The organism is Colwellia sp. 6M3 (assembly GCF_014077595.1).
Lineage (GTDB): Bacteria > Pseudomonadota > Gammaproteobacteria > Enterobacterales > Alteromonadaceae > Cognaticolwellia.
On sequence record NZ_JACGWF010000032.1, the window covers coordinates 1 to 41,503 of the forward strand.

Annotated in this window: 27 protein-coding genes and 2 pseudogenes; 13 read left to right on the forward strand and 16 right to left on the reverse strand. The window is 37.8% G+C overall.

Features of this window, described 5'->3' with window-relative positions; translation table 11 throughout:
- Nucleotides 1-124: 124 nt before the first annotated feature.
- Nucleotides 125-373: pseudogene (locus H4J50_RS19635) on the forward strand (ligand-gated channel protein); the annotation flags it as partial.
- A gap of 155 nt (nucleotides 374-528) precedes the next feature.
- Nucleotides 529-1,197, forward strand: coding sequence for a response regulator transcription factor (locus H4J50_RS08945; RefSeq protein WP_182255821.1), 669 nt, complete (start codon nucleotides 529-531; stop codon nucleotides 1,195-1,197).
- A gap of 260 nt (nucleotides 1,198-1,457) precedes the next feature.
- Here H4J50_RS08945 and H4J50_RS08950 read toward each other — a convergent pair whose 3' ends face one another.
- Complete coding sequence (locus H4J50_RS08950; protein WP_182255823.1) at nucleotides 1,458-2,741, reverse strand: diguanylate cyclase; 1,284 nt, start codon at nucleotides 2,739-2,741, stop codon at nucleotides 1,458-1,460.
- Between the two features lie 184 nt (nucleotides 2,742-2,925).
- Nucleotides 2,926-6,414 (reverse strand): PAS domain-containing hybrid sensor histidine kinase/response regulator, encoded by a 3,489-nt coding sequence (locus tag H4J50_RS08955; RefSeq protein WP_182255825.1) that lies wholly within the window; start codon nucleotides 6,412-6,414, stop codon nucleotides 2,926-2,928.
- A 163-nt stretch (nucleotides 6,415-6,577) separates the two neighbouring features.
- Between H4J50_RS08955 and H4J50_RS08960 the strand changes: the two genes are divergently transcribed.
- Together H4J50_RS08960 and H4J50_RS08965 are read left to right on the forward strand one after the other, a co-directional pair.
- On the forward strand, nucleotides 6,578-7,759 hold the full coding sequence (locus tag H4J50_RS08960; RefSeq protein WP_182255827.1) for an MFS transporter: 1,182 nt from the start codon (nucleotides 6,578-6,580) through the stop codon (nucleotides 7,757-7,759).
- Between the two features lies 1 nt (nucleotide 7,760).
- Nucleotides 7,761-8,726 carry an alpha/beta hydrolase gene (locus H4J50_RS08965; RefSeq protein ID WP_182255829.1) on the forward strand — a complete coding sequence of 322 codons (966 nt, stop codon included), beginning with the start codon at nucleotides 7,761-7,763 and terminating at the stop codon, nucleotides 8,724-8,726.
- A gap of 129 nt (nucleotides 8,727-8,855) precedes the next feature.
- Here the strand turns inward: H4J50_RS08965 and H4J50_RS08970 are convergent, their stop codons facing one another.
- Nucleotides 8,856-9,638, reverse strand: coding sequence for a 3-hydroxybutyrate dehydrogenase (locus H4J50_RS08970; RefSeq protein WP_108456835.1), 783 nt, complete (start codon nucleotides 9,636-9,638; stop codon nucleotides 8,856-8,858).
- A gap of 197 nt (nucleotides 9,639-9,835) precedes the next feature.
- The gene (locus H4J50_RS08975; protein WP_182255831.1) at nucleotides 9,836-10,552 is read right to left on the reverse strand and encodes an SIMPL domain-containing protein; all 717 of its coding nucleotides are present in this window, start codon (nucleotides 10,550-10,552) and stop codon (nucleotides 9,836-9,838) included.
- Nucleotides 10,553-10,960: 408 nt separating this feature from the next.
- On the opposite strand from H4J50_RS08975, the gene H4J50_RS08980 reads away from it, so the two are divergent.
- From H4J50_RS08980 to H4J50_RS08995, 4 genes are all read left to right on the forward strand, one after another.
- The gene (locus H4J50_RS08980; RefSeq protein ID WP_182255833.1) at nucleotides 10,961-11,776 is read left to right on the forward strand and encodes a mechanosensitive ion channel family protein; all 816 of its coding nucleotides are present in this window, start codon (nucleotides 10,961-10,963) and stop codon (nucleotides 11,774-11,776) included.
- A gap of 145 nt (nucleotides 11,777-11,921) precedes the next feature.
- Nucleotides 11,922-13,106: a serine hydrolase gene (locus H4J50_RS08985; RefSeq protein ID WP_182255834.1), complete on the forward strand. Its 1,185-nt coding sequence runs from the start codon at nucleotides 11,922-11,924 to the stop codon at nucleotides 13,104-13,106.
- A gap of 223 nt (nucleotides 13,107-13,329) precedes the next feature.
- The gene (locus tag H4J50_RS08990; protein ID WP_182255836.1) at nucleotides 13,330-15,465 is read left to right on the forward strand and encodes a marine proteobacterial sortase target protein; all 2,136 of its coding nucleotides are present in this window, start codon (nucleotides 13,330-13,332) and stop codon (nucleotides 15,463-15,465) included.
- Between the two features lies 1 nt (nucleotide 15,466).
- Nucleotides 15,467-16,102 (forward strand): class GN sortase, encoded by a 636-nt coding sequence (locus H4J50_RS08995; protein WP_182255838.1) that lies wholly within the window; start codon nucleotides 15,467-15,469, stop codon nucleotides 16,100-16,102.
- 87 nt (nucleotides 16,103-16,189) lie between these two features.
- Here H4J50_RS08995 and H4J50_RS09000 read toward each other — a convergent pair whose 3' ends face one another.
- Nucleotides 16,190-17,125: a glyoxylate/hydroxypyruvate reductase A gene (locus tag H4J50_RS09000; protein ID WP_182255840.1), complete on the reverse strand. Its 936-nt coding sequence runs from the start codon at nucleotides 17,123-17,125 to the stop codon at nucleotides 16,190-16,192.
- Between the two features lie 142 nt (nucleotides 17,126-17,267).
- On the opposite strand from H4J50_RS09000, the gene H4J50_RS09005 reads away from it, so the two are divergent.
- Complete coding sequence (locus tag H4J50_RS09005) at nucleotides 17,268-18,134, forward strand: PA4780 family RIO1-like protein kinase (RefSeq protein ID WP_182255842.1); 867 nt, start codon at nucleotides 17,268-17,270, stop codon at nucleotides 18,132-18,134.
- Between the two features lie 82 nt (nucleotides 18,135-18,216).
- Here the strand turns inward: H4J50_RS09005 and H4J50_RS09010 are convergent, their stop codons facing one another.
- The 3 genes and pseudogenes from H4J50_RS09010 to H4J50_RS09020 form a co-directional block, all read right to left on the reverse strand.
- Nucleotides 18,217-19,203 (reverse strand): YeiH family protein, encoded by a 987-nt coding sequence (locus tag H4J50_RS09010; RefSeq protein ID WP_182255844.1) that lies wholly within the window; start codon nucleotides 19,201-19,203, stop codon nucleotides 18,217-18,219.
- 174 nt (nucleotides 19,204-19,377) lie between these two features.
- Nucleotides 19,378-19,827: a hypothetical protein gene (locus H4J50_RS09015; protein WP_182255846.1), complete on the reverse strand. Its 450-nt coding sequence runs from the start codon at nucleotides 19,825-19,827 to the stop codon at nucleotides 19,378-19,380.
- 290 nt (nucleotides 19,828-20,117) lie between these two features.
- Nucleotides 20,118-20,567: pseudogene (locus H4J50_RS09020) on the reverse strand (DUF1456 family protein); the annotation flags it as partial.
- A gap of 332 nt (nucleotides 20,568-20,899) precedes the next feature.
- Here H4J50_RS09020 and mfd point away from each other — a divergent pair.
- The 4 genes from mfd (at nucleotide 20,900) to H4J50_RS09040 (ending at nucleotide 27,377) form a co-directional block, all read left to right on the forward strand.
- Nucleotides 20,900-24,409 (forward strand): transcription-repair coupling factor, encoded by a 3,510-nt coding sequence (mfd, locus tag H4J50_RS09025; protein WP_182255848.1) that lies wholly within the window; start codon nucleotides 20,900-20,902, stop codon nucleotides 24,407-24,409.
- A gap of 118 nt (nucleotides 24,410-24,527) precedes the next feature.
- Nucleotides 24,528-26,189, forward strand: a complete 1,662-nt coding sequence (locus tag H4J50_RS09030; protein ID WP_182255850.1) for a CsiV family protein — start codon at nucleotides 24,528-24,530, stop codon at nucleotides 26,187-26,189.
- 42 nt (nucleotides 26,190-26,231) lie between these two features.
- The gene (locus tag H4J50_RS09035) at nucleotides 26,232-26,522 is read left to right on the forward strand and encodes a DUF1244 domain-containing protein (protein WP_108456847.1); all 291 of its coding nucleotides are present in this window, start codon (nucleotides 26,232-26,234) and stop codon (nucleotides 26,520-26,522) included.
- Nucleotides 26,523-26,609: 87 nt separating this feature from the next.
- On the forward strand, nucleotides 26,610-27,377 hold the full coding sequence (locus H4J50_RS09040; protein ID WP_182255852.1) for an ABC transporter substrate-binding protein: 768 nt from the start codon (nucleotides 26,610-26,612) through the stop codon (nucleotides 27,375-27,377).
- Nucleotides 27,378-27,398: 21 nt separating this feature from the next.
- On the opposite strand, the gene H4J50_RS09045 is transcribed toward H4J50_RS09040, so the two are convergent.
- The 8 genes from H4J50_RS09045 to H4J50_RS09080 form a co-directional block, all read right to left on the reverse strand.
- Entirely contained in the window at nucleotides 27,399-27,689 is a 291-nt protein-coding gene (locus H4J50_RS09045; RefSeq protein WP_108456849.1) for a hypothetical protein, read from the reverse strand.
- Nucleotides 27,690-28,052: 363 nt separating this feature from the next.
- Nucleotides 28,053-28,742, reverse strand: coding sequence for a pseudouridine synthase (locus tag H4J50_RS09050; RefSeq protein WP_182255854.1), 690 nt, complete (start codon nucleotides 28,740-28,742; stop codon nucleotides 28,053-28,055).
- Nucleotides 28,743-28,847: 105 nt separating this feature from the next.
- Nucleotides 28,848-29,342: a GNAT family N-acetyltransferase gene (locus tag H4J50_RS09055; protein WP_182255856.1), complete on the reverse strand. Its 495-nt coding sequence runs from the start codon at nucleotides 29,340-29,342 to the stop codon at nucleotides 28,848-28,850.
- 106 nt (nucleotides 29,343-29,448) lie between these two features.
- Nucleotides 29,449-30,558 carry an XdhC family protein gene (locus H4J50_RS09060; protein ID WP_182255858.1) on the reverse strand — a complete coding sequence of 370 codons (1,110 nt, stop codon included), beginning with the start codon at nucleotides 30,556-30,558 and terminating at the stop codon, nucleotides 29,449-29,451.
- Between the two features lie 133 nt (nucleotides 30,559-30,691).
- The gene (locus H4J50_RS09065; protein ID WP_182255859.1) at nucleotides 30,692-32,299 is read right to left on the reverse strand and encodes an HD domain-containing phosphohydrolase; all 1,608 of its coding nucleotides are present in this window, start codon (nucleotides 32,297-32,299) and stop codon (nucleotides 30,692-30,694) included.
- Nucleotides 32,300-32,305: 6 nt separating this feature from the next.
- A complete protein-coding gene (locus H4J50_RS09070) occupies nucleotides 32,306-34,522 on the reverse strand; it encodes a CHASE2 domain-containing protein (protein ID WP_182255861.1) in 2,217 nt (738 codons plus the stop codon).
- On the reverse strand, nucleotides 34,523-35,392 hold the full coding sequence (locus H4J50_RS09075) for an MBL fold metallo-hydrolase (RefSeq protein ID WP_108456855.1): 870 nt from the start codon (nucleotides 35,390-35,392) through the stop codon (nucleotides 34,523-34,525). It abuts the gene before it with no gap.
- A 27-nt stretch (nucleotides 35,393-35,419) separates the two neighbouring features.
- Nucleotides 35,420-41,341 (reverse strand): tandem-95 repeat protein, encoded by a 5,922-nt coding sequence (locus H4J50_RS09080; RefSeq protein ID WP_182255863.1) that lies wholly within the window; start codon nucleotides 41,339-41,341, stop codon nucleotides 35,420-35,422.
- Nucleotides 41,342-41,503 lie beyond the last annotated feature (162 nt).

The following is a 41,503-nucleotide window of genomic DNA, read 5'->3' on the forward strand; positions in this document are numbered from 1 at the left end:
GATGTCTCTTGTGGTTTTTTACGTTGTCTAGTTAACAAGTATTTTACCACAATGAGGCATCAACTTCTTTTAAATCATTAGGTTATTGTTATTTCCTCGTCTATTTTGAACCCCGAAACTTGAGTTACTAACACAAGATGGTTACGGCCTACTTAACTTCGGTATTAACTGGTATAGCAATGACGGTGATTGGACCGCAGCGCTACATTGGAAAAATATTACCGATGAAGAGTACTTAGTAGGTAACTATGCCTTCTTAGGTGAGCAAAATACTGATGGCAGCTATGCCCCAGGTTTAGGTGGTGATACTACATTGATTGGTTATTACGGTGACCCTGAAACCATTTCATTAACTATTGGTTATAGCTTCTAAAAAGCCTTTATCATCAAATATTAAAAAGAGCTGGTTTTTACCGGCTCTTTTTTTGATAATAAACTTTCTATAATTGTAAGTTCTTAATATGCTCGTTTTGTTGTTCGAAAATATTACGTTGTACTCGTACTTTTAATCACATAAAGGCTGCTGTAATGACCCAAGCAAAAGTAATCATCGCTGACGATCATCCCTTATTTCGCACCGCTTTAAAACAAGCGATTGTGGAGTGCATAGAAGATGATGAAACCCTTGAAGTTGATAATTTTCACGACTTACTTAAAGCTGTTAACGAAAATGACAGTTTAGAAATTGTTTTTCTTGATTTACATATGCCAGGAAACGACGGTTTTACAGGGTTAACGCAATTACAAAACCACTTTCCTGATATTGTGGTGATCATGGTATCGTCAGACGACAACTCTGAAACCATGCAAAAAGCGATTAACTTTGGTGCTGCGGCTTTTATTCCAAAATCGGCTGACTTAGCTACCATAGCAAAAGCCATCGATACCGTATTAGACGGTGGAATTTGGCTACCAGAACATATCGAGTTTAATGCTGACCAGCAAATCGACCTCGCTCATCAAAAACTCGCTAAACAGTTAAGCCAACTGACACCACAACAATACATAGTGCTAACCCAAATAGCTGATGGCCAATTAAATAAACAAATCGCTTATGATCTCGATATTAAAGAAACTACAGTCAAAAAGCATGTTTCTGCTATATTGTTAAAATTAGAAGTGAATAATCGCACACTAGCGGGTCTGGCTTATCAGCAATTAATGTTGAGCCCTTCACAACACTTAAACGTGTCTTAAAGGTAAACACGTGCTCAAATTAAATAAAATGATTTGATTGGATTTATGGTTTTGGCTGACTTGCTGACTATAAAATTAAATCATGCTCAATAGGTAATAACCTTAAAAAACAACTCTCATACTTACCTCTCAAAAGCGTTAAGTTGCTTTTCTTGCAAACAACGAGTGTTAGTATTAAATATACTGGTTTCAATGGTTAGTCTCTTATTGTGCTGACCACATTAACCTCTAAGTATTTAGTTAACCTAGGCTATGAATAACTAACCCGTTGACACGATGCAATTTCTGCCACGTTTCTTACCTATATAAAGTCGTTTATCAGCGATACAGACCAAGTCTTCAGCATTGTCAGCTTGTTCTGGTGCTACGGCAACACCAATAGTTAGCGTGATTTTTCGCGCTAACGCTGGCTTATGCGAGTCGGATAAAAGCGCTAATTTATCTCTGATCCTTTCAGCTAATTGCACAGCAGAATTAATATGAGTTCTAGGTAAAATCAAAGAGAACTCTTCACCACCATATCGACACGCTAAATCCATTTCTCTAATAGACTGAGTAATAACCGTCGCCAAAAATACGAGTATTCTATCGCCTTCTTGGTGACCAAAAACATCATTAATTGATTTGAAATTATCGACATCTATCATCAGCAAAGCGGTTTTATCACCATTAGCTTTTGCTTTATCTAACTCTCGCGGTAAGCTTTCATTTAAAAAACCTCTGTTATAAAGCCCGGTGAGGTGATCTTTATGAATTTCTTTACATAACAATTCGTATTTTTGACGATAAGTTAGAAAGGTAAAAATATCTTTAATTTCGGAGTCTTTACCATGAGAAACATATTCTCTTTTGCCAAAGTATTTTAGATAAAAGATCAACATTATCGAATAAAAAAGTCCAAAAAGTAACTTACCAATCATTGCTGAAATCAAAAACGTTAGATATTGATCTTGTTGAGAAATAATACCTGAGCCAGTGGTAAAAACGAGCGTATCAAAAATTAGCACTACTGCCATAGCACTGTAAATCCTTAAAAATAAATTGCTGATATGTCTTGAAAATAGCTCGTAAATGATAATGATCAATAAAACATCTGCTGTTAATGTTAGCGTTCCAGCGATGAGTATTCGAGGTGTAAAATTAAAAACTTGTAATGGAATATGGGATACTTGCTCACTTGGCAACCCTTGTATATGGCTACCAATTATCAGCAAAAATATTGTTAAAGTGATATTCGCAAAAACTAGTCCGTATATTAGTTTTCGAGCTTCAGCAACATCTTCTCTAATGTAGATCAAAAGCACGGCGAATAAGCTGGCATTAAAAAGTACTGCGGAACCTGGGCTGACAAATAAACCAGGAAAAATTTCGAAATATAGAAACGATGCAAGTACAGCTTGTAAGTATTGGAATGTGCCTAACGTTATATACAGAAGCGCAATACCAAATTTATGGCGCATGCTAAACAGAGTAACAATGATTATACCAACAAATAACGCTTCAGTTAGCATGTAAGAAAGTTGCAATATATGGGAAGCACCCATCAACATATATCCTTTATTAGCATAAGCGAAAATTCGATCTCAATTAAAGGTTATCAGTAAATCTCTCAACACTTTTAAATGGTAAAGTATTTACCATGCTAGGGAAAAACGCTGTATATCTTTTAAAAATAGACTCTATTATTAAAAGATTAAGTGAGTTGCTTTGTATATGCAAGTTATTGGACTAGTTAAGAAGTTGCTTCATCATACGTTTTAGCGCTAAAGATTTAACCGGTTTACGTAAAAATAAGCACTCAGCATCGCTTGTGTGTTGTCTAACGCTTTCTGACGGATCAGCAGAACAAATGATCACTGGCAATTGCCATTTTTGTATTTGTAGCATTTTTCGTACTAATTCAACGCCATTATTACCATGATCCAGATGATAATCTGCAATAATAATATCGGGCTTTATCTCACCATTAGCTAACTTTTGTTGGCATGACTCCTCATCAAAAGCCGTTAACACACTGCAGCCCCAATCGATAAGTTGTTTAGCCATAGCCGTTAACATTAATTGGTCATTATCTACCAATAACACAACAATGTTATTAAATGGTTTTTGTGCTGATGCTTCTGAAATAGTGTCGAGGTTTTTATTGCTTTTTTTACTGGCGTTGGCGTTTACTAACGCTGCTTCATTTGCATTGGCTCTAGGGATTTCAATACTAAAACATGTACCTTTGCCAAGTTGAGATTTGACTGAAATTTTTAATCCAAGTAAATTAGCTATACGTTCTGAAATGGCTAAACCTAATCCTAGCCCTGGTATTTCTCGGTTTTGTTCTAAACGCTCAAACTCACGAAATATAGCTTTTTGTTGCGCCAATGCAATACCCGGCCCGTTATCCCATACCTCTACACGTATCATGGTTTTTGTTCTTCGAATGCCGAGTAAAATTCGGTTACTGATGCCCGACTTTATACCTTGTTTGTCATTACAGTAATGTACTGCATTGGATAAAAAGTTTTGTATCACCCTTCTTAACATGCGTTTATCTGAGTGCACAACACATTGACTAAATTGATAAGAAAACCTAATATTGGCTTGCTCTGATAATGCTGTAAATTCATTCTTTAATGGGCTGAGTAAGTCATCTAAAGCGAAATGGCTTTTATCAATTTTTTCAGAGCTACTGTCTAATCGAGAAATTTCAACTAAGTCTGACAATAAGGCTTCGACAACATTAAGGGAGTCATCAATGTGCTCAGCAAGTGCGGTTAATTCTTCACCTTGTACTTTATTTTTTAACATTGAAGTAAATAAAGACAAGGCATTAAAAGGCTGCATTAAATCGTGGCTCGCCGCGGCTAAAAATCGACTTTTACTACTATAAGCCGCTTCGGCTTCAGACTTCGCTTTTTGCAATTCTTGGGTACGACTTTCAACACGTTTTTCGAGGTTTTCGTTAGCTTTTTGTAAAGCTTTTTCGGCTTCTATATGAGCAGTAATATCAGAAAAGGTACTGACGAAGCCACCGGCAGGCATCGACTGCCCCCTAATTTCTAAGACAATACCGTTAGGCATTTTACGCTGAAAAAGATGGCTATCGCCGTTTTTCATATGGGCGATTCGCTTAGTAATCATCTGATCAATATTATTAGCTCCGGAAATAATACCTCTTGCAATGTTGTGTCTCAATAAAGTTTCAACAGGTAAACCGGCTTGAACAAAGCCATCTGGGTAATCAAGTAATTGAATATACCGCTGATTCCATGCCACTAACCTCATATCTGCATCGACAACACTGATACCTTGCTCAATATTTTCAACACCTGACTGTAAAAGCTCACGATTAAAACGAAACATTTCATTCGCTTCATCAACAATACTAACCACGTCTTCAAGCGGCATTCTCTCGGAGGTAGACGCCGCCTTCATTACCATTCTTGTAGAGGCCGAGCCTAAAACACCTGAAAGCTGCAGGCGGGTATATTCAATTAAATTGATGGGTTGAACATCAAGACTGTTTTGATTGCTTTGATTTGACTTTGCAATTTTCAAAAACTCATCTGCTGAGCTTTTATCAATAAAGCGCATTAATAAGCTGTAGAGATCTTCCGTGCTTAAGTTTCGTTCATATTTTCGCTGACTTTTAGAGATAAAAATATCGGCTTGTAGTTTTTCACCAACACTGCGATGTGTTAGCAGTGAAACAACCACAAAGCAGACAATATTACTGATTAAACTATAGAAAACTCCATGGCTGGTTAAGTCTAAAAAGTCGACACCAAACAATGCAGTAGGCTTTAACCAACTGATACCAAACACGCCATTTTGTACCCAAGATAAGTTGGGCGCAATAATCGGTAGTAATAAGGTAAAAAACCACATAACACTACCAACAATTAATCCTGTCAATGCCCCTTTACCATTGGCTTTTCGCCAATATAAAGCGCCGATAATTGCGGGGGCAAATTGCGAAAGTAAAACGAAGGAGAGCAAGCCAATACTGGCTAAATGACTTTGCTGATTAATGCTACGTTCAAAAGCAAAAGCGAATAACAAAATTGCGGTAATAGTAAGGCGGCGTTGTTTTAATAATAAGCCTGAAAACTGCGGTGCGCCTTCCTTGCTAAAATATTTAAATTTCAACGTTAAGGGTGTTATTACTTCGGTTGAAATCATTGTGCTCAAAACAATAGCCGACACAATGACCATACTCGTTGCTGCCGCTAAGCCGCCAATATATACCACAACACCTAACCACGCTTGTTGAAAAAACAATGGCAGCGTTAATACATAGGTATCGGCGTCTACACTGCCGCCAGGAAAAGTGATCAAGCCGGCAATGGCAATGGGTAAAACAAAAATATTAATTAAAATAAAATACAATGGGAATAGCCAGCGAGCCGTTTTTAACTCTTGTGGATGATGGTTTTCAATCATCATCATATGAAATTGCTGCGGCAGAACGAAAATAGTAATGGCACCTAAAAGTGCATGAGCAACACTCAAATAAACAGAGTTTGTCTCAGTAAATAATTGCTTAGTTTGTTGCTGGGCAGCGAGATCGGCAAAACCATCAAAAACAAAAAACGTCGCAAAAATTCCCACGGCCGTTAGCGCCAACAATTTAACCACAGAACTAAAAGCAATCGCTAATACTAAGCCTTGATTCTGCTTACTGGCAGCAATCTGGCGAGTACCAAAAAAAATACTAAAAACAATTAAAACAATAGTAACGACAAATGCGGTACTAATGCCGGATTGAAACGTGCCAGTGAGTAAATCAAAGCTGGTGCTAATGGCGCGTAATTGCAAGGCAATATATGGCACAGTACCAATCAAAGCGATCAAAGCAACGGTAATGGCTATTTTTGGCGAACGGTCGTATCTAAAGGCAATAAAATCAGCGATTGAGGTTAAGTTTTGTCGCTTGATAATGTTCAGCATTTTCATCAACATTGGCCATGCAAATACCAAACACATGATAGTGCCAATATACAAAGGTGCAAGCCAAGCACCTGTGGTAGCTGCTTGCCCTACCGTGCCGTAAAAAGCCCACGATGTACAACTTACCGCTAATGAAAAACTATAAACCCAGGGTTTACAGCGCCATTGTTCAGATGATTGATTCTGACCTTTATAAGCCACCAAAAAAAGTAGGCATAAATAACCAATAGAAAGAACGGTGATTAACCATGTATCAATAGAAAGCCAAGCTAACAAATTTATTCCTTTGTTTTAAAGATGCTATACCTAGCATAGAGGCATGTAGTGCTAGCATATCATTTGTGCTATTGAGTTATAGTGCACTAAGGTAGTACTTATTTCCCCAACATCCTCAGGTAACCTAGCTATTCATTGTTGTTTTGTATAAAAGTTATCATAGATGAAAATTACTAACAAATATTTAGTCGAAGCTATTGTTTTCTTTAGTTATGTATTATTTGCCATGGCTTGGGTTGGCGGCACCGCGAGTATGCAAAGTATTATGCTTTCGCTTGACGTACATAGCCTAGCATCAGCAAGTTTTATCAGTGGTGCAGTTACCCTAGCTAAAATTGTTGGCACTTTCATTGCGGCTTGGATAGCGATAAAACTGGGCATTAAATATGCGTTTTTTGTTTCCAGCTTACTCATCACGATAGGTCTACTTACGCCATACGCACCAAATTACGAATTATTGTTATTAAGCCGCTTTTTGATGGGTCTTGGTGGCGCATTTATGGTGGTATATTTTAATCCAATCGTTTTACAATTTTTTAAAGCGGAAGAGCGCTCTACTATTAATGGTATTAACGCCGTAGCCTTTAATATTGGTACCGCGGTTATATTGTGGCAAATGGGTACGATTAATGATCTAACCGGGGGATGGCAAAACAGCTTAGCCTGGTTCTCAGTTATCAGCTTAATTGTTGCCCTGCTTTGGCTTTTAGTTAAATTTGAAGAGCCGGATACATCAACACAAAATATCAACGATTTACCCGCAGTTTACAGCTATAAAGAAGGTTTGAAAGACCGCTTCAATTGGGTTTACGGCCTAGCGTACTCTGGTATTCTGGCGTTCTACATTTGCTTGTTCACTTTTTACCCTAAGGCGGGCATAGTGCAAAGTAAATGGGTCATTGGTTTCGGTATTATCGGGACTATATTTGGTATTATTTATGCCAAGAAAATCCCGTTACGCATACCCGTTATTCGTTGGTCTGGCTTTGTCGTTATTATCAGTACCGGCATATTTTCATTTAGTGAAATTTATTGGCTACAAACCTTTGCAGCCATGGTATTAGGTTTTTTTATCTTCTTACCCGTGACTGCATTAGTGTCTATTCCACACGAATTACCAAAAATGACTTCGCCGCGTATCACCATTGTATTTAGTATGTTTTACTCAATTAGCTATATAATTTCGACACTTATTTTATGGATATTCGGCAGTTTGGTTGATATTAACCAAGGTGATTTTACTTGGTCGTTTATTTTAATCACCGCACTCAGTTCGACCTTATTTATTGGTAGCTATTTTTTACCAGAATCTGGCCAACAAAAAAATATAAAAGTAGGAAGTTAATATGCGAGGTACTGTATCAAAAAATTTAGCTCCATTACTCAAGCAGGTTAACGAGGGTCTTGAGCAAGCAAAAGCATCGGGTGCCGCTTTTGAGCCTAGTATTATCAGGCAGAACTTAGAGAACTTAAGCGCTTATATGATCCCAGGTCCAGAAATCTCCTTGATTAAAAATACATTTATTATGGTCGCTGAACATCAAGTTGCAGTACGCATTTATCATCCTAATCCAGAGCAACCTTTACCTGTTTTATTGCACTTTCATGGCGGTGGTCACATGTGCGGTAGCATTGATTTATACGACCCTATTAGCCGAGAACTTGCTATTGCCGCTAATGCGATAGTTGTTTGTATAGATTATCGTTTAGCACCTGAACACCCTTATCCTGCTGGCATAGAAGACTGTCAGTATCTATTGGAAAACTACCAAAACTTATTAAAAGATTATCGATTTAGCGCTACACTTTATATTGCAGGTGATAGTGCGGGTGGCGCAATTTGCACCAGCTTGGTCACTAACAATATAAATAATCCTGACATTAATATTGATAAACAAATACTAATGTACCCAAGTGTTGATTACTCCATGAGTAGCCCATCAATTGTTGAAAATGGCGAAGGTTTTTTACTTGAATCCGACAAAATACGTTGGTATTTTCAGCAGTATTTCAATATCGATAATATCGATGTAAACACCAACGAAGCCACAGCCGCCTTAATCAAAAAAGCATCGCCTTTACTAGCTGATTTTGATAGTAGAATGCCTAAAACATTAGTGATAACGGCAGGTTGTGATCCGTTGCGAGATGAGGGGGCCTTGTATGCCGAAAAAGCACAACAAGCAGGTGTATGTGTTGAACATTACCAATTTGATGAATTAATACATGCTTATATGTTGTTGTCAAAACTGGTGCCTGAGCAATACCATCAAACCTATATGATGATTGAAAAGTTTATTAAGGCTAAGTAACGCTTTTGTTTGAATACGTTATATAGAACAGAAGCTACGACTAGTAAATAATTAAACTAACTTCCTATGGGCTCCTTGTTATAAAAGGTAGCCCTTTTTTTTATTTGAAATTTTAGCTTGGTAAAATAATTACTGTGCTGTCCACGCACCATCCATAGGCAAGGCAGAGCCTGTGATACTTCTGGCACTGTCACTACACAAAAACAAAATAAACTCACCGATTTGCTCTGGTGCCATCATTTCTGGCAAGGGTTGCTTAGCCGTAACAAGTTGGTATTTAGCATCATCAAAGGGAATATTTTGCTTTTTGGCGATCGCTGAAATTTGATCGTTAATTAGCGGGGTATCAACCCAGCCAGGGCAAATAGCATTGACGGTAATGCCTTGCTCTGCGCACTCTAAAGCGAGCACTTTTGTTAAGCCCACTAAGCCATGTTTCGCAGCACAATACGCGGACTTATTTACTGACCCGACTAAACCATGCACAGAAGCAACATTAATAATTCTGCCCCAGCCGTTTTGTTTCATTTTTGGCAGTGAGTATTGAATGGCATGAAATGCCGCAGATAAGTTAATCGCAAGAATAGCATTCCATTTTTCTAACGGAAAATTTTCAGCTGATTCGGTATGCTGTATACCGGCATTATTAATTAAAATATCAACACTGCCCATTTGCTCAATAGCGTTTTTTATTAAACGTTCGATGCTCTGAACATTCATTAAATCAGCATTGTCAAAAATGGCATTGATACCATATTGAACGGAAAATTCACTCGCTAGTTCTTCGCCTTCATGGGTTGGCATTAATCCGTGTAAAACAAGGTTAATTCCCTGCGCGGCAAGCACATGGGCTGTTGCTAGGCCAATACCGCTTGTTGAGCCCGTAATTAGGGCTACTTTTTGGTTAAGCATAAGGTTTCCTTATTATATATCAGTTATATAAATTTATGCTCAAGGTTACCTTACTTTAGCGCGTTAATAATTGGTCCCTTAGTACCATGCATGACAAAGGGAAAATATTAACGCGCGCTTATTATGGTTTGACAGGAATGATTGATAGGAATGGTTTGATAGGTATTGATTTAGCTTTATTACTGCAAATCTCTACGCTAAAGTTCTAAATCAAAAACCACATCAATTGTTGCTGAAAAAACAATATTTTCTTGTAAATAACGCCCAGGTTTTGCCGCGCTATCTGCCATACTCGATCTCATTTTATAAGCTTCGTTATTAGCACCATATCTATGATGACTTTGATTTGAACTAGCATTAATACTATATATTGCACCTAACTCAGCATCAAAAGCGTTCGCTAACGATTTACCTTTGCTTTTTGCACTATTAACAGCAAGTGCATTTACTTCTTGTTGTAATTTCTTTTCATCAGAGGATTTTAATTCAATATTTCTAATCGCATTAATTTTTACTGATAAAGCAAAATCCATAAAGGCATTCAGTTTATCAATATCGTTTAATGTTACTTTTAATGTTCTGCGTGCAATATAACCCTCAATTTTATCTTGTTCACCACGGCTATAGGTTCGACGTATTTCCGTTGAAATATTTGAAGCCGAGACGCTGTCTTCATCAACACCAAAATCAGCTAAACCATCCAGTAAGTTATTCACCCGCTGATCTACTTCTTTTTTTGCATCCAAACTGGTTATTTGTTCGCTTTCAACATTTAAATGTATAACGGCAATATCTGGCATTGCCATTAATTCAGCCGAGCCTGTTACCGAAATATGACGATGAGTCGGCAAACTATTATTGGCAAAAGTAAAAGCGGAAAAGCTAAGCAATAAAATACAAGTAAATAATTTCATATAATGTCCTTTTTAAAATCAATTTATATTACATCTTTATACAACAGGTTAATGGCTCCACTAGTGAACCATTAAAGTGAGTAACAGAATAACAATGCTATTAAAATCTGCGATATTTGTGTTATTTCAATCACCACAGCCAGCTATAGCTCAATAGCTGAGCTTAAGTACTATGTCACAAGTTTAACGGCTAGGTGATTAAAATATTAGTTAATAATTGTAACGAGAACGTAGCTTAATACACGTTAACTGAATAGTAGCTGAACGAATGTAATATTGATTTTACAAGTAAATATAAGCAATCTGAAATTAAAATAATATTTCCCTCGATTTGTCGCTTTAAATCCATTATCGTGCCCCTTTTTAGCGCCAAATAACCTCGTTATTGTAGTAATTTATAGGCAACTCATGCTCCAAACTCTTTTAGAAAACAAATCCTTAGTTACCCTTGTATTAGCTATCGTTATTATCACCGCCAAGTTAGTCGTTACTCGCTTTATAAAAAGTCGTGCTAAAAAGAAGAAAATAGACAAACGTTTTACCGTCAATTTTTTAAATAATATTTTTAACTTTGCGCTAATTGTTGTCTTATTTAATATTTGGTCGGTTGAAATTCAAAAGTTTGCCTTTTCAATTGCTGCTTTTGTTGTTGCTATCGTATTAGCAACAAGGGAATTTATTCAATGTTTTATCGGTTTTATTTATGTGGTTTCTAATCGTCCATTTCGGGTTGGTGATTGGATCCAAGTGGGCAACTATTGTGGTGAAGTAAACTCGATTGATTGGATTAATTTAACGTTACTAGAAGTCAATATCAGTAATTATCAATTTACCGGTAAAACTCTTTACTTACCAAATAACCAACTGATAACCACCCCGATTAAAAACTTAAACTTCCTTAAACGTTATGCTGTGCACCATTTCACGCTAACCCGAGATGGCAGCGTAAATCCGTTTGATTTTATTGATGCTATGAAGGTTAAAGCCAACGGCTATTGTGCAGATTTTAGTGATGTTGCTGAAAGATATAACCAAGTTATTGAGCATAGATTAGATATAAAGATTGCTGGTCCTGAGCCTCACATTGAAGTTGCCACATCTGAACTTGGGGACACTCAAATTATTTTCACCATTTTTTGCCCAACCGAGCGAGTAATGGAAATTGAAAACAAACTCACCGCTGATTTTATGAATTTTTGGTTTAGCGCTAAGCAGCATAAATAAACAAATTTAGCGCTATTAAATATCAAGCTTTAAACCTAGTATTTTAAGGTTTAAAGCAAGTTAAACCCTACATAAGCGTTGATTTTACTTTTTATTTACAAATTAACTGGTTAGACTTAAGCGTTTTTCAAAATCGGTTGTTTACATGCTTCTTCGCTTTATCACACTTTTTTCTATCTTATCTACATTCACTGTTAATGCCGCTCAACTTGATAGCTTTAATGAAAAGTTATCAAAGAGCATTGCCAATGAGTTAATAAAACAAAGTATTCCAGGAGCAGCTTATACCGTTGTTAGAAACAACAAGATCATTGCGATGGAAAATTTTGGTTATACCGACAAGACCAATAAAAGCAAGGTGGATAACAACACGGTTTTCCGCCTAGCATCTGTATCAAAACCTTTTGCTGCAACAATTGCCATTATGTTAGCGCAAGAAAAAAAACTCAATTTGTCTGATCCCATCACAAAGTTTTTACCTAATTTTGCTTTGGCTACTAAAGGTGCCGCAGACAAAATTCAATTAAAACACTTGCTCAGCCATTCCAGCGGTTTAATGCCTAATGCTTACGATAACTTATTGCATGAAAACTGGAATATGGCAAAAATAATTAGCCGTTTTGACCGCGTCACCCCTATTTGTCGACCTGCTAAGTGTTACGGTTATCAAAATATTGCTTACGGCTTTTTACAACCTGCAATAGAGGCAGTGACCAAAAAAAGTTATGCTAGTTTGTTGCAAGAACGAATTTTTTCCCCTTTAAAAATGGACAATGCTTCTGTAGGCATAGACGTATTTTTAACGCAGAACAATACCGCTAAACCTCATATTTTAAGAAAAAGGGTAAAAACTGGGCAGAAAACACGTGCGGGAAAAGACATTAGACGCTATATATGGCGTACGGTAGATGTTGAGCCTGACTACTACAAGGTTGCGCCAGCAGCTGGTGTAAACGCAAGTATTACTGATTTAGCTAAATGGCTAATCGCCAATTTAGGTAATAACCCCGAAGTGCTTTCGCCTGCGCTACTCACAGAACTCACTATACCCCGTATTAGAACCAAAAAAGATTTACGTCGTCGATATTGGCGTGAACACCTGAGCGATGCCCACTACGGTTATGGCTGGCGTATTTATCAGTTTGAAGGTCATCCAATCATTTACCACTCAGGTTGGGTTGCTGGTTATCGTGCTGACATAGGTTACTCACCAACACTGGATATAGGTTTTGCCATTTTAATCAACGCAGAATCAAACGTTATCAATAAAATATCCAGCCAATTTTGGGTACAAGCTCATGAGTTATACCTTAGTAATAATAAACGCTAACTTTATTTATTAGGTTAATGCCAGCAACTATTGTGAGCAACTATGGTACTTTAAATAAGTAGCTCATTGTTGCTACTTTAATCTAACTATATTTTCAGTAACATACTGCACAAAAATCGCCATAATGTTGCCACAATTGCTCACCACATTGCCTTATTGTTAACGCCCACTGCACCTTTTGTTTTGTTGAAATAGCTTATATCAACAGCACTTTGGAGCACGTATGTTTAACTCAAATAAAAAATTAATATTTGTCGATTATCAAGACTCATATTTTTATCAGCAAAAGCGTAAAAAACAGCGCAGGAAGTGGTTTAAGTACCTTTTATTATTCGCATTTTTAGCAACACTTATTGTGGCTATTGTGCCATTAACACGCGCTAATAGTTTTAATGCAGAACTTAACTCTCAGGCAACCTCATCAAGTGAAAGCGGCTTAATTCAAGGGCCGCAATTAATATTCGCTCACCCCGACAACAGTAAGCATATAGCCTTGCCCTTAGATATAACGCTTAATATTGAAGTTAATGGTTTGGTCGCTTATGCACAAATAAAGCAAGTATTTATAAACCCTTATAACATTGAGTTAGAGGGTAAATATCAATTTCCATTGCCGGAAAATGCCGCGATTAAACACTTAAAAGTAAAAGTGGCTGATAAAGAAATTATTGGTCAAATAATGGAGAAAAAAGCAGCTAAAGCCGTTTATGAACGAGCGAAGAAACGCGGAAAAAAAGCGAGTTTGGTGCAACAACAACGACCCAATTTATTTACCAACAACATAGCAAATATTCCTGCACAATCAACGGTGGTGGTAACATTAGATTTCATCATGCCGGTAACCTTTAACCTAAACCAGTTAAGCTTGAAACTACCGTTTGCCATGACCGCTCGTTATCAGAGCGAGAACTACCAAAAGTCTCCTGCGCAACAACACACAGAATTTATACCTCCACAGGCGAAAGTACTCGCGAACAGCAAAGCATCAATAAATATAGTACTTAATGCCGGTGCTAGCGTTGCAACAATAACCAGTAACAGCCATAACATAAAAACTAAAGCGTTAACTGGCGATCAAGCTTCGCACCTGATCACTCTAACTGAGGAACAAACCATCACAAATAGCGACTTTGAACTCAATTGGCAGCTTCAACCAAATCAAAAACCACAAGTCATTAGCTTTACCGAACAGGTTGGTAGTGAATACTTTACGTTATTAACCTTTTTCCCACCGCCAGTTGATCAAACAACAACCTTAGCACGTGACATTATTTTTATTATTGATACCTCAGGCTCTATGCAAGGAAGCTCTATGGTGCAAGCTAAGGCTAGTTTGCAAGAAGCAATTTTAAAATTAAATACCAAAGATAGCTTCAACATTATCGCTTTCGACGACAGCGTTAAATTATTATTTCCAGACACAAATATGGCTTCACCACGTAATATTGGCCAAGCACAGCAATTTATCAACAATTTGCAAGCAGATGGGGGCACTGAAATGTATCGCCCTCTTAGTCAAGCACTCGTCATGGCAAAAGCTCAGCAGCAAACAGTAAAGGCTATTCGACAAGTCATTTTCATTACTGATGGCGCTGTGGCTAATGAGTTTGAATTGATGCAGTTACTTGATGGTGCTCAACGGAACTTTCGTTTATTTACCGTTGGAATTGGCGCTGCACCCAATGGCTATTTTATGAAAAAAGCGGCGCAGTTCGGCCGAGGCAGTTATGTCTTTATTAAAAATAATAATGAAGTTCAATCGCAAATGTCTGCTCTGATGAGCAAAATCAACCATCCGGCGATCACCAATATTGACTTAATGTTTGATAACCAAGTTCACCAAGCAGTGGATGTTTACCCTAAAAGAATTGCTGATTTATACATAGGAGAGCCGTTGCAAATAGCAATAAAATCAAAACTGCCTATTACGAGTATACAAGTCATGGGAGATAGTGCTGAAAGCCCTTGGTATCAGCAAGTAATTATTGATGATAGTCATTCATCGCGAGGTATATCAACACTCTGGGCGCGGAGAAAAATTGAAAGTTTGCTAGATAGCTTAGTCACTGGAGCTGATAAAGACCAAGTGAAATCACAGGTAATTTCAACCTCAATTGCTCACCAGACATTATCACCCTATACCAGTTTTATTGCGGTTGAGAAACCAGCTGAGTTGTTGCCATTAACCGCTAAACATAACGAAAACAATGCCAAACGACAAATGAATACGTTAGCAAAAGCACATGAAAATTTAATGGTAGCAATGCCTAGAACAGCACTGGGTTGGCATCAACAACTACTGTTCGGTTTATTAATAATGCTGTTAGCACCATTGATACTGCGCATATGGGCTAAATAGCATGGCTAACCTCACTAAAACCGCTAGAAAATTAGCGGCTGCAGCTTTATTAATTGTAGGTGGTTTATTGTGTGTGCAAGCGAGTTGGCTGCCAGCTAAAGCGTGGTTGTCACAACAATTAATTAAACATAGTTGGCAGCAATCAATATCAATAATGGCACAACAGAAAATACGTGGACAAGATAATACCAACCCACATAGCCTAAGTAAGCCAATAGCCATTAAACCTTGGCCTTGGGCTGATACATTTCCAATTGCCGAACTAGTTTTTCAGCGTATAGATAAGAGTATCGTGGTATTAAATGGCGGCGATCCTACCACGTTAGCGTTTTCGGCTGGCGCTGTTGCGCCGTTTAATCAGCCTGCGGCCATAAAGCCTTTTGTTGTTGCAGGTCACCGAGATAGTCACTTTGCGTTTTTAGAGGATATTACCATAAAAGATATAATTTCTTTGGTCGATGTCCGAGGAAAAATGCAACACTATCAAGTAGAAAGTATTGATATAGTTGATGCTACTATCGGCCAATTTCCATTAGTTGCTGACGTGAGAAGTTTAGTGTTGATCACATGCTACCCCTTCAAAGGTATTACTAATAGCGCCGATGAACGTTATGTAATTACCGCAACCCTTTTGTGATAGCAATTGAAGTAAATAAAAACTTTAACATTTGAGCGCTATATTTTACGGGTAGATGACCTTTAAGCATTTAACAGTTTTTCAAATTCAATAACCATTAACTTTACTCACTGCTTTAGGTACCTGCCCAGTTTCGCGAAAACTGATAATATTTTGAGCGACAATATCACAAGCACTATTGAGATTTGTTGGCGCAGATATGTGTGGCAAAATGGTGATGTCTGGGTGTTGCCAAAGTGCGCTATCAGCGTTGAGTGGCTCATGTTCAAAAACATCAAGTACCGCATGGTTAATATGGCCAGAGCTTAAGGCATCGAGTAAATCGTCGGTATTAATAATACCACCACGCGCAAAGTTAATAATCGCACTGCCTTGAGGTAACTTAGCTAATAAATCTTTATTAACAATCCATTTTGTTGCGGGGGTTAACGGTAATAAGCACACTAAAATATCACTTTTCGCTGCCATTTCTACTAAGCCACTCTCTCCACTATAACAGCTAACATTTGTTATATTTTTAGCTGTTCGGCTCCAACCCATAACCTTAAAACCATTTATCTTCAGCTGCTTTGCACATGCTTGACCTAATTCTCCTAAACCAAGAATACCAATACGTCGTTCACTTGCAGGTATAAGAGCATGCTGTAGCCAGTGCTTATCTTTTTGTTGCTTAGCATAACGCGGCATATCTCGGTGCAAATATAAACTCCACGCTAATACGGCTTCAGACATGGCACTGCTTAGCATAGGATCAATTAATCGCACTACTTCAATCGGTGAATCTGTTAATGACTTCATTAAATGTTCAACGCCAGCCCAAACACTGTGCACCCACGTTAAGTTTTCAAATTCTGCCAGTAGCTCTGGTTTAGGATTAGCAACAATAGCTAGCTTTACCTGTTTTTTTTCTACCGGCTTAATCTCAGAAAACGCCACAACATGCTCGTTAGGTAGTCGCTGATTAAGTGCCGCTAGCCAGATAATTTCTTCATGTTTGGGTAATTGATTTATAAATGGGATCATATGGCTTTGCGTTCATGTAAAATAGATTTTATTATACTACCGTAAGATAATACTTAAACCAGACAATGTTTTAATCTATTGATAAGTAAAAAGTTATAATTTTGTTCTATCTTCCCACGCCCAACTAAGGTATAACGGCGCTATGAAAGTACCTAAACGAATACAGCCACTTGTTAATGATGGCCTAATAGACGAAGTAATAAGCCAATTAATGAGTGGAAAAGAAGCCACTGTTTATATGGTGCGTTGCGGCGATGACATTCGCTGCGCGAAAGTTTACAAAGAAGCCATTAAGCGCAGTTTTAAAAAAGCAGCGCAATATCAAGAAGGTAGAAAAAGTCGTAATAGCCGTCGTGCTAGAGCGATGGAGAAAGGATCTAAGTACGGTCGAGACCAACAAGAGTCAGCTTGGCAAAATGCTGAGGTTGACGCGCTATACCAACTAGCAGAAGCCGGTGTTCGCGTGCCACAACCTTTTGGTTGTTTCGATGGCGTATTATTGATGGAACTTGTTACTACTGACGACGGCGATGTAGCTCCACGCTTAAATGACGTAGTTATGCCAGCAGAGCAAGCAGAGGAAGATCACACCCTTGTTATGCATTACGTTAAGTTAATGCTTTGTGCAGGTATCATCCATGGTGATTTATCAGAGTTTAATGTTTTGGTTGATGATTACGGTCCAGTAATTATTGATCTGCCACAAGCTGTTGACGCCTCTGCCAATAATAATGCTAAAGCCATGTTAATGCGTGATGTCACGAATATGACCAACTATTACGGTCAATTTAGTCCCGCCTTAAAACAAAGTAAATATGGCCAAGAAATGTGGGCATTATTTGAAGCCGGCGAACTAACACCAGAAACAAACCTAACAGGCTTTTTTGAAGAAGATACTGATGCAGCCGATGTTGATACGGTTTTAGAAGAAATTAAAGCGGCATTTGAAGAAGAAGAAGCAAGAATAGAACGCATTAGTGATGCAAATGCGGTTGATAGTGAATATTAAATAAGTACCCCCTGCTCTATAGTTTTGTGCATATGACGCCACTACTCATATGCACATTACTTATCTTTTCAAATAAAGCTTGCTAGTAAAAAAACATAATTCCCATAATAATCAAACCAGCCAAAAAGAGGGTTTCGCTCGCCATTAATGCGACTGGCCGCCACCCAACAGACAGCACTTGTTTTAAAGATGTTTTAACACCAATTGCTGCAATAGCAATAACTAATAAGTAACTCGATAGGCTTCTAATAATATCAATTAACCATGGTGGTAATACGCCAACATTTTTTAAAAATGCCAGTACGAAAAACATAATCAAAAAGCCAGGAATAAAGGCACTAACACCACCTGACATTTTACTGTTTTTTTCTTTAAAAACAAAAAACACCATCATCACAATCGGCATTAATAATGCGACTCTCAGCAATTTTATATAAGTTGCTACATCTCCTGCTTCAGGTGAAATACTGTAGCCTGCACCAACAACTTGCGCTACATCATGAATAGCGCCGCCTATAAAAACCCCTGCCAACTCATCTGAAAATCCCAAGTAACTTGCCACAATAGGATAAAAGATCATAGATAATGTACTAAAGGTGGTAATACCTATCACGGTAAAGGCAAAATACTTCTCTTGTGATTTATCGTTTGGCAAGACCGTAGAAATAGCCGCTGCCGCCGATACACCACAAACAGCAACGGCGCCGCCAGACAACACGCCAAATACTTTCGATAAACCTAAGATACGAGCAAATAAAACGCCAAAAATTATCGTTAACACCATACTCACCATCACAATCAATGGCGGTGTAATACCCAGTGAAACAATATCAGCAAAAGCAATGCGAACGCCGAGTAAACCCACACACAAACGCAGCAGTTCTCGTGAGCAAAAGTTAACACCGGCTTGGATAGTTGAATGGTTATAAAATGAATGTAGGCTCAAGCCCAGTAGCAACGCAAAAAGTATAATCGGTGCTTGATAACGCGTGGCAATAATAGTGGCGATAATAGCGATAATTGAGCATAAAGCGACACCTAGTATTTTAGCTTTAATATTGATTAGCATTGTTCATTTAACCGGTGAATTTTTTTGTAAAACAATAGCTAAAGTGTATCACCAACGATGGTTATATTAACTATTTCCGAAGACTAAAAGTGACTAAAAACGATTGAAACTAAAAAGCCTGCAAATGCAGGCTTTTATATCAACACTATATCGATATTAAAAGTAACAACAAGGTTAAGCAAACCAGTTATTGTCTTTACCTTTTGCCGAAAAGCGTACTAAAAGTAAGGCTATAACTATGACCATAATAGGCATGACAGTACCGCCAGGTCCATACACTTCAAAAGAATTACTCATGAAAAATGAATGATACATTTGCACAATCACCGCAATTAATGAAACCATAAACAAGTGATAGCATATGCGCTTTTTCATTAATAAAGCGACACTACCTAAAGCACCAGCAAAAACCGCAATAGTAAAAGCAATGGTTGCCCATAATGGTACTGAGCTATAAAGTGCTTGTTCTGCCATGGGTAACTCAGCGATCATTTCTGGTGTCATCATTATATGACCCACAAAAGCCATAACACCGAGTAAGTTCCAAACTAATGCTAAAATAGCCGCCACTTTAAACCAATGAGGTAACGGGGGTTTTTCTGAAATCTGTGAGTTATCTGACATATTTAGTTCCTTATTTTTATAGTAATTTAGAATCTATTAATTGTCTGCTTTTAGTAAGAAGTTAGTATTAACTCTTTCTATTCACCCCATATATCTTTCGGCTTAAGCTTTAATACTTTACGCTCGCTAGGCTTACGCTCAACTTGTGTTTTATTAGGGTTAACATAAATTTTACTGGCATTTGCTTTAGCTGAATTGTAGTTTTTATCGGCTAAAACTGTTTCCAGTTTATCTTTAATCTCTTCAACAACTGGCTTACTTACTTGCTCTTTAGCACGGCGTTGCACATGAAACTTTTTATCGATGCCTTGCATAAGGTTACGTAAAACTTGGTCTTTACACTCACGATAATTTTTATGATCTGGCTTGCGAGAAAAGGCACTTAACTCTGGCTTATTTAACCGATAGTTTGCTAACGCCAAAATATCAATAATGTCTTCTGCTTTAAGGTTGAAAGCAATTTTAAGCTTGGTAAGAATAATATTATTGTTTAAGCGCTTTTCAGCTTTTGCAGGTTCGCCTTCTTTTTTGCCGCGACGTTCATTAATAAAACCATTTAAAAATGCAGCAAATGTAGTGTCCGGACAATTGACATAAGCCGGATCTTCTTCTTTTTTTAACCAGTTACTGATTTGCTCGCGCGTTACCGTTAAGTCGCCGGCAGCAAAAATAGCCATAACCTTTTGATCGTTAAAATTAAAGGTGTACCTGAGACGGCGTAAAACATCGTTATTAGTCAAAAAAATTCTCCAAAGTCCAACGAGTTTCGCTGGTAGTTGTTACTGCTTCACGTAATAAATTTATTAACGGTCAGTAACATATAGTGATTCAATTACGCGCTATTATACACGCTTTAAATAACCAGATCTTTACCTGCATGCGCAATTTCAAGTAAAAGCGTTAAAGCATTAAATTTAGCGGTTAAAGTTCACCTAAAACTCATGTTAAGATATGAAGAACTTTAGTCTAAAACACATTTTAAATGCTCAGCAATAATGTTTTAGTTAAAATCATCGTTTAGATATATGTTTCCTATTCCATCATTTTCAACGCAATTAAATTACGAGCAGTTATGAGTAAAAATGTTAGTCTTTTCAATCCAGTATTAGCTAAAAGTCGTGGGAAAAGTGCCGATAAAAAAGTTTGGCAAAATCTACCGGGTAGTAGTGCCACTGTTGCTATATTTCATGGCGCTTTATCAACACAGCAACCTATACTTCTATTAACTCATGACACTCCTTCTGCACTGCGTTTAGAGCAAGAACTTGCCAGTTTAAATCGACAAGCAAAGCTACCTATATGCTTATTTCCTGACTGGGAAACATTACCTTATGATACTTTTTCACCGCATCAAGATATTATTTCTCAACGTTTAGCGACTTTATATCAATTATCACGCATGGATAAAGGCATTGTTATTGTGCCTATTTCCACCTTAATACAACGATTAGCGCCCAAGCAATATATTGAAGCGAATAGTTTAATCATCAAAAAAGGTGATAAAAAAGATTTACATCAGCTAAGGCAAAGCTTAGAAGCTAGTGGTTACCGATGCGTTGAACAAGTAATGGAGCACGGTGAGTTCTCTGCCCGTGGCGCTATTCTCGATATATTTCCGATGGGCAGTAACACGCCATTCAGGTTAGATTTTTTTGATGACGAAATTGACGAAATTCGTTTATTCGACCCAGAAAACCAGCGCTCTAGCGATAAAGTTGATGGTATAAACTTATTACCCGCACATGAATTTCCAACCGACACGGATGGTACTAATTTGTTTCGCAGCCAATATCGCGAACAATTTACCAGTACCATAGATAAAGAATCTATTTATCATCAAGTTAGTAACGGAATTATGCCAGCGGGCATCGAATATTATTTACCGTTATTTTTTGAGCAAACCAACACCTTATGTGATTATCTCGCAGAAAACACTTTGGTTATTATCAGTGGCGATATTGATAAATCTCTAAGCCATTATTGGACCGATATTAATTATCGTTATGAAGACCGCCGTTATGATCCAACCCGACCATTATTGCCGCCTGAGCAGCTATTTTTAAACAGTGAAGAACTCTACAGTGCTTTAAAACCCTTTGATCGTATCAACTTAAAGCCTGAGATTAATGAAGAAGAAGTAAAAGCATCTCAAATACAGTTTGATGTTCATTCACTGCCCGACTTAACCATAGATCATAAATTAAAGCAGCCTTTTGAACTGCTGAATAACTTTATCGCCAGCAAAGAAACCCCGAATAAACTGCTATTTGTCGCTGAAAGCCAAGGTCGACGTGAAAGTGTTTTAGAGTTATTAGAGCGAAATAAAATAAAACCAAATATCTTTAGTACGATTGAAGAATTTGTTAACAGTGATGCGCCATTAGGTATAACTGTTAACGCTTTAAGTGCTGGTTTTATTTTTCAAGCTAAAGGCAGTGCGAAAAAGAATGCCATTGCTTTAATCACAGAAGCAGAGTTACTTGGCGATCGTGTACGCCAAACTCGTCGTCGAAATAAACAACAAGAAATTCAAAACGACGCCATATTTAAAAACTTAGCAGAGCTTAGTATTGGGCAACCGGTGGTCCATATTGACCACGGTATTGGCCGCTATATGGGATTACAAACCATAGAAAATAGCGGCATTACTACAGAATTTTTAGTGCTAAGTTACGCCAAAGAAGCCAAATTATATGTCCCTGTTGCTTCACTGCATTTAATTAGTCGCTACTCGGGCGCAGACGCTGAACACGCACCTTTACATAAATTGGGTAACGACACTTGGAGCAAAGCCAAACAAAAAGCGGCTGAAAAAGTACGTGATGTTGCCGCTGAATTGTTAGATATTTACGCTAAACGCGCTAGCAATCATGGCTACAGCTTCAAACGTGATAAAGATGATTATCGCGCCTTTGCTGATAGTTTTGGCTTTGAAGAAACCTTTGATCAAGAACAAGCCATCAATGCTGTGATCAGCGACATGTTATCGCCAAAAGCAATGGACAGATTAGTTTGTGGTGATGTGGGCTTTGGTAAAACCGAAGTGGCAATGCGCGCAGCATTTGTTGCCGTAAATGACGGTAAACAAGTGGCGATATTAGTGCCAACTACCCTGCTCGCTCAGCAACATTACGAAAGTTTCCGTGATCGGTTCGCTAACTGGCCAATTAGCATAGAAGTGTTATCGCGCTTTAAAACCACCAAAGAACAAAATGTGGTGATCAAAGACGTTGAATCTGGCCAAATCGATATCTTAATTGGCACCCATAAACTTTTGCAAAACAGCATAAAATATAAAGACTTAGGGTTACTAGTTGTTGATGAAGAACATAGATTTGGGGTTAAACAAAAAGAAAAGATAAAACAACTGCGTGCAAACGTCGATATTTTAACCTTAACCGCAACACCTATTCCGCGTACGTTAAACATGGCAATGGGCGGTATGCGCGACTTATCCATTATAGCGACACCACCAGCCAAACGCTTAGCGGTAAAAACCTTTGTTCGACAACGCGACGACGCCTTAATTCGCGAGTCAATACTGCGTGAAGTTTTACGTGGTGGACAGGTTTATTTCTTACATAACAATGTCGACACTATAGATAAAACAGCTGCCGACATACAAATACTGCTACCCGAAGCAAAAATAATAACCGCCCATGGACAAATGCGCGAACGCGAACTTGAACGTGTCATGAGCGACTTTTACCATCAACGATATAACGTTTTAGTTTGTACCACGATTATAGAAACCGGTATTGATATTCCGAGTGCTAACACGATCATTATGGATCGTGCTGATCATCTCGGTTTAGCACAATTGCATCAATTACGCGGACGCGTTGGTCGCTCACACCATCAAGCTTATGCTTATTTATTAACGCCACATGAAAAAAGCATGACTAAAGATGCGAAAAAGCGCCTTGAAGCTATCGCATCATTAGAAGACTTAGGTGCTGGCTTTACGTTAGCTACCCACGATTTAGAAATTCGTGGCGCGGGTGAGTTACTTGGCGAAGATCAAAGTGGCTCTATGAGCCAAGTTGGCTTTACCCTATATATGGAAATGCTTGATGCTGCGGTTGCTGCGCTAAAAGACGGTAAGTCGTTATCGCTTGACCAAGTCACCAAAACACAAACTGAAGTAGACTTGCGTGTTCCTGCTCTACTGCCAGATGACTACATATTCGATGTTAGCTTAAGACTAAGCTTGTATAAACGTATTGCCAGTTGTAAAAACAAGCAAGCACTTGACGATGTACAAGTTGAACTTATTGACCGTTTTGGCTTATTACCTCAGGCAGCGAAAAACTTAGTGCATATCGCTAAATTGAAACTGAAAGCTGAAAAAATTGGTATTACACGCATTGATGCAGGGCCTGCAGGAGGATCAATTGAATTTAGTGTTGATACCAAAGTCGATCATATGTTCATTTTTGGTTTAATTCAGCAACAACCGAAAATCTATAAAATGGATGGCAATAACAAACTTAAGTTTGCACTGGTGAGCGAAGATGCTAAATCGCGCTTTATTTTAATCACGACTATGCTGAACGAATTGGCGAATCACTTACGTGCTTAAGAGCTAAAATGACTATTCATTTTAGCTCTCTACTACCTAACAGATAACTGATTGATAATGTAAGTATTGAGTACTTTTGCTATTATATCTTGGTACATAACCATTAACTGGATACTGAATGAAATTAACACAACTATTTTTATGTTCTGCCTCGTTAGCATTGCCGCTAACGCTTCATGCAGCAACGCAAAAAAGTAACGACAGATGGTTTGATGTCGAAATTATTATTTTTAGTCAATTAGATGATAAAAGTCAGTCAAAAGAAAACTTTCCAGATACCAGTGAACTGCCGAATTATCCACGCGCTGAAGATTTGCTAAGACACTATATTAACCCGGATATTCGTAGCTTAAAGCAATTACTACCAAGCTGTGACTCGCCACAATATGGTAAAAGCTTAGTAGAACAAAACGCTAAGTTACCCGCTATTTTTAATCAAAAATCATTAGATGAACTGGCAAAAACAGCCGATTTTAATGACGAAAACCAAGCAACATCGTTAAATAATGGCCAATTAACTGAAGCTAACATTATTGCTGAACCTACGACAGTTGAACCTACGACAGCTAACACAACAGATACTTTAACTTCGCCTACCTTAGCAGCAAGTGATACAGGCGACAGTTCGAGTTTTTCTGACCATACCCGTACAACAAGCGAAAACGTGCCGATAAATAACGACTCTCTGCTCAGTAATGCACAAGAAAATGCACAAGAAAATGCACAAGAAAATGCACAAAATGATTTATTAAATAGTCAGACAACAATGGCTTTACCTGAGTTATCTGTTGCTGAACGTGAAAAAATACAACACCTAGTATTAGCGGCTGAAAATGAGTTTCAAGTACTTAAATTCAACTATACAAGGATCACTGAGCCTAAAATACTATGTAAAATAGATGAAGCATTCTTTAGTGATTACCAAGCTGAGCATCCTAGTTTTGATTACGATGATTTTACCGTCGATAAAATGCCATTGTTAATTGATGGCAAAGAAGATATCGACAATGACAAAACCCATTTACTGAGTAAAGATTCATTACAGCTTGATGATATTATACAAGACTTAAGATACAGCAAAAACTTTCGCCCTCTATTACACATGGGCTGGCGTCAAGTTGCTAGACCTGAAAAAGAGTCTGTGCCAGTCAAAGTATATGCAGGTGATAATTTCTCAGCAGATCACAAAAAACAATTGGCCTACTATAATAAGCAAAAAAACTTGTACATTGCCCAAGCTAAAGAAACGAGTAACGAACAAGACCCAATAAGCATAGCTACAATCGAAAATCAGGCGAGTAACCACCAAAAAGAGCAAATACAAGCGGCGCAAAAGATACGTATTCAGGAAGTGATTAAACAACTTTCGCAGGTAAATGAAAATACAGAGGCGCTTTTAACTGAACTTGAAGTACAAGAGTTATCGCTAAAAGCAGCTAGCCAAAACCCATTAGTTTCAGTACCGCCAGTAGCGCCAGTTCAACCTTGGTATATCGACGGTTTTTTCAATATCCATTTACAGCACTATTTATTTATTACCGCTGACTTTAATATTTTAGATAAAAATTTAAGTGAACTTGCCACCGCTCGATTGACCGAAAACGCTCCAGATGTTTTACCGACAAAGGGAAAAACGTCAAAGCCAATTCAAGCAAAGTCTATTAGATTTAAACAAGACCGTCGTGTTATCAGTGGTGAAGTACATTACTTTGACCACCCTTACATGGGAATGATAGTGCAAATACGGCCATATACAAAACCAGAGCCAGAAGCCAATTAACCACATTTTAACGACTTACATTACTATACTTTAGAGGACACTATGGATAAAGAAATTGAAATTCAAGCGGCAGTATTTCGTCGTTTACTCGCGCATTTAGATAATCGCAAAGATGTACAAAATATTGAATTAATGAACCTTGCAGGCTTTTGTCGTAACTGTTTTTCTAAATGGACAGTCGCAGAGGCTGAAAAGTTAGGTGTTAATGTTGACATTGATACCGCCCGTGAACAGGTTTATGGCATGCCTTACAGTGAATGGAAAGACAAACATCAATTACCTGCAACTGACGAACAGCTTGAAAAATTTAATCAGCTAAACCCGAAAAAATAATGACTAAAAATTTGGGCAATATTGACTTCCATTGCTATGATTAAAATTCCTATTTAAGTTATTGACGTTAGCAAGGTATTAAAATTCATGAGATTTAACCGCTCTTTAATTCTGCTAACGTTAATGCTGACTTCAAGCTTTACTCATTCAAGTCACTTACTTCGCACGTCTTACTACAGTCAAAATGTTGCACCACAGTTATTTTTTGATGATATGGGTAGACCTATCAGTGGCATTCTTTTTGATATCACTCATGCGATTGCAGAACAGTTAAGCATGGAACTAGAAATGCTGCCTATTCCACGAAAAAGAATAGAGCAATCGTTAGAAACAAATGTTATTGATTTACATTGTGTGGCTAACCCTAAATGGTACAAATCAATTTATTTGAAGTGGAGTGATGTTATTTATAACAATCCAGATCTTTTGATTAACCGCCTAGGCATAAATACTTTGACGGTATTGTCGGATTACAAAAAACTTAAAATTGGTACAACATTAGGTTACATATACCCTGAATTATCTAGCTACATTGAGAATAAAAATATACTCCCTGTTATTAGCGTGACACCTTCAGAAAGTTATGAGAAATATCGTAAAAATAAAATATCAGGTTTTGTAAGTGCATCTATTGAGGCATCTTATTTTTATAGAAAAATAGAAGATTCCGTGGTGCATATGAATGACAACGAAATACATTGTGCGCTATCACCGAGTTTAAACAAGGAAACGATAAATAATATTAATACGGCCATTGGAACTCTAAAAGAGTCTGGTGAAATTGAGACTATTTTAGAAAGATACAAAAAAGTACCAGGCTCACAACTTCAAATGGCTCAAGACTATAGCGAATAGTAAATTTATAAAATTTTATGATTAAATTTTCACATTAATTGCAGTTTCATTGGCTCGGCGATCTTTTCGATCACGGGACTCTAACCAACGACCTCTGTTAAGTACTTTTTCTCTGCGCTCTTCCCCGGTACGGCGATCATCTTCAACGATTTTTTTCTTTGGCGGGTTATTTTCAACGACTACAGGAAGCAAAGTACGTTCTTGTTTATATTTTACCTTTTTATTTTTCTCTTTCTTTTGTTTACTATCCTTTGCCGAAGGCTCGGGCTTAGCTGTATAGCTATCAGGTAGTAGATCAGTAAATACTTCCATTTTGACTCGTGATTGCCTTTTATAATTTAAGTTAAGCATTATGCTTATAATTATAATTATATAATCGGCAATTTACAGAAAAAGTTTACTATTTTTATTACAAAATACGGTCTAATTTTTAATCAAGGCGCACTAATCAAAGCAAGTCCTAATAAAATAACAAAAAAACATGATCCACACTTTTTGATTATTTATCTAAAAGTAAGGTTAAGTTAGCCAATGCAGGCTGAAATGGGTGAAGCCTAAGAAATGCTATATTTGATGGTTAAACGCTATCTACCGAGTAAATTTTCAAAAGTGAATTAATACCTATTTACCCAAAACATTTACCCAACAACAATTAATTTATTTATAAAAGACCACTCACTGAAAAGCACTGACCTCTTCTGGCGTTAAATATCGCCACTCACCTAAAGGCAAATCTGCAAGCTTTACAGGGCCTATTTGCTCGCGATGCAAACCAACAACTTTATTACCAACAGCGGCAAACATTCGTTTAACTTGATGATACTTACCTTCAGTAATAGTCAGCAATACTTCGCGCTCTTCTACTTGCTCTAACTTCGCAGGACGAGTTAAATCGTTTTCACCTTGAAGTTGCACACCAACGGTGAATTTATCGGCCGTATCGTCTTTTAAGGGGCTTCTCAACCATACACGGTAAACCTTTTCACACTGTTTTTTAGGAGAGATAATATTATGTGACCAACGCCCGTCGTCAGTGATTAACACTAACCCTGTTGTGTCAGCATCTAAGCGACCCGCAATATGCATATCGAATGCCCTATCTACATCAATGAGATGTAATAACGAGGGGTAGATTTCATCAACATTTGAACAAATGGTATCGAGTGGTTTGTGAAGAATAATATAACGAGAACTACGCGCAGTTAGCGATTGATCTTCTATACACACATCATTATTTTCATGAACCTGTGTCGCGGGATCTTTAATCACAACATCGTTTACCGTAACTTTACTCATTTTGAGCAATTTTTTAGCTTCGGTGCGGGTGAGTTCGGTACTTTTGCAAATAAATTTATCAAGACGCATAGTCAGTAATATCGTAAAAAAGGTTATGAAGTAAGGCGAGGCTATTATCGCTATTTGAATATTTTTAGCAAGGCTAGAAAAATAAAACGCCCTTAGTTTTACGCATTATTTATTGTCCTTTAATGTGTCTGAAACAGATGATTTATTAAGTATCATGTACAACACGTTTTCTAAGGGGATATTTTCAGGATAACACGCAAAACTAAAACCAAGTTTTTGATAACTTTTAATCGCACTGTGGTTATGTTCTAAAACAAATAATGAACAGGAGTTAGTTTTTAAATCGGCCGTTCCTTTAGCCATGAGTTGTGCTATTAAATGCCTTGCAACCCCTTGGCCACGAAGATGAGGATTAATAACTAATCTTGCAAGATGGCATCTACCCGAACGTAAATAATATTGCCCAAAACCTAACAATTCTGATTGCGCCGAAAGTAATGAAAATGAGGCTAATGTAGACAATTTCAAGTCACATTTAAACTGTTCTAAATCAAATGGAAATCTAAATTCTGGCCCTGACCAAATATCCAACTCTGCCTGAGTCGAAAACCAAGTCATAAGCTCAACTAATTGAGTATCTGTTGGTGTAGATAAATACATAGCCACCTTGAGTCTTTTATGTGCATAAAATAGATATGGCAGAATAAACATGAAAATGAATATTAGCCTCACGACTTGAACTAAGCATAAGTTAGGTTAAGTTAGATTAAGTTAGCTCGCTATTAATAAACTTACCTGATAACGCTAAACCATTACGATTATGCAAAATGCTATGACATTGCGCTAATATCGATAAAGCTATCGACTCAGGAAGCTCTCCACCAATATCTAAACCTACAGGACCATTAACCTGCCGCATTAGCCAAGCTTTATCCTCTATATTAGACAACGCTTCAACATTACCTCGACGTTCAAGAGGACCTAATAAGCCAATATATTTCGCAACGTTGCTTTTATGCAATAAACGTAACCATGCAGCGTCTAAATTTAAGTTGTGTGTCATTAACACCGCCGCATCAATTTGTTGAAACTGTGGTGATAGCGAAAAGTCATCTGGATGAATTCTCACAATTTCGGCGGCATGCTTAAAGTTGCTGCTACGTGCGTAGCTAGAACGATGATCAACAACCGTTACTCGCCACCCCATTTGTGCAGCCATTGTTACTAATGCAATAGCATCAGAGCCTCCACCAAAAATCCAAAAATTAATCGGGGCAGAAACTTTAGTCACCGAGTGTTCAGCTCCGTCTATAACAACATTGCAATGAGCCTTGTCGTGCTCGACCATTTGCACCACGGCATCATTTAAAGTCGAGTTACTTTGCTGTGTAGTCGTTAACAATAATTGCCCTACATCATTAAACAAAGTTAATTCATTTAACGCTTTTTGGGCTGAATTTGGTGTGAGAAATGTTTGCTGTAAATAACTTGTTTTGCCAGCTTGCATGCATTTAAAAAGCAGCGCTAATAAATCATGATGTGCTGTAGTGATATATTGCAGTAATACCCCTATTTTGCCTTTACAACCTACACCTAGCTCTGCGGCGTAACCATCTTCTTCAAGCATATCGTATTCAACAAAATGAGCCTGTTCGTTATCAAATACCTTCTTAGCATGCAGTACAATATTAGCTTCTAAACAACCACCACTGACTAAACCATGAGATTGTCCTAAGTTATTCACCAGCATAATAGCGCCTGGAGAGCGATAACTTGAACCTTCTTTACTGACTATAGTGGCAAGTACCCAGTTAAGTTTTTCACTATGATTAAGGTAATATTCGAGTAAGGAAAAATGAGAGTGATTGTTAAGCAAGGAAAATCCTTAGTGTTCGGGTAATTCAGTTTATAAGTAAAAGAAAGGTAACTGAGTATTTAAGAGTTGGAATTTATGGTGCCTAGCCAATATATACATAATTATATCGGCTAGACATATTTTAAATTAATATTTAACTGAGTAAAGCTTCAATATCAAATTCATCAAGTTGTTTAGGGTCAGCAAAGTTTATAATGTATTGTTCATAAACTTTAGAGCGCACAAATATAGCAAATAAATCAGAGTCTAGATGATTGTTTTTTGCCATGTTGCTCATTATTTTTAAACACTCACTTACCGGCTTTGCACTTTTATAAGGTCTATCGGCGGCGGATAACGCTTCAAAAATATCAGCTAATGCCATTAATCTTGCAGGCACCGACATTTGTTCTTTGACCAGACCTCGAGGATAACCTTTACCGTCCATTGTTTCATGATGGCCTAAAGCATATTCAGCTACATTCGAAAGGTGCTTAGGAAATGGTAATGCTTCGAGAATATCTAAAGTAACATCCATGTGCTTTTGAATAATTTTTCTTTCGTCATTATTCAATGTACCGCGCTTGATACTTAAATTGATTATTTCATCTTCAGATAAAATGGGTTGTTTTACTTTATCAATAGTAACTTCATATCTCGCTGAAATAGCGTGTATGTTTTGCTCTTGATCGTCAGTTAGAAATTCGCCACCAACATTAACTTTTTGTAAAAATGCGGTATCTAATGTTAATTGTTTTCGCGCTAAATCTCTTTCACGCTCTAATTGTTCTACCCTAACTGTTTTACCTGCTTTTAATGCCGTGATCATTTGTTCTTGAAATTTTAGATCAATATCTCGACGGGAAATTTCTAGCTTAGCAGTAACATAATGTATACGATCAAATATAGTTTCTAACTTTCTTGATTTTTCCATCACATGATCAGGTGTCGCAATTTTGCCACAATCATGCAGCCAACCAGCAATACTTAACTGATGTCTATCTTGTGCTGAAAGTTTAAACGATGCTAAGGGCCCCTCATCATAATCACTTACTGCGTCAGCAATCATTAACGTAAGTTCAGGCACTCGCTTGCAGTGCCCTCCGGTATGAGAAGATTTAGCATCAATTGCCACAGCAATGGTTTTAGCAAATGACTCAAACAATTGCTGCATGTTTAAAATAAGTGCACGATTTGTTAAAGCAATAGCACCTAATGATGCAAAGGATAAAATTTGTTGCTCAACTTCAGTTGAAAAGCTAATTATATCTGAACCTTCCATCGCATTTATTAATTGAATAACGCCAATAATATCACCTGTGTGATCTTGTAGCGGAAAAGTCAGCATTGATTTTGTTCGGTAACCCGTTGTGCTATCCATTTTCCTTGCAGCACTAAAGTCGAATGGCAGCGCATCATAAACATCTTCAATGTTAATGACTTCACCGGTGTTTGCAGCATGTGCAACAATGGCTGAACGATTTGGCTGGTTATCAATAAATAATGGAATACCAGGAAAGTTGATAGGCGAATCAGAACTGCCACCCAGGTGAAGATTCATACTTTGATTGTATATGGTGCGAAACTCTAACTCTTTTAAGCCATTAACCAAATAGATAGAACCGGCATCTGAATTTGAAACTTCTACTGCCGCAAACAAAATTTTCTCCATCAGTAAGTCGGTATTTTCTTCTTTACTTAATTGGATACTAATATTTAATAAATGCTCAAAGGCAGCTTGTTGTGATGATTTTTTTGTCATAATGAATTACTTACTTTCATGGGTATATACCCCATCCCAGTTCGTGGCATCGACATTATCGATAAGGTTAGCTATTCGTTCTATCAATATACTATAAATTGTTATTGGTAAATTAGCATTTTGTTTTAATTGCGTAAACATTTCTTGAGCTTCGATAAAATTTCCCGTGAGATAATGCTCAATAGCGACTTCATGTAATATAACGTCGGCTTTTATTGCATCAGTTAAATCAGCCTCAAAACCTATAGGCTGATAAATTTCAACCGCCGTATTTTTACCTTTTACTTTAATTCTATCCATTTTTCTACAGATGACATTATGTTGAGTAATATCTTCAAAAGTGCTGCTTGACACTAAAATATCGACGCCATAATATTTAGTTAACGACTCGATTCTAGCCCCCAAATTCACCGCATCGCCAAGTACCGTATAAGCTTTACGATAGGTGGAGCCCATATCGCCAACAACCATTTCACCAGAGCTTATGCCAATACCGACACGAATAGCTGGCCAGTTTTTTTCTTTAAATTGCTCGCTTAATACTTCTGTTAATGAAATTAATTGCATGGCACTGATAACCGCGTTTACTGCATGGTTTTCATCTTCTAGCGGTGCATTCCAAAGCGCCATGATCATATCGCCAACATATTTATCAATAGTGCCTTTGTTGTTGAATATTATCGCGGTGGCTTCAGATAAGTATTCTTTTAGAAAGTCACTTAATTCTTCCGGCGTAAACTGTTCTGACAAGGTAGTAAAATCTCTAATATCAGCAAACAATACCGACATTTCTTTGCGCTCAGTTTTAAGTTCTACGCCTTTTGCTGAGCGGATCATTTTTTCGATATATGCCGGTGGTACATATTGATCAAACATGTTTTTTATTTTTTTACGATTAGCATTTTCTGAGACAAAACCAGCAGCACCATAATAAATGGTCAATAGTGTTATCAGTAAAATAACTTGAAACAGTGGCAAGCTAATTTTCAATGCCCACCAGCAATACCAATTAAAACTGATATGCAAAGCAAAGCTTACGAGACTAATGATTAAAATTCTCATTGGCCCTTGATTGGTCATTAGCATTGCCAGAATAAACCCAGTAAGCAGTAATAAAGTAAAAACAAGCGCTACGGTAATATCGAGCTCTACCGGCAGTATTTCTGGGTGAATAAGTCCTTCGAATACATTGGCATGTACTTCAACTCCAGGGTATTGCACGCCTACTGAGGTGGTTCGCAAGTCGGCTAACCCAACTGCCGACGTTCCAATAAATGCGACTGAACCGTCTAATAAATCATGTTCAACACGATCATTTAACACATCTGTGGCTGAAATATATTGGAAGCTACGTTCACGCCCTTTATAAGGGATAAATATTTGGCCTTTTTCATTGGTAGGAATAAAGTGACTTCCAAAGCTTAGTCCTTGCAGCCAAGTGGTGTCACCCGAGACCTTACTTTTGGCTTCTATATTATCAGCTAAGGTGTAAACACGTGCCGCCTCTAATGCCAATGATGGATACAACTGACCTTGGTAATTTAGTACCAGTGAAGCCTTGCGGATAAAACCATCGCTTTCAGGTACCGAGTTTATAAACCCAGCACCTGTTGCTGCAGACTGCAGTATTGATATATTTCCAAGTACATGTTCAAAAGTTGCTATTTCAGATAATTGGTCTTGTTCATGAGACCAGTCAATAACCGCATCTGGCAGTTGCCCTGAGTTTTGTGCACTATCATCAAATAAAAAACCTAATACAACTTCTGAGTTTCCGAGCGTTTCTGCAAATTCTTGATCAAAGTTAACTGAGCCTATCAACTGCTTGAGCTGCGCTTTGGATTGCGAATCGAGGTGCTGGTTTTTACTCAACACGACTTCAATGGCATTTCTTTCAGGCTCAGCAAAAAAAATATCGAATGCGACTACAACAACACCAGCATCCATTAATTTTGTAACTAGATCACTGACTTTACTGCGACTCCAAGGGTATCTACCTTGTTCGCGCATACTCTTTTCGTCAATATCGATAATGATGACTTGCTCATCAAATTGCCGTGGTTTCTCTGACAGCGTTGCTACTAAACGAGCATCATACAAAATCCCTTCAATACGCTGTAGTAGCTTTTGAACATTATCAACGCGGATAAAATTCAAACCAATGACCAAAAAGGTAATAACTAAACCGACTAAAAAACCTTTTGAGCGCAAGCTTGTGATCATTTATCGATTAACTTCTAATGGCTGGTTATTATCTTGCTTTGATAAATCAACAATCGTACCTTCTCGTGCGCAAAAAATATTTAGTTTGCCTTTGTACTCTGTTTGCAGCATTTTTTCTTCGTGTAATAACTCATTGTCAGTACGAGCGGGGTCGTGACTAATAATATATAAGCTTTTCACTTTTGCTTCGCACGCTAATCTGGCGACCTCGGTAAAGGTACTGTGCCCCCAACCCAGCTTTAAAGGTAGATCGGCTTCGATATATTGAGCGTCATGAATTAACATATCGGCGTCAGCAATAAACTCAAGCCATTGCTGCCACGAGGTATTCTTTACATCGGGTGAATTTAATTCATTGTCGGTAACATAGGCAACTTTCTTACCTTCTGCCATTAAACAATAGGCAGTGCCACCATCAGGATGGTTTAATCGTTGGGTATTAATTTTAAAGCCAGGGATTTCAAAATTAGGTTTTTTTGACTGCTCAACATGCACCGAAATATCGGCGGGTAGTTGTTGAAACTTTACCGGGTGAGTCGACCCTGACATTTGTGTGAGTACCGCACGCTTGTCATCACCATCAATTTCACCCGATACGATATCAATTTTCCTATTAATTTGAAAAATCGGCTTAAAATAAGGAAAGCCTTGAATATGGTCCCAGTGATTATGTGTTAACAATATATTGATGGGGTGTTGAGTTTTTTCCAACCTATCGCCGAGTTCAATAATGCCGGTGCCAGAATCTAGAATCACATCGTGGCCATTCTCTAGACAAATATAAACACAGGAGGTGTTGCCGCCAAAGATCAGGGTATTCTTACCCGGTGTAGGGGTAGAGCCCCTAACACCGTAGAATTCTATTTTCATAAAATCAGTTACCGCTATAGAAAAAGGTTATTTTAATGTGTAATTGCTAATATCAATATTGTTCTTTTCTGTTGCGTCTGTGTAACACTGACCTGCAACAACAAATGAACTATTGTTGAGTAAGACAATAGACTCTAGCTTTGCTGCATTTGGACAAGTCGATGATTTAAAGTGACCATTATAATCAAATGCATAATCTAAACTGCCATTGGGTTTAATGCGCCCGATCATTTTCTTTTGTTTCAATAAACTATTGTCACTATAGCCAATCACAACAATATTATTATTACTATCGATAACGGCATTGGTCACTCCTGCCTCAGCCCCAAACTCTAGTAGTGCTCTCATATCAAAAAACGCTTTGCCGTCTGTAGAAAAGCTACCATCAAGTACGCCTGAAGTGTTTGATTTAACTATCACAATTTCGGCTGATGAGCCTAAATCATTACCGATCCAGTACAAGTCATTGTTACTATCAAAAAGCAATTGCTCAACACTTTCATCAATACCCGAATTTGTATCAACCGTTACAGCATTATCAAGTGCTCCTGTTGTTAAGTATTTAGCCATTAACAGATCTTTGTCGCCACTAAGGCGATTCCCACCAGCATAAATATTGTCGATAGCATCAATAACAACGGTTATGCAATCATCAGTATTAGCACCAATAACATAGCCAGGCGTACCTAGAGTATTAAATAGCGTAGTATCAAGTAAACCTGTAGCGGTTAATCGTAAAACAAAAGCACTGGTACTGCCGCTTTCAAAATTACCTACGGCAATAAGTCTGCCTTGGCTATCGGCTTTTACTTGATTAAATTGAATATTGGTTGCACTTATTGCCGAGGTGGTATAAATGCCATTACTAGCAAAACTAACATCTAACAGGCCGTTTTGATCAATACGGGCAACAAAGCCATTAGTATCGATACCTTCAGTGACATTGCCATAAATAATAAAATTGCCGCTAGTTAGTTCAAATAGACCTTTAACCGTGGCGCTGGTGCCTATTTTTAATTGCTTATGTCCGTCGCTATCAAACGTAGTGTCTAATTGCCCTGCACTAGTTAGCCTAGTTAAAATGATATGTTGATTGGTTGCATCATCCGCAATTGAAGCAGTTAAGTATTTACCAACTTGCACGCCACTTTGTATTTGGATAATTTCAACAGCACTGTCGTCTGAATATAAACTGGAATGCGTTAAGGTGTTCTTACCATTAACAAAGTCGCCAGCAGTATTTAACAAGCCTCCTGCATCAACAGAGCTTATAATCATGTCCTTATTGCTGCCTGATTCAACATAACCTGGCAACCACATATTTTTGTTACTATCTAAGCTACTTGCTTGGGCATAAGCGTTAGCCCCTGCATAATCGACTATTTGATAACCACCAATGCCGTAACTTGTATCTATTATTCCATTAAGGGTATCGTCGACAGCATCAAGTAAAACACGCGTAGCAAATGGCTGGGAATTACTGCCATCAAATAAGTTACCAGTTAAATACAGGTCATTATCTACGTATTTATAAACGTAACCAGTAAATTCACTAGTGCCATTGCCTGAGACGCCATCAACATCTAATATGGCAATTCCGTTAGTACCAAAACCTGGCACATAAGCGGCGTAACTATCGAGTTCAATAATAAATGCATCTTGATCACCATTAGCTAAAACTGTTGAACCTGCGATATGCGCGGTGTGATCTGTGAGTGTGTCATTTTCACCATCAATATCACCTACTTTGTCATCTGCACCGATCCCACCTACATCATATGTCACTGGAGTACTGTTATTAAATTTCAGATAATTACCATCAGCATTTTTTGGATTAAATATCCAAGCAAAAATATCATAATCGCCATCAGCCGTTAAAACATTACCTGCAACCATAATTTCCAAATTATGCGGGTTATATAACGCGATGCCTTCATCGTCTAGATTGTCACCAGTGACATCTAACATAACATGTGGCGAATATACGACGGGTGCCATTGCAATGGCGTCATACATAATAGAGGTTTGAAAGTTACCATCTTTACCCATGCGAATGATCAATAAATCGTCGTCAGTTAACCCCTTAACTTTACCAACTGCAACTACTGTTTCAATTGTAGTAAATTCATCAGACTGATCGATAGGTAACACAATATCAACTGCATCATTTATGGTTAGCACTTTTTTCTCGGTAGTACAGCGTAAACCATTATCAGCAAAGGTTGTAACTACATCACCTGCACTATCAACTTTCAAAAAGCAAATTTCAGTATAAATACCATCATCCCGATCAATTACAAGGTATAAACCCCCTTCAATCTCGACAATGGCTTTACCGTAATCCTGAGCACCTAAATCAAATGATTTTTTACCATTTGTGCCAAAAGTTGTATCCAGAGTACTATCGTCGTTATAGGCTACTACATAAGCATCTTTATCTACATTATCGATACTGCCAATAAAGTAAACTTTACTACCTACACTTACTGACTTGTTAAGTTGAGGCTGGGTTTTAAATCCAGTTAATTCTAACGAGCCAAAAACCGTGCGACCAAAGCTTGCTTCTTCGGTTATTGCTGCATCTCCAAGTATATCAATGATATCAATGGTAACTGTAACATTGCTAGATTCGGCAATTGGGGTGCCATTGTCAGTAATAGTTACAGTTAAGGCATGTTGGATACTAGTTTCAAAATCTAAAGGATTAATACCTTTTACTGTGATAACTCCGCTTGATGGATCGATTTGAAATAGGCTAATGTCGCCAGAGGTAAGTGAATATATCAGTGGGTCACTCTCTATATCGCTCGCGCTAATTGTGCCAACTACGTCACCATCAGTTGCTCCTTCACTAATGCTAAAAGTATAAGAGTCTAAATCTGGAGTAGGTGCATCGTTTACCGCTTGAATATTGAGCGAGACGGTAACAGTTTCGCTTACGCCGCCTTTACCATCAATCACTTGATAAGTAAAAGTGTCCGCGTCAATTCCATTAATATTAAGGTTAGGAATATATTGGAACGAACCATCACCATTGACCGTTAGAAGGCCATTATTAGTAACACCTGAATCTAACGTTACCGTTAAACTATCGCCGTCAACATCGCTGGCACCAGTTAACAGGTTATTATCATCAGTGGCTAACTTGGTCAAAGTCATATCTTCATCGAAGGTGAAACTCTTCGTATTACTAACAACTACAGGAATATCATTAACAGCATTAACGATTAACGTTACACTCGCCTGTGCAGTGCCACCTTTGCCATCACTAATCTCATAAGTAAAACTGTCTTGACTGAAAAAATCAGCATCAGGTATATAAGTGAATGAACCATCGCTATTCAAGGTTAATGTACCATCACTAACACCCGAAATTGGCGTGGTATTAACGGTTAACACGTCGCCATCAGCATCGGTATCATTACTCAGTAACTGATCACCATCAGTAACAGCTCTAACCCATGTAAAGTCTTCAGCAAAACTATAACTATCATCCAGAGCGACAGGCAAATCATTAACCGCATTAACCGTTAAGGTAACACTTGCTTGTGCCGTGCCACCATTACCGTCGCTTATCTGATAAATAAAGCTGTCCGTGCTATTAAAATTAAGATTAGGCGTGTAATTAAAAGCGCCATCACTATTTAATGATAACGTGCCGTTACTCGTCCCTGACACTAGAGAAACCGTTAAGGTATCGCCATCAGCATCGCTATCATTATTTAATAGGTTATTGGCATCTGTGGCTAAGATACTCAACACAATATCTTCGTTAATACTGAAGGCATCTGAAACGGCTATAGGAAGGTCGTTAACTGCGCTAACAGTTAACGTAACATTACCTTGCGCCTTACCACCATTGCCATCTACAACTTCATAGGTAAAACTGTCTGTGCCATTAAAGTTGAGGCTTGGGATATAACTAAAAGCACCATTGGCACTTAAGGTTAAGCTGCCATTATTAACATTTGAAACGGGAGTTGTATTGATTGATAAACTGTCTCCGTCTGCATCACTCGCACCACTCAGTAAATTATCGATATCACCCACTAACTTAGTTAAATTTGCATCTTCAAGTATCGTGAATATTTTATTTACTATTATTTCAGGTACATCATTCAGTGCAGCAACGGCTAATGTAACACTCGCTTGAGCCGTGCCACCATTACCGTCTGTTATTTGGTATGTAAAGCTATCGATGCCATTAAAATTCAGATTAGGAATATAAGTAAACGAACCATCACTATTAAGCGTTAAACTACCATTAGTAACGTCCGACAATGGCTTAGTATTTACGGTAAAGTTATTGGTATTAACATTGACAACTGGAGTGGTATTAACCGTTAAGGTATCACCCTCAATATCACTATCGTTACTTAACAAGTGGTTATCACTGCTAGCTAAAACTCTTAGCACAGCATCTTCACCTAGACTATATCTGTCATCAACAGCTATTGGTGCATCATTTATAGGTAAAACAGTTAGCATGAGTGTGCCTGAACTAGGCGCATTAATGCTATCCGTTATAGTATAGGTGACGGTGATATCACCAAAAAAGTTTAGCGCTGGCTTGATATCAAGTTTGTCATTTACAATCACTGCTGTGCCATTTTCTAAGTTGACTGAAATGATAGCAAGCACATCGCTTTCTGAATCAGTATCATTTGCCAAAACATCAACCGTGATTTGAGTATCTTCATTCGTTGTAGCTATGTCATTAACCGCTACAGGGACATCATTTAAAGGTATTACCGAGATATTAACATTAGCAGTATTGGTCAGCCCTGTGCCACTGATCACCTGATAAGTAAAACTATCAACCCCATTAAAGTCAGTGTTGGGTAAGTAACTAAAACCGCCATCAGCAGCTAACACTAAACTACCATTTTGCGGAGCACTTACAGGGGTTGTGTTGACAGTTAAATTTGAGTCGTCAAAGTTTACATCATTAATTAATAAGCCATTTGAACTGTCAACATTCAACTCAATATCTTCTTGAGTTTGATAATTATCATCTAAGGCGACCGGTATATCGGCGGTAGGATTAACCTTTATTGTGACAAAAGCCTGTGCAACTAAATCAGCCGAATTTCTTATTTGGTATTGAAATTGATCAACACCAAAAAAGTTACTATTAGGGATATAAGTAAATGTGCCATCTAGTGCTAAATTTAATTGTCCGTGTTGTGGCTGAATAAGTAGCGTTTCTTGTAATTCAAATGGTAAATCATTCGGATCACTATCATTAGCTAAAACACCTAAATTAGCTGAGGTTATCACCAGTGTGTTGTCCTCATTGACGATATAATCATCATTCAGCGCGATAGGTGGTAAAACATTACCGTTAGGTAATATAGTCACGGTTGCCGTAGCCGTGCCACCTTGGCCATCGGTAACTTGATAAACAAACTGGTCATTTTCAGTTAAAACACCAGAAGATTGATAAGAAAAACTGCCATCCGCATTGATTGATACAGTACCAAACTGTGCAGGCGTAATAGGTGTAGTTGATACAGTTAAATCATCACCATCTATATCTGAATCGTTGTTTAATAAGTTGGTGTTATCGGCAACAATGTTGCCATTTACATCAACGCCATAGGTATCATCTACAGCAATAGGGTTGTCATTAACAGATAACACTTCAAAAAAAACAGTGGCTTCTGCCGTTGCACCTTCAGCATCGATAACTCGGTAACTGGCACTATCACTACCATGGAAATTTAACCTCGGTACATAGGTAAAGTTACCGGCGTCATCTTGCGTTAATGTGCCATTAAAAGGCGGTAATAAAATACTGTCGATTATTAATGCTAAGCCTTCAGGATCAAAGTCATTATCCAGAACATTAACAGTTAGGGATTCGTCTTCATTAACTTGATAATTGTCATTGTTTGCCACAGGAGGCAAGTTAGTTATACCGCCAAGTTTAGCTAGGCTATAAGGCACTGACTTCCCACTTTCACCACCATTATCGATACCAGTAACACATATGAGCCTTATTCCCGTCAATAGGCAATAGGGTTTTATTTAGCTGCCGTTAGGCAGCTAATTGTTCATTCAATTCACAAGTTCATCTACTTCGCTATGTCAATTAGCCATTAAACAACG

Excerpts from the sequence above, each read along its gene's own strand:
- H4J50_RS09045 (WP_108456849.1), bottom strand. The coding sequence starts at position 27,689 with ATGGAAGTATTTACTGATCTACTACCTGATAGCTATACAGCTAAGCCC.
- H4J50_RS09000 (WP_182255840.1), bottom strand. The coding sequence starts at position 17,125 with ATGATCCCATTTATAAATCAATTACCCAAACATGAAGAAATTATCTGG.
- H4J50_RS08995 (WP_182255838.1), top strand. The coding sequence starts at position 15,467 with ATGGCTAACCTCACTAAAACCGCTAGAAAATTAGCGGCTGCAGCTTTA.
- H4J50_RS08950 (WP_182255823.1), bottom strand. The coding sequence starts at position 2,741 with ATGGGTGCTTCCCATATATTGCAACTTTCTTACATGCTAACTGAAGCG.
- H4J50_RS08985 (WP_182255834.1), top strand. The coding sequence starts at position 11,922 with ATGCTTCTTCGCTTTATCACACTTTTTTCTATCTTATCTACATTCACT.
- H4J50_RS09065 (WP_182255859.1), bottom strand. The coding sequence starts at position 32,299 with ATGACAAAAAAATCATCACAACAAGCTGCCTTTGAGCATTTATTAAAT.
- H4J50_RS09075 (WP_108456855.1), bottom strand. The coding sequence starts at position 35,392 with ATGAAAATAGAATTCTACGGTGTTAGGGGCTCTACCCCTACACCGGGT.
- H4J50_RS09055 (WP_182255856.1), bottom strand. The coding sequence starts at position 29,342 with ATGTATTTATCTACACCAACAGATACTCAATTAGTTGAGCTTATGACT.
- H4J50_RS08965 (WP_182255829.1), top strand. The coding sequence starts at position 7,761 with ATGCGAGGTACTGTATCAAAAAATTTAGCTCCATTACTCAAGCAGGTT.
- H4J50_RS09015 (WP_182255846.1), bottom strand. The coding sequence starts at position 19,827 with ATGTCAGATAACTCACAGATTTCAGAAAAACCCCCGTTACCTCATTGG.
- H4J50_RS08975 (WP_182255831.1), bottom strand. The coding sequence starts at position 10,552 with ATGAAATTATTTACTTGTATTTTATTGCTTAGCTTTTCCGCTTTTACT.
- H4J50_RS09050 (WP_182255854.1), bottom strand. The coding sequence starts at position 28,742 with ATGCGTCTTGATAAATTTATTTGCAAAAGTACCGAACTCACCCGCACC.
- mfd (WP_182255848.1), top strand. The coding sequence starts at position 20,900 with ATGAGTAAAAATGTTAGTCTTTTCAATCCAGTATTAGCTAAAAGTCGT.
- H4J50_RS09010 (WP_182255844.1), bottom strand. The coding sequence starts at position 19,203 with ATGCTAATCAATATTAAAGCTAAAATACTAGGTGTCGCTTTATGCTCA.
- H4J50_RS09070 (WP_182255861.1), bottom strand. The coding sequence starts at position 34,522 with ATGATCACAAGCTTGCGCTCAAAAGGTTTTTTAGTCGGTTTAGTTATT.
- H4J50_RS08960 (WP_182255827.1), top strand. The coding sequence starts at position 6,578 with ATGAAAATTACTAACAAATATTTAGTCGAAGCTATTGTTTTCTTTAGT.
- H4J50_RS09030 (WP_182255850.1), top strand. The coding sequence starts at position 24,528 with ATGAAATTAACACAACTATTTTTATGTTCTGCCTCGTTAGCATTGCCG.
- H4J50_RS09035 (WP_108456847.1), top strand. The coding sequence starts at position 26,232 with ATGGATAAAGAAATTGAAATTCAAGCGGCAGTATTTCGTCGTTTACTC.
- H4J50_RS08945 (WP_182255821.1), top strand. The coding sequence starts at position 529 with ATGACCCAAGCAAAAGTAATCATCGCTGACGATCATCCCTTATTTCGC.
- H4J50_RS08990 (WP_182255836.1), top strand. The coding sequence starts at position 13,330 with ATGTTTAACTCAAATAAAAAATTAATATTTGTCGATTATCAAGACTCA.
- H4J50_RS09005 (WP_182255842.1), top strand. The coding sequence starts at position 17,268 with ATGAAAGTACCTAAACGAATACAGCCACTTGTTAATGATGGCCTAATA.
- H4J50_RS08980 (WP_182255833.1), top strand. The coding sequence starts at position 10,961 with ATGCTCCAAACTCTTTTAGAAAACAAATCCTTAGTTACCCTTGTATTA.
- H4J50_RS09040 (WP_182255852.1), top strand. The coding sequence starts at position 26,610 with ATGAGATTTAACCGCTCTTTAATTCTGCTAACGTTAATGCTGACTTCA.
- H4J50_RS08970 (WP_108456835.1), bottom strand. The coding sequence starts at position 9,638 with ATGCTTAACCAAAAAGTAGCCCTAATTACGGGCTCAACAAGCGGTATT.